This is a genomic window from Antrihabitans auranticaus (genome assembly GCF_016481275.1).
Lineage (GTDB): Bacteria > Actinomycetota > Actinomycetes > Mycobacteriales > Mycobacteriaceae > Antrihabitans.
The window spans coordinates 173,015-230,685 of record NZ_JAEMNW010000001.1; the positions used below are offsets into that span (position 1 = coordinate 173,015).

The 57,671-nt window shown below is 65.6% G+C and carries 51 protein-coding genes (2 of these 51 running past the window's edge); 16 read left to right on the forward strand and 35 right to left on the reverse strand.

Annotated features, from left to right (window positions below; genetic code table 11):
• The 5 genes from glgX to treZ form a co-directional block, all read left to right on the forward strand.
• A protein-coding gene (glgX, locus tag JGU72_RS00705) for a glycogen debranching protein GlgX (protein ID WP_199681848.1) crosses the window boundary here: on the forward strand, positions 1-1,680 show its 3' portion. Its footprint begins 441 nt before the window's first position; the window shows 1,680 of its 2,121 coding nt (coding positions 442-2,121); its start codon lies off the left edge, out of view; its stop codon occupies positions 1,678-1,680.
• A complete protein-coding gene (gene treY / locus JGU72_RS00710) occupies positions 1,677-4,034 on the forward strand; it encodes a malto-oligosyltrehalose synthase (protein WP_199681849.1) in 2,358 nt (785 codons plus the stop codon). The genes glgX and treY overlap by 4 nt, the downstream gene beginning before the upstream one ends.
• 65 nt (positions 4,035-4,099) lie before the next feature.
• Positions 4,100-4,546, forward strand: a complete 447-nt coding sequence (locus tag JGU72_RS00715; RefSeq protein ID WP_199681850.1) for an SRPBCC family protein — start codon at positions 4,100-4,102, stop codon at positions 4,544-4,546.
• A 43-nt stretch (positions 4,547-4,589) separates the two neighbouring features.
• Complete coding sequence (locus tag JGU72_RS00720; protein ID WP_199681851.1) at positions 4,590-4,955, forward strand: hypothetical protein; 366 nt, start codon at positions 4,590-4,592, stop codon at positions 4,953-4,955.
• A gap of 25 nt (positions 4,956-4,980) precedes the next feature.
• Positions 4,981-6,729, forward strand: a complete 1,749-nt coding sequence (gene treZ, locus JGU72_RS00725) for a malto-oligosyltrehalose trehalohydrolase (RefSeq protein ID WP_307828249.1) — start codon at positions 4,981-4,983, stop codon at positions 6,727-6,729.
• On the opposite strand, the gene ilvA is transcribed toward treZ, so the two are convergent.
• Together ilvA and JGU72_RS00735 are read right to left on the reverse strand one after the other, a co-directional pair.
• A complete protein-coding gene (ilvA, locus tag JGU72_RS00730; RefSeq protein ID WP_199681853.1) occupies positions 6,717-8,072 on the reverse strand; it encodes a threonine ammonia-lyase IlvA in 1,356 nt (451 codons plus the stop codon). The two genes, treZ and ilvA, sit on opposite strands and share 13 nt — an antisense overlap.
• Before the next feature lie 42 nt (positions 8,073-8,114).
• Positions 8,115-8,549: a nitroreductase family deazaflavin-dependent oxidoreductase gene (locus tag JGU72_RS00735; RefSeq protein ID WP_199681854.1), complete on the reverse strand. Its 435-nt coding sequence runs from the start codon at positions 8,547-8,549 to the stop codon at positions 8,115-8,117.
• A 107-nt stretch (positions 8,550-8,656) separates the two neighbouring features.
• Between JGU72_RS00735 and JGU72_RS00740 the strand changes: the two genes are divergently transcribed.
• Positions 8,657-8,854: a hypothetical protein gene (locus JGU72_RS00740; protein WP_199681855.1), complete on the forward strand. Its 198-nt coding sequence runs from the start codon at positions 8,657-8,659 to the stop codon at positions 8,852-8,854.
• On the opposite strand, the gene dnaE is transcribed toward JGU72_RS00740, so the two are convergent.
• The 3 genes from dnaE to rarD form a co-directional block, all read right to left on the reverse strand.
• A complete protein-coding gene (gene dnaE / locus JGU72_RS00745) occupies positions 8,825-12,361 on the reverse strand; it encodes a DNA polymerase III subunit alpha (RefSeq protein ID WP_199681856.1) in 3,537 nt (1,178 codons plus the stop codon). The two genes, JGU72_RS00740 and dnaE, sit on opposite strands and share 30 nt — an antisense overlap.
• Positions 12,362-12,467: 106 nt before the next feature.
• Complete coding sequence (locus JGU72_RS00750) at positions 12,468-13,469, reverse strand: SMP-30/gluconolactonase/LRE family protein (protein ID WP_307828250.1); 1,002 nt, start codon at positions 13,467-13,469, stop codon at positions 12,468-12,470.
• Positions 13,466-14,386 (reverse strand): EamA family transporter RarD, encoded by a 921-nt coding sequence (gene rarD / locus JGU72_RS00755; protein WP_199681857.1) that lies wholly within the window; start codon positions 14,384-14,386, stop codon positions 13,466-13,468. Before rarD ends, JGU72_RS00750 begins: the two co-directional genes overlap by 4 nt.
• A 63-nt stretch (positions 14,387-14,449) precedes the next feature.
• Between rarD and JGU72_RS00760 the strand changes: the two genes are divergently transcribed.
• Entirely contained in the window at positions 14,450-16,864 is a 2,415-nt protein-coding gene (locus JGU72_RS00760) for an HAD-IC family P-type ATPase (RefSeq protein WP_199681858.1), read from the forward strand.
• A 3-nt stretch (positions 16,865-16,867) separates the two neighbouring features.
• Here JGU72_RS00760 and JGU72_RS00765 read toward each other — a convergent pair whose 3' ends face one another.
• Genes JGU72_RS00765 through lspA form a run of 4 tightly spaced genes read right to left on the reverse strand, consistent with a single transcriptional unit; the run spans position 16,868 to position 20,421 of the window.
• On the reverse strand, positions 16,868-18,208 hold the full coding sequence (locus JGU72_RS00765; RefSeq protein WP_199681859.1) for a hypothetical protein: 1,341 nt from the start codon (positions 18,206-18,208) through the stop codon (positions 16,868-16,870).
• Between the two features lie 37 nt (positions 18,209-18,245).
• Positions 18,246-18,917 (reverse strand): hypothetical protein, encoded by a 672-nt coding sequence (locus JGU72_RS00770; protein ID WP_307828251.1) that lies wholly within the window; start codon positions 18,915-18,917, stop codon positions 18,246-18,248.
• Positions 18,917-19,843: an RluA family pseudouridine synthase gene (locus JGU72_RS00775; RefSeq protein WP_199681860.1), complete on the reverse strand. Its 927-nt coding sequence runs from the start codon at positions 19,841-19,843 to the stop codon at positions 18,917-18,919. The genes JGU72_RS00770 and JGU72_RS00775 overlap by 1 nt, the downstream gene beginning before the upstream one ends.
• Positions 19,840-20,421, reverse strand: a complete 582-nt coding sequence (lspA, locus tag JGU72_RS00780) for a signal peptidase II (protein WP_199681861.1) — start codon at positions 20,419-20,421, stop codon at positions 19,840-19,842. The genes JGU72_RS00775 and lspA overlap by 4 nt, the downstream gene beginning before the upstream one ends.
• A gap of 34 nt (positions 20,422-20,455) precedes the next feature.
• On the opposite strand from lspA, the gene JGU72_RS00785 reads away from it, so the two are divergent.
• Positions 20,456-21,385 carry a hypothetical protein gene (locus JGU72_RS00785; RefSeq protein WP_199681862.1) on the forward strand — a complete coding sequence of 310 codons (930 nt, stop codon included), beginning with the start codon at positions 20,456-20,458 and terminating at the stop codon, positions 21,383-21,385.
• An 80-nt stretch (positions 21,386-21,465) separates the two neighbouring features.
• On the opposite strand, the gene JGU72_RS00790 is transcribed toward JGU72_RS00785, so the two are convergent.
• The 3 genes from JGU72_RS00790 to JGU72_RS00800 form a co-directional block, all read right to left on the reverse strand.
• Entirely contained in the window at positions 21,466-22,002 is a 537-nt protein-coding gene (locus tag JGU72_RS00790; RefSeq protein ID WP_199681863.1) for a WKL family lipoprotein, read from the reverse strand.
• A 96-nt stretch (positions 22,003-22,098) separates the two neighbouring features.
• Positions 22,099-23,385 (reverse strand): DNA polymerase IV, encoded by a 1,287-nt coding sequence (locus JGU72_RS00795; protein ID WP_233531295.1) that lies wholly within the window; start codon positions 23,383-23,385, stop codon positions 22,099-22,101.
• Positions 23,386-23,452: 67 nt separating this feature from the next.
• Positions 23,453-23,788, reverse strand: coding sequence for a TfoX/Sxy family protein (locus JGU72_RS00800; RefSeq protein ID WP_199681865.1), 336 nt, complete (start codon positions 23,786-23,788; stop codon positions 23,453-23,455).
• A gap of 63 nt (positions 23,789-23,851) precedes the next feature.
• Here JGU72_RS00800 and JGU72_RS00805 point away from each other — a divergent pair, with 63 nt between their 5' ends.
• A complete protein-coding gene (locus tag JGU72_RS00805; protein WP_199681866.1) occupies positions 23,852-24,745 on the forward strand; it encodes a TIGR03619 family F420-dependent LLM class oxidoreductase in 894 nt (297 codons plus the stop codon).
• Positions 24,746-24,854: 109 nt separating this feature from the next.
• On the opposite strand, the gene ileS is transcribed toward JGU72_RS00805, so the two are convergent.
• The 22 genes from ileS to JGU72_RS00915 form a co-directional block, all read right to left on the reverse strand.
• The gene (gene ileS, locus JGU72_RS00810; RefSeq protein ID WP_199681867.1) at positions 24,855-27,986 is read right to left on the reverse strand and encodes an isoleucine--tRNA ligase; all 3,132 of its coding nucleotides are present in this window, start codon (positions 27,984-27,986) and stop codon (positions 24,855-24,857) included.
• 266 nt (positions 27,987-28,252) lie between these two features.
• The gene (locus JGU72_RS00815; RefSeq protein ID WP_199683283.1) at positions 28,253-28,507 is read right to left on the reverse strand and encodes a hypothetical protein; all 255 of its coding nucleotides are present in this window, start codon (positions 28,505-28,507) and stop codon (positions 28,253-28,255) included.
• Positions 28,508-28,559: 52 nt separating this feature from the next.
• Positions 28,560-29,408: a DivIVA-like cell division protein Wag31 gene (gene wag31, locus JGU72_RS00820; RefSeq protein ID WP_199681868.1), complete on the reverse strand. Its 849-nt coding sequence runs from the start codon at positions 29,406-29,408 to the stop codon at positions 28,560-28,562.
• Between the two features lie 146 nt (positions 29,409-29,554).
• The gene (locus JGU72_RS00825) at positions 29,555-29,839 is read right to left on the reverse strand and encodes a YggT family protein (protein ID WP_199681869.1); all 285 of its coding nucleotides are present in this window, start codon (positions 29,837-29,839) and stop codon (positions 29,555-29,557) included.
• A gap of 90 nt (positions 29,840-29,929) precedes the next feature.
• Positions 29,930-30,571 (reverse strand): cell division protein SepF, encoded by a 642-nt coding sequence (locus JGU72_RS00830; protein ID WP_199681870.1) that lies wholly within the window; start codon positions 30,569-30,571, stop codon positions 29,930-29,932.
• Positions 30,572-30,629: 58 nt separating this feature from the next.
• A complete protein-coding gene (locus JGU72_RS00835; protein WP_199681871.1) occupies positions 30,630-31,340 on the reverse strand; it encodes a YggS family pyridoxal phosphate-dependent enzyme in 711 nt (236 codons plus the stop codon).
• A gap of 30 nt (positions 31,341-31,370) precedes the next feature.
• Positions 31,371-32,081, reverse strand: a complete 711-nt coding sequence (pgeF, locus tag JGU72_RS00840; RefSeq protein ID WP_199681872.1) for a peptidoglycan editing factor PgeF — start codon at positions 32,079-32,081, stop codon at positions 31,371-31,373.
• Positions 32,078-33,247 carry a cell division protein FtsZ gene (ftsZ, locus tag JGU72_RS00845; RefSeq protein ID WP_199681873.1) on the reverse strand — a complete coding sequence of 390 codons (1,170 nt, stop codon included), beginning with the start codon at positions 33,245-33,247 and terminating at the stop codon, positions 32,078-32,080. Before ftsZ ends, pgeF begins: the two co-directional genes overlap by 4 nt.
• Before the next feature lie 220 nt (positions 33,248-33,467).
• Positions 33,468-34,199, reverse strand: a complete 732-nt coding sequence (locus tag JGU72_RS00850) for a cell division protein FtsQ/DivIB (RefSeq protein ID WP_199681874.1) — start codon at positions 34,197-34,199, stop codon at positions 33,468-33,470.
• 106 nt (positions 34,200-34,305) lie between these two features.
• Positions 34,306-35,826 carry a UDP-N-acetylmuramate--L-alanine ligase gene (murC, locus tag JGU72_RS00855; RefSeq protein ID WP_199681875.1) on the reverse strand — a complete coding sequence of 507 codons (1,521 nt, stop codon included), beginning with the start codon at positions 35,824-35,826 and terminating at the stop codon, positions 34,306-34,308.
• Positions 35,823-36,965 carry an undecaprenyldiphospho-muramoylpentapeptide beta-N-acetylglucosaminyltransferase gene (gene murG, locus JGU72_RS00860; protein ID WP_199681876.1) on the reverse strand — a complete coding sequence of 381 codons (1,143 nt, stop codon included), beginning with the start codon at positions 36,963-36,965 and terminating at the stop codon, positions 35,823-35,825. Before murG ends, murC begins: the two co-directional genes overlap by 4 nt.
• A complete protein-coding gene (ftsW, locus tag JGU72_RS00865) occupies positions 36,965-38,437 on the reverse strand; it encodes a putative lipid II flippase FtsW (RefSeq protein WP_199681877.1) in 1,473 nt (490 codons plus the stop codon). The genes murG and ftsW overlap by 1 nt, the downstream gene beginning before the upstream one ends.
• On the reverse strand, positions 38,434-39,876 hold the full coding sequence (murD, locus tag JGU72_RS00870; protein ID WP_307828252.1) for a UDP-N-acetylmuramoyl-L-alanine--D-glutamate ligase: 1,443 nt from the start codon (positions 39,874-39,876) through the stop codon (positions 38,434-38,436). Before murD ends, ftsW begins: the two co-directional genes overlap by 4 nt.
• Before the next feature lie 5 nt (positions 39,877-39,881).
• On the reverse strand, positions 39,882-41,015 hold the full coding sequence (gene mraY, locus JGU72_RS00875) for a phospho-N-acetylmuramoyl-pentapeptide-transferase (protein WP_199681878.1): 1,134 nt from the start codon (positions 41,013-41,015) through the stop codon (positions 39,882-39,884).
• On the reverse strand, positions 41,016-42,554 hold the full coding sequence (locus JGU72_RS00880) for a UDP-N-acetylmuramoyl-tripeptide--D-alanyl-D-alanine ligase (protein ID WP_199681879.1): 1,539 nt from the start codon (positions 42,552-42,554) through the stop codon (positions 41,016-41,018).
• Positions 42,551-44,086 (reverse strand): UDP-N-acetylmuramoyl-L-alanyl-D-glutamate--2,6-diaminopimelate ligase, encoded by a 1,536-nt coding sequence (locus tag JGU72_RS00885; protein ID WP_199681880.1) that lies wholly within the window; start codon positions 44,084-44,086, stop codon positions 42,551-42,553. Before JGU72_RS00885 ends, JGU72_RS00880 begins: the two co-directional genes overlap by 4 nt.
• 112 nt (positions 44,087-44,198) lie before the next feature.
• Complete coding sequence (locus tag JGU72_RS00890) at positions 44,199-45,989, reverse strand: peptidoglycan D,D-transpeptidase FtsI family protein (protein WP_233531315.1); 1,791 nt, start codon at positions 45,987-45,989, stop codon at positions 44,199-44,201.
• Between the two features lie 131 nt (positions 45,990-46,120).
• Positions 46,121-47,119, reverse strand: a complete 999-nt coding sequence (ftsL, locus tag JGU72_RS00895) for a cell division protein FtsL (RefSeq protein WP_233531014.1) — start codon at positions 47,117-47,119, stop codon at positions 46,121-46,123.
• Positions 47,116-48,132 (reverse strand): 16S rRNA (cytosine(1402)-N(4))-methyltransferase RsmH, encoded by a 1,017-nt coding sequence (rsmH, locus tag JGU72_RS00900; protein WP_374101050.1) that lies wholly within the window; start codon positions 48,130-48,132, stop codon positions 47,116-47,118. Before rsmH ends, ftsL begins: the two co-directional genes overlap by 4 nt.
• A gap of 151 nt (positions 48,133-48,283) precedes the next feature.
• Positions 48,284-48,715, reverse strand: coding sequence for a division/cell wall cluster transcriptional repressor MraZ (mraZ, locus tag JGU72_RS00905; RefSeq protein ID WP_199681883.1), 432 nt, complete (start codon positions 48,713-48,715; stop codon positions 48,284-48,286).
• A gap of 872 nt (positions 48,716-49,587) precedes the next feature.
• Positions 49,588-50,025, reverse strand: coding sequence for a DUF3040 domain-containing protein (locus JGU72_RS00910; RefSeq protein ID WP_199681884.1), 438 nt, complete (start codon positions 50,023-50,025; stop codon positions 49,588-49,590).
• A 188-nt stretch (positions 50,026-50,213) separates the two neighbouring features.
• A complete protein-coding gene (locus JGU72_RS00915) occupies positions 50,214-50,660 on the reverse strand; it encodes an SAV_6107 family HEPN domain-containing protein (protein ID WP_233531017.1) in 447 nt (148 codons plus the stop codon).
• Positions 50,661-50,839: 179 nt separating this feature from the next.
• Here JGU72_RS00915 and JGU72_RS00920 point away from each other — a divergent pair, with 179 nt between their 5' ends.
• The 7 genes from JGU72_RS00920 to JGU72_RS00950 all read left to right on the forward strand — a co-directional run bounded on the left by JGU72_RS00920 (position 50,840) and on the right by JGU72_RS00950 (position 57,079).
• Positions 50,840-51,505 (forward strand): GNAT family N-acetyltransferase, encoded by a 666-nt coding sequence (locus JGU72_RS00920; RefSeq protein WP_374101051.1) that lies wholly within the window; start codon positions 50,840-50,842, stop codon positions 51,503-51,505.
• 14 nt (positions 51,506-51,519) lie between these two features.
• Entirely contained in the window at positions 51,520-53,085 is a 1,566-nt protein-coding gene (locus JGU72_RS00925) for a phytoene desaturase family protein (RefSeq protein WP_199681885.1), read from the forward strand.
• On the forward strand, positions 53,082-53,864 hold the full coding sequence (locus tag JGU72_RS00930) for a carotenoid biosynthesis protein (RefSeq protein WP_199681886.1): 783 nt from the start codon (positions 53,082-53,084) through the stop codon (positions 53,862-53,864). Before JGU72_RS00925 ends, JGU72_RS00930 begins: the two co-directional genes overlap by 4 nt.
• Positions 53,865-53,908: 44 nt before the next feature.
• Entirely contained in the window at positions 53,909-54,832 is a 924-nt protein-coding gene (locus JGU72_RS00935; RefSeq protein WP_199681887.1) for a hypothetical protein, read from the forward strand.
• A 67-nt stretch (positions 54,833-54,899) separates the two neighbouring features.
• Positions 54,900-55,160 (forward strand): PQQ-binding-like beta-propeller repeat protein, encoded by a 261-nt coding sequence (locus JGU72_RS00940; RefSeq protein ID WP_199681888.1) that lies wholly within the window; start codon positions 54,900-54,902, stop codon positions 55,158-55,160.
• Between the two features lie 51 nt (positions 55,161-55,211).
• Positions 55,212-55,943 carry an LppM family (lipo)protein gene (locus tag JGU72_RS00945; RefSeq protein ID WP_199683118.1) on the forward strand — a complete coding sequence of 244 codons (732 nt, stop codon included), beginning with the start codon at positions 55,212-55,214 and terminating at the stop codon, positions 55,941-55,943.
• Positions 55,943-57,079: a glycosyltransferase family 2 protein gene (locus JGU72_RS00950; protein ID WP_307828253.1), complete on the forward strand. Its 1,137-nt coding sequence runs from the start codon at positions 55,943-55,945 to the stop codon at positions 57,077-57,079. The genes JGU72_RS00945 and JGU72_RS00950 overlap by 1 nt, the downstream gene beginning before the upstream one ends.
• On the opposite strand, the gene metF is transcribed toward JGU72_RS00950, so the two are convergent.
• Positions 57,053-57,671: the 3' portion of a methylenetetrahydrofolate reductase [NAD(P)H] gene (metF, locus tag JGU72_RS00955; RefSeq protein ID WP_199681889.1), read on the reverse strand. 350 nt of this gene lie beyond the right edge of the window; 619 of the gene's 969 nt are visible here — the last part of the coding sequence; its start codon lies beyond the right edge, outside the window; its stop codon occupies positions 57,053-57,055. The two genes, JGU72_RS00950 and metF, sit on opposite strands and share 27 nt — an antisense overlap.

The following is a 57,671-nucleotide window of genomic DNA, read 5'->3' on the forward strand; positions in this document are numbered from 1 at the left end:
GACAGAGCACCGAAGCGGCCGTATCACGAGACGATCATCTACGAGGCACATGTCAAGGGCCTCACCATGACTCACCCCGGAATCCCTGCCGACCTGCGCGGAACCTATGCGGGACTGGCACATCCGGTGGTCATCGATTATCTGAAGGAGCTGGGAATCACCGCGATCGAGCTGATGCCGGTGCACCAGTTCATGCAGGATCAGACCCTGGTCGATCAGGGGCTGCGCAACTATTGGGGCTACAACTCCTTCGGATTCCTTGCGCCGCACAACGAGTACGCGTCCGCTCGCAAGCCGGGAGCGACCGTGTCCGAGTTCAAGGCGATGGTCCGCGCACTGCACGCCGAAGGTATCGAGGTCATTCTCGACGTCGTCTACAACCACACTGCCGAGGGCAATCACGAAGGTCCGACGATCTGCTTCCGCGGCATCGACAACGCGGCCTACTACCGGTTGGTCGACGGCGACGCCGCGAAGTACATGGACTACACCGGAACCGGCAACAGCCTCAACGTCCGGCACCCACATACGTTGCAGCTCATCATGGATTCGCTCCGATACTGGGTGCTGGAAATGCACGTCGACGGGTTCCGGTTCGACCTCGCGTCGACCTTGGCGCGCGAACTGCACGACGTCGACAAACTGTCCGCGTTCTTCGATCTGGTGCAACAAGATCCGGTGGTAAGCCAGGTGAAGCTGATCGCCGAGCCATGGGACGTCGGCGAGGGCGGGTACCAGGTCGGCAACTTCCCGGGCCTGTGGACCGAATGGAACGGCAAGTACCGCGACACGGTCCGCGACTACTGGCGCGGGGAGCCGGCGACTTTGGGCGAGTTCGCATCTCGGCTGACCGGATCGTCGGATCTCTACGAAGCGACGGGACGCCGGCCGGGTGCAAGCATCAACTTCGTCATTGCACATGACGGGTTCACGCTGCGAGACCTCGTGTCCTACAACGAGAAACACAACGAAGCCAACGGTGAAGACAACAAGGACGGCGAGAGCCACAACCGGTCGTGGAACTGTGGGGTCGAAGGCCCGACAGACGATCCGGAGATTCTGGAACTGCGCGCGCGGCAGAGTCGGAACATCCTGGCGACCCTGATGCTCAGCCAAGGCACCCCGATGCTCGCGCACGGCGACGAGTTCGGGCGCACGCAGAACGGCAACAACAACGTCTACTGCCAGGACTCCCCGCTGGCGTGGATGGACTGGACGATGCTCGAGTCAGGTGCCGACCTCGTCGAGTTCACGCGGAACGTGATCGCACTGCGCCGCAAACACCCGGTGTTCCGGCGGCGCCGATTCTTCGAGGGCAAGCCCATCCGGACCGGTGAACAGTCACGCGATATCGCCTGGCTGACGCCCGCGGGCGAGGAAATGACGCTGGAGGACTGGGACAGCGGATTCGGCAAATCACTTGCCGTGTTCCTCAACGGGAACGGCATTGCGGCGCCGAATCACCGTGGCGAACGCGTACTCGACGATTCCTTCCTGCTGTGTTTCAACGCCTATCACGAAGAACTACGTTTCGAAACGCCGGATTCGGTGTATGCCTCTCAATGGTCGGTCGAATTGGACACGGCCTTGCCGACAGGAAAAGGGACGGGAACCATAGTGGCCGGTGAAGCGGTGAATGTCGCGGGACGCTCGCTGCTGGTGTTGCGGCGGACCGCATGAGCAAGACACCGATCGGTAGCACCTATCGCCTGCAACTGCGCGGCGACGCCTTCACGCTGAGCGACGCACGGCGGTTGGTCGACTACCTCAATCGGCTCGGCGTCACGCACCTGTACCTCTCTCCCGTCCTCACGGCATCACGCGGGTCCACACACGGCTACGACGTCACCGACCCGACGACAGTCTCGACCGAACTGGGCGGGACCCAAGAGTTGCAAGCGCTGTCCGACGAATTGCGCGCGCGGGGTATGGGTTTGGTGATCGACATCGTGCCCAACCACGTCGGCGTCGGCGACCCGACACAGAACGCTTGGTGGTGGGATGTCCTCAAGTTCGGTCGGCAGTCGGCCTTCGCAGACTTCTTCGACATCGACTGGCGAACCGAAAACGGAGTCTGTGGGCGCATTGCGCTCCCCGTGCTCGACGGCGAAAACGATGCGGCAGCGCTGTCGGTCGACCGATCCGGTCCCGAGCCGACGCTCGCGTTCGGTGACCTGCGTTTCCCGATTGCACCCGGCACCGACAAGGGCAATCCACTCGCGATCCACGACCGCCAGGCCTACCGGCTCGTGAACTGGCGCGCCAGGATGTGCACCTATCGGCGGTTCTTCGCCGTCGACAGCCTCGCAGCAATCAGGCAAGAAGATCCGCGCGTGTTCGACGCGACGCATCAGCACATTTCGGCCTGGGTCGAGCACGATCTGATCGACGGCATTCGCGTCGATCATCCGGACGGATTAGCCGATCCCGCAGGCTATCTGGCCCGTCTTCGTCAGGTACTCGGACCGCAGCGCTGGTTGGTGATCGAGAAGATCCTCGCCGACGGTGAACCGCTCGACCCGACGTTGCCGATCGACGGCACAACCGGTTACGACGCGCTCGCCGACCTCGGCGGCGTTTTCCTCGACCGGGACGGTGCGGCCGAGCTGACAAGGCTCTCGACACTGCTCACCGGCGCGGCCGGCGACGCTGCCTGGCTCCACGACGCAGAACGCATGCTGAAAAATGATGTCGCACAGGGGGATCTGTCGGGAGACATCGCCCGCCTCGTCGCGGCAGTCACACGCGAGACGGGCAGCGACTGCGACGTCGAGGCGCTGACTCGCGCCGTCACCGAAGTCATTGCCGCAACGCCCGTCTATCGCAGCGACTACGCGGTGCTGTCGGGAACCATCGGCCGCGTCGTCGGGGACGTCGAGAAGCGGGATCCCGACCTTGCGGGACCGCTCGCCGTGCTCGTTTCGGCGCTGGCCCTTCGTGGTGAGTCCGCGCGACGGCTACAGCAACTGACCGGTGCAGTCACGGCGAAGGGCGTCGAAGACTGCTTGTTCTATCGCACGGCACGCCTCGTCAGCCTGCAGGAGGTCGGCGGCAACCCTGGACGATTCGGCTACTCCCCCAACGAATTCCACCTATCCAACGCCGAACGCGTGCGGCGCTGGCCCCGCTCGATGACGACGCTGTCGACGCACGACACCAAGCGCGGCGAGGATGTGCGGTCGCGGATCAGCGTGCTGTCCCAGGTGCCGAAGCGGTGGTCGTCGAGCGTCGTCCAATGGGAAGAGCTCGCACCGAGCCCCGACCGTGCGACTGGATTGTTCCTGTGGCAGAACATGTTCGGAATCTGGCCGGTCGACGAGCCGGACGCCGGCAAGATACGCGACCGCCTGCACGCCTATGCGGAGAAAGCGATTCGCGAAGCAGGCGTCCACACGAGTTGGGCAGCAGTGGAGCCGGACTTCGAAGACGCGGTGCACGCGTGGATCGACACCGTCGTCGACGGCGCCGTCGGCGAGTCGATCGCCGACCTGGTGAGCGAGCTCGCACCACACGGCTGGGCAATCTCGCTGGGCCAGAAGCTGTTACAGCTCTGCGGTCCCGGCATTCCGGACATCTATCAGGGCACCGAACTGTGGGAGGACACCCTCGTAGATCCCGACAACCGGCGGCTGGTCGATTTCGACATCCGGCGCGAGATGCTCGCTTCGTTGTCTCAAGCGCACGAGGTCGACGAGACCGGCGTGGCCAAAATGTGGGTCGTCGCGCATTCGCTGTGGCTGCGGCGCGAAAGGCCGGACTGCTTCGTCGGCGGTACCTATACGCCCATCTACGCGGCCGGAACTGCTGCCGATCGAATCATCGGCTTCGCCCGTGGACGCGAGGGCGGCGCTTCGGAGGTCATCGCGCTCGCGATTCGGCACACTGCCGCCGTCGCCGAAAATGGCTGGGGCGATACGGTTCTCACCCTCCCGGACGGGGTCTGGACCGACCGACTGGCCAACACGACGTATTCCGGGCAGGTCGCCCCGGACCAACTCTTCGCGCACTTGCCGGTCGCATTGCTCGTTCGCTGACCCACCGTCACCGGGTTGGCGGTTATACACTCTTGCCCGGGGGAAACGACCCTTTAGGAGATTGCATGCCTGGCCAATTCAGCGGTACCGCAGTGGTCGATCGGCCGATCGCCGAAGTCTTCGCCTTTCTCGCCGCGGGGACGAACGATCCGAAGTTCAGCCCGCGCATCCTCGAAATCGTCAAGAAGACCGATGGCCCACCGGGGCTCGGAACCGTGTTCGTCAGTAAGGCAAAGGACGCCGGGCTGAAGAGCGACCGGGAGTTCGAACTCGTCGGATTCGAGGCTCCGACAACGATTCGCTGGTCGGAACGGTCCAAGAACAACATCACCGTCCCCGAGGGCGGTTACGACCTCGAGGAGATCAGTCCGACCCAGACCCGGGTCACGATCTTCAACTCGTTCGCTGGTCACGGTGTCGGCAAATTGCTCGTCGGGTTCGCGCGCAAGGCCGCCGCGAAGGATGCTCCCGCATTCGCCGAACGGATCAAGAAGGCGGTCGAAGCGGAGTAGAAAGCGACGTTTGCCCACCGCGCCGACCGGGTATGGCTGCCCGGTGAGTACTCCCTACGGCGCGGTGGACAGCCGTCGAAGAACCGCCCGAAATGCGCAGATCTACACGATCACCGTAGTCACGCTCGCCATCCTCGCGTTGCTGGTCACCGTCGGACTGGTCGCTGGCGCGGGTGGCGAATGCGGTACCGACGAAACATATTTCGAGTGCCACGAAACTGCGCGCTACGTCGTGACCCTTGTGCCGACCTCGTTGTTCCTGCTCGGCGCACTCGGCGCGTTCGTCCGCACGTACCAGGTGTGGCGCCACAAGAACGAGTGGCGGATGTGGCATGCCGCAGGTTGGGCGTTGTTCGTTGCGATGCTGATCTACATCGGCGTCGCCGGATCGTTCCTCGCGATGGATTAGCGGCGGATAGGGCATGCTGGGCAACGTGAGTTCCACGCATCTGTTCGAGGTATGGGCGCCGAATCCGAAAGACGTTCGACTGTCGGTGGACGGCGAACTGCACGCTATGACGAGGGCTGCCGGAGGCTGGTGGCGCGCGGAGGTCGAGGCGCGACCGGATGCGCGTTACGGGTTCGTGCTCGATGACGACGACACCGTGCTCCCGGACCCACGATCGCCACGACAACCCGACGGCGTTCACGAACCGTCGCAATTACACGCGCTCGACACGAGCGCATGGACCGATTCGGGCTGGACCGGCCGACAACTCGCCGGTGGCGTCGTCTACGAGTTGCACATCGGGACTTTCACCTCCGCAGGCACTTTCGACGCTGCGATCGAACGGCTCGACTACCTCGTCGACCTCGGCGTGACGTTCGTCGAGGTGATGCCGGTCAACGCGTTCAACGGCACGCACAACTGGGGCTACGACGGCGTGCTCTGGTACGCGGTGCACGAGCCCTACGGCGGACCGGACGGACTGCAACGATTCGTCGACGCCTGCCACGCGCGGGGCTTGGCAGTCGTCCTCGACGTCGTCTACAACCATCTCGGCCCGTCCGGCAACTACCTCCCCCGCTTCGGCACCTACCTGGCCGAAGGTGCCAACACCTGGGGGCGAACGATCAACGTCGCCGGAAACGGGTCGGGCGAGGTCCGCCGCTACATCATCCAGAATGCGCTGCGCTGGTTTCGCGAATTTCACATCGATGCTTTGCGTTTGGATGCCGTCCACGCGCTCGCCGATCACACGGCGGTGCACGTGCTCGAGGAGTTGGCGGTCGAATCGCTCCGACTGGCCACTCATCTGCGCCGTCCGCTGACCCTGATCGCAGAGAGCGATCTGAACGATCAGAAGCTGATCTCACCACGGTCCGCCGGCGGGTACGGTCTGCAGGCTCAATGGGACGACGACGTGCACCATGCGGTCCACGCAGCGGTTTCCGGCGAGCGGCAAGGCTACTACGGAGACTTCGGTTCGCTGTCCTGTCTTGCGCACACCTTCACACACGGCTTCTTTCACGACGGCAGCTACTCGAGTTTCCGCGGCCGACTGCACGGTCGACCGATAGACGTCCGCCGAATCCCCGCGAGTTCGCTCCTGGCTTACACATGCACGCACGACCAGATCGGCAACCGGGCGATCGGCGATCGGCCCGGAACATATCTCGGCACAGGACAATTGGCGGTGAAGGCAGCGCTCGTGCTGACGTCGCCGTTCACCCCCATGCTGTTCATGGGCGAAGAATGGGGCGCATCGACGCCGTTTCAGTTCTTCACGTCGCATCCGGAACCCGAGCTGGCGATAGCTACGGCAGAAGGCCGCAAAGCCGAGTTCGAGTCACACGGCTGGGATAGCGAAGATATCCCCGACCCGCAGGATCCGGAGACCTTCACCCGGTCGAAACTCCAATGGGCAGAGACCGATTCCGAACAGCACGCGCGGCTGCTCGACTGCTACCGCGCGCTGCTGCGGTTCCGTCGCGATCAACCCGACATCACGGATCCGTGGCTGTCCGGGGTGAGCGCCGACTACGACGAGGACGAGCGCTGGATCGTCGTGCGGCGCGGGCGTTTTCGCATCGCGTGCAATCTCGGCCCGGACGCAGTGGTCGTTCCGGTCGGCGGCGAGCCGGTGCTGTGGTGGGACACACCGACGCCGAACGAAACCGGTGCTGCAACAACGATTCCTGGGCACTCGTTCGCGGTGCTCGACACAGGTCAGGTCAGATAGCGGTATGCGGGCGAACCCGGTTCGAGTTGTTCGCACTGAATCCGCGACACCTTCATCCGCTCGAGCAAACCACTGAGTCCGTCGGCCGAGCCGAGTTCGACACCGACGAGGGCCGCACCGGTTTCCCTGTTGTTGCGCTTGACGTACTCGAACAGGGTGATGTCATCGTCGGGTCCGAGCACTCGGTCGAGGAAGCTGCGCAGCGCACCGGGTTCCTGCGGAAAGTCGACGAGGAAGTAGTGCTTGAGGCCGAGGTGAACGAGCGACCGTTCCAAGATCTCGCCGTAGCGCGAAACATCGTTGTTTCCGCCTGAGATGAGGCACACGACCGTCGATCCCGGCGCCAGATGCACACTCGGCAGCGCGGCCACGGACAGCGCGCCGGCGGGCTCAGCGATGATGCCTTCGTTCTGATAGAGCTCGAGCATCGCGGTGCAGATCGCACCTTCGTCGATGTGCATCATCGCGAACTCGCCCTTGTCGATCTTCGACTCGGTGGAAAAGACCAGTGGCAGCGATCCGTGCGACATCGCCCGCGCGCCGAGTCGGGTCAGCGCTGCGAACGGTACGTCACCGATGCGCCGGACTGCGGCGCCGTCGACGAACGGGTCGATCTCCGGCAAGGTCACCGGCCCGCCCGCAACGAGGGCTGCCGTCATGGATGCCGCGCCCGCCGGTTCCACGCCGACGATCGTGGCTCGCGGGGCGCGCTCGTGCAGGTACGTCGCGACGCCCGCAATACAACCGCCGCCGCCGACCGGAACGATCACGGTGTCGGGCGACTCGTCGAGTTGCGCAAGAATTTCTGCGGCGATCGTGCCCTGCCCGGCCGCAGTCCGGACGTCGTCGAACGGCGGCACCATCGTCGCGCCGGTGCGGGCAACGTCGTCGGCCGCGGCCGCCGCCGCGGCGTCATAGGTTGTGCCGACTGCGATCAGCTCGACGAACTCCTGACCGTGAACCTTGATCCGGTCGCGCTTCTGCTTCGGCGTGTTGGTCGGCACGTAGATCCGCCCGACGATCCCCATAGCGCGGCACGCAAACGCGACACCTTGCGCGTGATTGCCGGCACTCGCAGCGACGACGCCGGCTGCACGCTCAGCGGCGGTGAGTTGCACGATCAGGTTGTAGGCCCCGCGGAGCTTGTAGGACCGCACAACTTGCAGGTCTTCGCGCTTCAGGTAGACGTTTGCACCCGTCGCTGCCGACAGCCGGTCGCTGCGCTGCAGCGGGGTCGCGGCAATCACGTCACCAATTCGCTTGGCGGCAGCATCGATATCGTCCGCGGTCAGCGCGGCGAGAGAATCGTGCAGGTCAGCGACGTGATGCGAAGAAGAGGACACCGCCCAATGCTGCCACCCCAGGGGTGTGTCCGGTCAACTGGGTTACCGCGGTGTCAATACGAAGACCGGGATCTCGCGGGTCGTCTTCTTCTGGTAATTGGCGTAATCAGGCCAGACGGCCACAGAACGCGTCCACCACTGCGCCTTCTCGGCACCATGCACTTCGCGCGCGATGTACTCACGTTTGGTCTTGCCGTCCTGAAGTTCGACGATGGGGTGAGCGACGACGTTGTGATACCAGACGGGATGCTTGGGCGCCCCACCGAGCGAGGCCACCACGGCGTATTCGCCATCATGCTCGACTCGCATCAACGGCGTTTTACGCAGGGCGCCCGATTTCGCGCCTTTGGTCGTGAGCACGATGATCGGAACACCTTTCATCGTGTTCGCTTCGGTGCCGTTCGTGGCTTCGAAGCGCTCGACCTGCTCACGTGCAAAGTCGCTCGGGCTGGGGACGTATTCTCCGATCAAGGCCATATCGTTAGCAACGACACCGAATGCGACATGATTCCCGCCTCGTGCATCGGGTCACCAATGTGGAATGTTCGGTAGACCGAATTCTGTGTTCCGTATACCCTGAACACATGGCTGTTGTGGACATCGCCGGTACTGCCTGGCCCGTCTTCAAACTCGAGGCCGTCGCCCTCGGCTCGATCGTCTTTCTGCTTGCTCTGCTCCTCGGATCGATGCAGGTCGCGGTACTGGCCGGCGCCACAGTCTGTGCTGCGTTCTGGGTCGCCGGTACCCTCCGCTCAGACCGTCAGGCACGCGGGGCCCAGTAGGGCCTTCAAATCTCCCATCAGCGCGGACGACGGGGTTACCCGCAAGCTGTCGTCCAGCTTGTACATCGTCGTCTTGCTGTTGCTGATCAGCCGCACGTGCACGTCGGCGGTTCCCGGGTGACTCGCGAGAATTTTCTTCAGCGCCCTCACCTTGTCCTCGGTGCACACACGGGTCGGAATACTGACCGCCACGGGCTTCGCCACGCCTACAGCCGAAAGATCGGGAACGGCAAGATCGTTCGCGATCAGCGAAACCCGGTCGTCGCGAACCGACACGCGAGCTTTCACCAACACAACCGTGTCCTCGGTGATGTCCATCCCGTACACCGAGTAGGCCTGCGGGAAGAAGAGCACCTCGATGCTGCCCACCAAATCTTCGATCTGAGCAGAGGCCCACGTCAGACCGTTCTTGTTGATGCGGCGGTTGACGGACGCGAGGATTCCGCCGACGACGACCTGCGCGCCGTCCTTGATGTCGCCTTCCAGGATCGCGGGGATCTGGGTATCTGCCTGCGCGGCCAGCACATGCTCGATGCCGTTGAGCGGATGCCCGGACACGTAGAGGCCGAGCATCTCGCGTTCCAGCGCCAGCTTGTGCTTGGGCTCCCACTCCTCCTCCGGGACCCTGACGTTGAACACGGAGTTGATCGACTCGTCGGCATCGGCACCGCCGAAGAGATCGAACTGCCCGATCGCCTCGGCTTTCTTCGTGCTCATGACCGAGTCGATGGCATCGCTGTGAATCAGGAGCAGTCCCTTGCGCGGATGCCCGAGTGAATCGAAGCCACCAGCCTTGATCAGCGATTCCGTGACTTTCTTGCTGCACGCGATCGCATCGATCTTGTTGAGGTAATCGGAGAAGTCGGTGAACTTGGACTTGTCCTTGCGAGCCTGGATGATCGAGGCGACGACGTTCGAACCCACGTTGCGAACCGCACCGAGCCCGAACCGGATGTCGGTGCCGACCGAGGCGAAGTTGAGTTCCGACTCGTTCACATCCGGCGGCAGCACCGTGATGCCGAGTCGCCGGCAGTCTGCGAGATAGACCGCCGCCTTGTCCTTGTCGTCGCCGACACTGGTCAGCAGCCCGGCCATGTACTCGCCCGGGTAGTTCGCCTTGAGGTAGGCCGTCCAGAAGGACACCAGGCCGTACCCGGCAGCGTGCGACTTGTTGAACGCATACCCGGCGAACGGAAGGATGGTGTCCCACAACGCCTTCACCGCAGCCTCGGAGAAACCGTTGGTCATCATGCCTGCGTGGAAGCCCTTGTACTCGGCTTCGAGGACCTCGAGCTTCTTCTTACCCATGGCCTTGCGGAGCGCGTCGGCCTTGCCCATCGAGTAGCCGGCGACCTTCTGGGCGATGAACATGATCTGCTCTTGGTAGACGATGAGGCCGTACGTCTCCGAGAGGATGTCCTTGAGTGGCTCTTCGAGTTCGGGATGGATCGGTGTGATCGGCTGGCGGTTGTTCTTGCGGTCCGCGTAGTCGTTGTGCGCGTTCATGCCCATCGGGCCCGGGCGGTACAGCGCAAGCACGGCCACGATGTCGTTGAAGCCGGTCGGCTGCATGCGGCGCAGGAGGTCGCGCATCGGTCCGCCGTCGAGCTGGAACACACCGAGAGTGTCTCCGCGCGAAAGCAATTCGTAGGTCGCCGGATCTTCCAGCGGCAGTGTGTCGAGATCGATCTCGACACCCCGGTTGGTCTTGATGTTGTCGATCGCGTCACCGATGACGGTGAGGTTGCGCAGACCCAGGAAGTCCATCTTCAGCAGGCCGATGGCCTCGCATGACGGGTAGTCCCAGCCGGTGATGATCGCGCCGTCCTGCGCTCGCTTCCATACCGGAATCGCGTCCATCAGGGGCTCGGAGGACATGATGACCGCGCAGGCGTGGACGCCCGCGTTGCGAATCAGGCCTTCCAGGCCGCGAGCCGTCTTGTAGATCTTCGCGACGTCCGGATTGGAATCGATGAGCGCCCGGACCTCGACGGCTTCCTTGTACCGCTCGTGACTCGGATCGGTGATACCCGAAACCGAGATGTCCTTCGCCATGATCGGCGGCGGAAGCGCCTTCGTGATCTGGTCGGCGATCGCGAAGCCCGGCTGGCCGAACTGCACTCGCGCGGAGTCCTTGATCGCGGCCTTCGTCTTGATGGTGCCGAACGTGATGACCTGCGCGACCCGGTCGCTACCCCACTTCTCGGTCGCGTAGCGGACCATCTCACCGCGGCGGCGATCGTCGAAGTCGATATCGATATCGGGTGCGGACGGACGTTCCGGGTTCAGGAAGCGCTCGAACAGCAGGCCGTGCGGAATCGGGTCGATGTTGGTGATACCCAGCGCGTATGCGACGAGCGAGCCAGCGGCGGAGCCACGACCCGGACCGACCCGGATGCCGACCTCCTTCGCGTGCGACACGAGGTCGCCGACCACGAGGAAGTATGCGGGGAAACCCTTTTGCTTGATGACGTCGAGTTCGAAGTAGGCGCGCGTGTAGTAGTCGTCCGGCACGCCGTCGGGGAACCGGCGCTCCAGCCCGCGGTCGACCTCCTTGCGCAGCCACGAATCCTGGTCCTCGCCGGCCGGAACCGGGAACACCGGCATGCGATCGCGATGCTCCCACACGTCGGCGTAGGACTCGACGCGCTCGGCGATCAGCAACGACGAATCGCACGCGCCGGGTACCTGGTCGTCCCAGATGGCGCGCATCTCGGCAGCCGACTTCAAGTAGTAGCCGTCGCCGTCGAACTTGAAGCGGGTCGGGTCGGACAGGGTCTTACCGGTCTGGATACAGAGCAACGCCTCGTGGTTCTCGGCAGCGTCTTTGGTGACGTAGTGACAATCGTTCGTCGCGAGCGGCGCGATGTCGAGCGTCTTGCCGATGTCGAGCAGGCCCTCGCGCACGCGGCGTTCGATCGAGAGCCCGTGATCCATGACCTCGAGGAAGAAGTTCTCCTTGCCGAAGATCTCCTGCCATTTCGCAGCGGCCTCGAGCGCCTCCCGGTCGTGGCCGAGCCGCAACCGCGTCTGGACCTCGCCGGACGGGCACCCCGTCGTCGCGATGATGCCCTCTGCGTACTGCGCGATGATCTCCTCGTCCATGCGGGCCCACTTGCCCAACTGGCCTTCGAGCGACGCGAGCGAGGACAACTTGAACAGGTTGCGCAGGCCCGTGGCATTCCGCGCGACCATCGTCATGTGCGTGTAGGAGCCGCTACCGGAGACGTCGTCGGACTTCTGGCTGCGATCGCCCCACAAGACGCGTTTCGTTTCGAAACGCGACGCCGGCGCGATGTAGGCCTCGATCCCGATGATCGGCTTGATGCCGTGCTTGACCGCCGAGTTGTAGAACTCCGACGCGCCGTACATGTTGCCGTGGTCGGTCATGCCGACAGCGTCCATTCCGAGCCGCTGCGCCTCCTTGAACAGGGGCGAGATCTTGGCCGCACCATCGAGCATCGAGTACTCGGTGTGATTGTGCAGGTGGACGAACGAGTCAGCCACGGTTTCCTCTCGACGGCGGAAGTTCACTGAGCATAGGCGTTGGCACCGACACGAATTGGAGGCTCGCGGCGCAGTGACAACTGTGACAGAAGTGGTTGCGAACGGGCTACTTCACGCTGAAGGTCGCGACCGCGCTTTCTTCGAGACTGCCGAGGTAGAAGACCCCATCGCGCTCACAGACGCTCGTCACCATGGAGTAGGACTCACCTGGTTGCTGGAGGTCGCGCACGATGTTGCCATCGTTGTCGAGGCCGACGATCCACACAGTTCGCGCAGGCTTGGGTTGCGTCCAATCCGGCAGCATCCACAAGATCTTGCGGATGACTCCGGGCAGCGGCAGCAGTTTGTCGAGCACCGCATTGCGCGGTGCGCAGAGCGACACCCAGAACAGACCGTCGCTGCCCAGAGCCATGTTGTCGGGGCCGCCCGGGAGGTTGTCGACGAAGACTTCGCTTTCGCCGGCACGCGGACCCGTGAGCCACACGCGCGTCAAGCGGTACGCACCCGACTCGACCACGAGGATGAACGACTCGTCGGCCGACAGCGCGATCCCGTTTGCAAACTGCACATTGTCGAGCAGCGTCTCGAGTTGCCCGTCGGTGGTGAGCCGGAACAATCGTCCGCTCGCTTCGTGCTCGACGACCGACGCTTTCCACTCCTCGATCGGGTAGTGCCGCGTCGACGCGCTGAAGTAGACGGTGCCATCGCGCGCGACGACCACGTTGCTCGCGAAATTCAGGGGTACGTCGTCGACCTCGCCGACCAGAACGTCCGCGCTTCCGGTTTCGGGATTCACCGTCAGCAAGCCGCGTACGGAGTCGCAGACGAGCAGGGAGCCGTCGGGGCGGACCTTCATTCCCAACGGGCGGCCGCCCGTGTTCGCCAGTTCCTCGATCGTGTCGGCTGCCGGGTCGAGTCGGAAGATGCGGCCGTCCGCGGTCCCGGTCAGCACGCGACCTTCGGCGTCGAAGGTCACGTCCTCCGGCCCCGCGGCGGGCAACTCGATTCGCCGGATCGGCGGCATCGGCGGCCTGCTGCTCGTCTCGCGTGCTCGCGGGGTCGCGGCCGGTGGCTGCCAGACGACCGGGTTCATCTTTCGCGTACTCACCTTGCTACCTCGCCTTTCGCTGCACTGCCGCTGCGTCGCCGAACTCTGCGGACCATATCCGTTGTGAAGACCGCCAGCGCAAACCAGATCAAGACGAACCCGATCCAGCGCGACGCCGGCATGTCCTCGTGCACGATCGCGACGCCCCACGCCATCTGCAACGCCGGCGTCAAATACTGGATGATGCCCATCGTGACCAGCGGAAGTCGTTGCGCGGCAGCACCGAACAACAAAAGCGGGAGCGTCGTGATCGGTCCGCAGGCCAGCAGCAGCAGCGTCCGGCCCGTGCCGTCGGCCACGAACGAACCATCGCCCGTTGCGCCGATCGCCGCCAGGTAGACGAGCGCCACCGGCACCGCAACCAGTCCCTCGGCCGTCAAACTGCGCAGCGGGTCGAGCGGGACGACCTTCTTGACCAGACCGTACGTCGCGAACGAACACGCCAGCGTGAGTGCGATCCACGGCGGCCTGCCGTAGTCGACCGTCAGGACCACGACCGCGGTGACCGCGAGCCCGATTGCGGCGAACTGCGCCCTGTTCAGGCGTTCCCGGAAGATCACCACGCCGAGAAGCACGCTCACCAGCGGATTGATGAAGTAACCGAGCGCGCATTGCACGACCTGATCGGTCGTGACGCCGTAGACGTAGACACCCCAGTTGATCGAGATCGCGGCCGACGCCGCGGCGACCAGCAGCCAGGTGCGCAAGCCCATTCCGCGTAGTCCGCGTAGCCGCCCGGCGACGGACATCACGACCAACATGACTGCCAACGTCCACACCACCCGATGCGCGAGCACCTCGAGCGGACCGGCGAAGTCGAGCAATCCGAAGAATGCGGGAAACAGCCCCCACAGCAGAAAGGCGCCCGCGCCGAACCCGAGGCCGGCAGGAGCCGGTGCCCGCTCGGTCTGGTTCACGGGTCGACAGTAGCGATCCGGTCCCGGCACCTTTTGTCAGCGGTTGCGCCTACGCTCTGGAGCATGTCGATCGACACCCACCCGCGCGTCACCGGGCTCACTGCTGCAGAGGTCGACCAGCGACGAAAGGACGGACTGACCAACGACGTCCCGGATCGGGCGAGTCGTTCGGTCAAGGACATCGTTCGCGCCAACGTGCTCACGCGTATCAACGCGATCCTGGGTGTGCTGTTCGTTCTCGTGCTGCTGACCGGCTCGATCGTCGACGGCATGTTCGGACTGCTCATCGTCGCGAACAGTGGCATCGGCATGATCCAGGAGATCCGCGCGAAGCGAACGCTCGACAAGCTGGCAATCGTGAGCCAGGCGAAGCCGGTGGTGCGGCGGGACGGCGTGGCGAACGCGGTCGCACCGAAGGAGGTCGTGCTCGACGACGTGATCGAACTCGGCCCGGGTGACCAGATCGTCGTCGACGGCGGCGTCATCGAGTCGGCCAACCTCGAGGTCGACGAGTCGCTGCTGACCGGCGAGGCCGACGCGGTGCTGAAAGAGCCTGGTGCCGAAGTCCTTTCCGGCAGCTACGTGGTTGCGGGCAGCGGTGCGTACCGGGCGACGAAGGTCGGCGCGGATGCCTACGCGGCCAAGTTGGCGCAAGAGGCCAGCAAGTTCACGCTGGTCCACTCGGATCTGCAGAGCGGCATCAACAGCATCCTGAAGTTCATCACCTACCTGATGGTTCCGGCCGGTTTGCTGATCGTCTACAACCAGCTGTTCTCGAGCGGGCAGTCGTGGCGGCCCGCGATCAACGGCATGGTTGCCGCGCTCGTGCCCATGGTCCCCGAGGGCCTCGTGCTGATGACCTCGATCGCTTTTGCGGTCGGCGTGGTCCGCCTGGGCAAACGGCAATGCCTGGTGCAGGAACTTCCCGCGATCGAAGGTCTGGCGCGCGTCGACGTCGTCTGCGCCGACAAGACCGGCACGCTCACCGAGAACGGCATGCGGCTGTCCGAGCTGAAATTGGCCGACCCGGCCACCGATCCGCTCCCCTTGCAGCAGGCGATCGCAGCGATGGCAGCCGACGATCCCAGACCGAATGCGAGCGTGCAGGCGCTCGGCGAAGCGTTCCCGGAGAGCCCCGGCTGGGAACAGACTGCGGTCGCGCCGTTCTCGTCGGCGAAGAAATGGAGCGGGCTCTCCTACGGCGCGAACGGGAACTGGCTCCTCGGTGCACCCGACGTCCTGCTCGACCCGCAATCCGACATCGCGCGTGACGCCGAGGAGATCGGTTCGGCGGGACTTCGTGTGCTGCTGCTCGGCAGCAGCGACCGGTCCGTCGACGCGCCGGACGCGCCGGGCGTGGTCACTCCGGAGGCGTTGGTCGTCCTCGAACAACGAGTGCGCCCCGATGCGCGATCGACTCTCGAATACTTTGCCAGCCAGAAGGTTTCGGTAAAGGTCATCTCCGGTGACAACGCAGTCTCGGTCGGCGCGGTCGCAGGGTCGCTCGGACTGCCGGGCGGCGACCGCCCGATCGATGCACGCAACCTACCGTCCGAACAGGAATTGCTCGCCGACGTCCTGGACGGCTCGACGACGTTCGGCCGTGTTCGTCCCGATCAGAAGCGCGAGATGGTCGGCGCGTTGCAATCGCGCGGGCATACGGTCGCGATGACCGGCGACGGCGTCAACGACGTCCTCGCACTCAAGGACGCGGACATCGGCGTCTCGATGGGTAGCGGCAGTCCCGCAACCCGCGCCGTTGCTCAGATCGTGTTGCTGGACAACAAATTCGCGACGCTGCCGTACGTGGTCGGCGAGGGCCGCCGCGTCATCGGCAACATCGAACGGGTCTCCAACCTGTTCCTCACGAAAACCGTCTACTCGGTGCTGCTCGCATTCTTGATCGGTATCGCCGGCGTGCTTTCGCAGGTGTTCGGATTCGACCCGATTCCCTATCCGTTCCTGCCGCGCCACGTCACCATCGCGGCCTGGTTCACCATCGGCATTCCCGCGTTCATTCTGTCGCTCGCACCGAACAACGAGCGCGCCCGGACCGGGTTCGTGCCCCGGGTGATGCGCCTCGCGATCCCCTCGGGTCTCGTCATCGGCATCGCGACGTTCGTGTCGTACCTCATTGCCTACGCGGGTCCGAATGCGACTGACGAACAGGTCATCCAGGCCGGCACCGCCGCATTGATCACGCTGATCATGATCGCCGTCTGGGTGCTGGCAATCGTCGCCCGCCCGTACGTCTGGTGGAAGGTGCTGCTCGTCGCCGGCTCGGTCGTCGGGTACCTGGTGCTCTTCGGCCTGCCGGTCACGCGCGAGTTCTTCCGGCTCGATCCGACGAACGTCGACGTCACCGTCGCGGCGATCATCTGCGGTGCGATCGGCATCGTGCTGGTGGAGATCGCCTGGTGGGTCGGAGCGCGCGTCAGCAATGCGAAAGAGGAAGACGAGATAGCGGCGGCTGCTTAGCGACTACCGGGGCGGCATAGTCGGCCACACTCCGGTCCGCTCCGCGACGTCGTAGCGGCGCAACATGTTCATCTCGGAATCGTGCTCCCGCTTGACCTCTGGCGACATGGCCGTGGCCGCCTGCCATTCACGGAAGACCATGTTCACGAAGAACAGGCACATGACCACGCTCGTCACCGTCGAACGAGCGAAGACCTCCAACGTCGTCTGCAGTATCTGCAGATACGTGAACAATGCCGTGCCTGCGTTCGTGTCACCACTGCTGCCGATGACGGCGACACCGTCGACCTCGCCGGTGAACACGAACACGAAGACGAAGACGATGCCCAGCGCCGTGGCCGCGCCGCCGATCCACGCTGCGCGGGCAAGCTTGCCCTGCGCGTCGCGTACCGACAGTGGTCGCGTGAATGTCTTTCTGAAGTAGACGAAGACCCACGGTGCCGCGGCAAGACATGCGACGCCGACGAGTAGCACGCCGTTACCGATGATCTGCTCGAACAACACGAAGACAATGATGGTGATCATCGAATAGAACGGCGCGACCGTCACGAGGAACCAACCCGGTAGCGAAGCCGACGGGAAGAGACTCTTCGCGCGCACGGCACCCTTCAGAACACCGCCCGCGACCGAGATCAGTACCGGTAGCAGCGTGACCGCGTACTGCACCGCGTAGACGACCCGAAGCCCGAACAGCTCTGTCGAAATCTCCTCGGGGGTAAAGCCGGCCGCTTCCATTCGATCCCGCAGGACGACGAGATCGATGACCCAGTCGATCGGAATCAGAGCCGCAAGCAGTGGAATCGCGATGGATCCGAACCAGCAGACCACGAGTGTCTTCGACGGCCGACGCACGTCTGTCCACTGCAACAGGACGATCAGCATCCCGATCGGAATGAACATGAGCCCGATCGTCGGGAGCCATTGGAAGAAGATGCCGAAGCCGGTGTACAGCGACCCACCGCCCGGACCGTCGACGCGCGCATTCGAAATCCTGCGTGCCGCATCGACTATCGACAAAACGACGCTGAGGGTGAGAATCGGCAGCACGACCAGCAACGTGCTGCGCCGCCAGGCGAGCAGGCCTTGCAATCGTCCTTCCAGGACGCCCGCGCCGTTCAGTTGCTGTTGCTCGCGCGGCGAAACCTCGACGCCGCGCACGTCCCAGTCGAACGCGCGCTTCACGTGGTTGACCAAGCCCGGACCGGGTGGCTGCACAGGTTGCACTGGCGGCGGTAGGTACTGACCCTGCCACGGTTGCTGCCCGTACGGGGGTTGCTGCCCGTACGGTGGCTGCTGCCCGAACGGGGGTCCCTGCCCGTAAGGCGGCTGCTGCGGCGGCGCCATGTCTGCCTCCTCGAAAGCAGCCAGTATTTCACGCGAACTACGCCGCTGGTACGGCTCCGTCGTCAGGCAGCGGCAAGACCACCTCCGTCTGCTCGGGCAACAGCGGTACCAGCGCATATGCACCGGCTATCGCATCGGCAGGCAACGCCTCGACAGCCCGGACACCTTCGCGCGCAGCGATTTCCGTGAGCTTCGACGGTGTCGCCCGAACGGTGACCCCTACGACGCAGGCGCAGCCCGCGGCCAGACGCTGCGCCGAGACGTCGTCGACGCGCTGCTGGCGCTCCGGCCCGCTGCGACCCGCGAATCGGTTGAGTTCTGCCGCAGCAATTTCCGACGAATCGAGCACAGCCTCTCGGCTGTCGCCCACCTGGATCACGACGAGCCTCGTCGCGACGTCCGGAATCGGGACCTGGAAGAGCACCTCCCCGATCCTTACCCCGCCGAGCATGTCGTAGGCCTGTGCCGGCGCGACCTCGGTGTCGAAGGAGACCAGCGCGATACGCGACTGCTCACTGCCGGTCAACGACGCCTGAGCCCGCTCGAGATAGGTCGATACACGCTCGCCCTGCTCAGGACCGAGACGGTCCGTGCTCACACGCGACTTGCCGGGCGTATCGATGAGGCCCGCAAACACGACGAGCAGAACGACGCCGACCACACCCAGGAACAGCAGCAGCTGACGCCGAAAACTCGCGCCCTCGTCCACTAGACGTTCCGGAGCACGTCGAGAGCGTGTTGCAGATCAGCGGGGTAGTCGCTCGTGATCTCCATCCAGCGCCCATCGGCGGGATGCGCGAAGCCGAGCGAACGCGCATGCAGCCATTGCCTTTCCAGCCCGAGGCGCTGCGCAAGCCGTGGATCGGCGCCATAGGTGAGGTCGCCGCAGCATGGATGCCGGATCGCCGAGAAATGCACTCTGATCTGGTGTGTGCGACCCGTTTCCAGATGAATGTCGAGCAGGCTCGCGGCCTGGAACGCCTCGACGGTGTCGTAGTGCGTCACGCTCGGTTTGCCGTCCGACGTGACCGTGAACTTCCAGTCGTTGCCGCGACTCCGGCCGATCGGCGCGTCGATCGTGCCGCTGCTCGGATCCGGATGTCCCTGCACCAACGCGTGGTATCGCTTGTCGATCGTTCGTTCCTTGAAGGCCCGCTTCAACACCGTGTACGCGCGCTCCGACACGGCGACCACCATCACACCGGACGTACCGACGTCGAGGCGTTGCACGATCCCCTGCCGCTCGTGGGCACCGGACGTGGAAATCCGGAACCCGGCTGCGACGAGCCCGCCGATGACCGTCGGACCGGTCCAGCCGACACCGGTGTGCGCCGCGACGCCGACCGGCTTGTTGACGGCGACGACATCCTCGTCTGCGTAGAGGATCTCGAGCCCCTCCACCGGCTCGGCTTCGATCGTCAACTCTCGTTTCGGCGCGGGCAACTCGACCTCGAGCCACGTTCCGCCGCCCAGCTTGTCCGACTTGTGCACCGCGACGCCGTCGACGAGTACAGCGCCCTCCTCGGTGAGCGTCGCGACCGTCGTCCGTGACAATCCGAGCAGGCGGGCGAGACCGGCGTCGACACGCATCCCGTCCAGGCCGTCCGGCACGGGCATGGACCGACTTTCCCTCACTTTTCGGAATCCCCCGTCTTCCGGGTGCCGTCAGGCTCGAACCCGAACAGGGTCAGAACGACGAGCAGAATCGCGCCGCACACGATGTTCGAGTCGGCGACGTTGAACGTCGGCCACCAACCCACGGAAACGAAATCGACGACCATGCCGCGCATCGGGCCGGGCTCGCGGAAGAAACGGTCGATCAGGTTGCCGAGCGCGCCACCGAGGACCATGCCGAGACCGATCGCCCACCAGAGCGAGCGCAGGGTGCTGCCGATCCGGATCACACCGATGACGACGCAGACCGCCACGATCGTCAGCAACCACGTCATGCCCGTCGCCATGGAAAACGCCGCGCCGGGGTTGCGAACGAGTGAGAGTGTGACCACATCGCCGATGACCTCGACGGGATTGCCTTCATCGACATATGCGACGACCAGCACCTTCGTGATCACGTCGAACACCAGCACAACCGCAGCTATCGACAGTAGGGTCCACAACCGAAGTGGGCGGTCGGCGAGGTCCGCCGCGGCAGTTTCGGGGTCGTCCGGGCTTGCGGTCGGAACATCTTCGCCTGTGTGTCGATCGTCTTTCACCAGGCCATCATCCCTCACGCCGTAACCTGGGTGCGTGACGGTGTTGTCGTTCCAGGTCCGGTCGAGTGCATGCCTACTCGCTGCGACTCTCAGCTTTTCCGCTCTGACGTCTGGTTGCGCAGATAACGCAGAGCAAAGTGCCACTGCTCCGGAGACGGTCGAAACGACCAATTCCGACGTGACGGTCCCGATTTCGCCGGTGACCGTCACTGTCGACAACCCCGGCGACGAACCGCGGGAGGTGCTCGCACCGCATCCCGTGCCTGGGTTGACTCAGCAGGTGCTGTTGCGGACGACGAACCAGATCACCCAGACGATCAACCAGCAGGCCGACCAGGACTTCTCGGCTCCGGCGTTGTCGATTCCGCTCACAGCGGCGGCGACAGATTCCGGTATCGACCTGACGATCGGCAAGATGACGACGACGGACACCACGCTTGCGGCAGATGTCGGTCCGGCCGAGGGTTCGCACGCAGGCCTGCTGACCAACGACTCCGGTGCCATCACCGCGCTGCGGCTCAGCCCCGCCCCAGAGGCGGCTGACGCGGTCCGCGCGGCGATCGAGCAGGCTTTCTACCAAGCCGTGTACTCGGCAGTCTCGTTTCCTGTCGAACCGATAGGCGTCGGCGCGATGTGGACACTGCACCGGCAGGTGCCCGGCGGCGTGCCGCTGGACCAGGTCGTGAATGCCACCCTGCTCGAGCGCGACGGAGACCGGCTCGTGATAGCGATCGTCGTCCATCAGACGCCGAAATCGGCGGAATGGGACCTGCCGAACAATGCGGGAATGCTCAATATCGACGGCTATGTGATGCAGGGGTCCGGCACGCTCACGATCGACCTCGGGCTCCCGCTGCCCGTCGCGGGCACGATCGTGATCGGCGGCGACCAGACCTACACCGATCCGCACAGCGAAACGACGCTGAAGCAGTCGACCGGCAACATCGTCCAGTGGGGTGGCTAGCCCTCACACACACAGGCGTGAAACGCACCGCGCCGGCGACCTGATCGGTCGCCGGCACGGGCTTTACTGCGAAGTGTTGCTTACTGTGTGCAGGACGGTGCCTGCTTGCCGAGGGCGTTGGCGAGGATGTCGCAGGCCCACTGCTTCTGGACCTTCCAGGCACCGTTCTCGGGCACGAAGTAGACGGTCGCCTCACCCGGTGCCTGGCCGGGAACAACGATGTTTCCGGTCGCGTTCAGAACCGGGCCGTCCGGGCCGTACGGCTGGCTCGGCGCGCAGACGCCGGTGATCTCGACGGTGATGTTCGAGCTGCGTGCGCTGCTGGCGAGCTCCTGGATCACAGCGATGTCTTCGGGGCCACCACCCTGAATCATCGACGCGACTTCCTCCGGCGGAGTGGCCGGATCGAGCGCCTTCGACAGCTGAGTGTTGAGGTCGGCCGGCGTCGGAATCGGCGGGAGCGCCGGGTCGTTGTTCGTGCAAGGCGCCGCGACCGCGGACGATGTCGTGGTCGATTCGGAGCCGCCCTCGTCCGAACCACATGCGGTCAACGTGAGGGCGGCCGCAGAAATCGCCATACCTGCGACAACAGCCCTGGTGGTGTTGAGAAGCTTCAAGTGCTCGTCCTTTGCGTTCGAGTTCGTGTGCGTTTCAGTCCACTATTACAGCTTCCGGCGATGTGAGCCGCGCTGCTCGAGCCACCAAGGCTACCGTCACTCGAGGCTCTCGAGGGGATCGGCCCTGGCCAGTCGCGATTCGTCGGCAGGAAAGGTTCGTGCCGGACCCGGACCGGTCGACCGCGTCTCGAACCTGACCGTGACAACCCCGTGACCCCCGCCTTGGACCCAGCCGTGGCCGAACTCGGGGTGGTGAACGTCCGTACCGGGCCGCCACTCTGGGAGCTCGAATTCCGGCTGCTCGACGACCGACTCCGCGGCAATCTCGGGGTGTGACTCGTCGTGTTCCAACTCGGGAAACAGCGATCCCTGGCTGACCATGGTCAGGCCACCGAAACCGACACCGACCAGGCGGATCGCACCGATTTCGACGGGATCGGCCACCGACCGTTGCGCAGCATTCACCAGCGCCGCACGATCCGTCGTCGCATAGGGCAACGTCACCGACCGCGTGATGACCGACATATCCGACTTCTTCAGCTTCAGCACAACAGTGCGTGAGGCGCGCCCGTCCTTCACGAGTCGGTCGTACGCCGCCCCCGCTATGGAGTCGACAGCTCCCCGCAGCTCGACGAGCGTCCCGATGTCGGCCGCGTACGTGGTCTCCGCGCTGATCTGCTTCGCTTCCGCGCGCTCGGCGATCGGGCGGTCGTCGTGACCGCGTGCGAGCCGGTGCAACGCGGGACCGACCGTGTTGCCGAGGAGCGACGCGACCTCCGATTCCGGCATGGCGGCGAAATCGCCGATCGTCTCGACACCGAGCTTGCGCAGCTTGGCCTCCGCGACCGGTCCGATCCCCCACAGTTTCCGAACCGGCAGCGCCGCGAGCAGGTCGTTCTGTTCGACCGGCGAAACGACGCGGACACCGTCCGGCTTGGCCAGCCCAGACGCGATCTTGGCGACCTGCTTGCCGCTGCCCGCCCCGATCGACGCAACAAGTCCCGTCTCGGCCTTCACCAGCGTCCGCAGGTCTTCGCAGAACTGCCAGACCTCGGCCGCCGACGCTCCCGCGAGTTCGATCGGCTCGCCGAATGCCTCGTCCATCGACAGCTGCTCGATGACCGGCATGCGGTGGCGAAGTGCCTCGAAGACACGTTTGCTCACCGCCGAATACACCTGGCCACGCGGCGGTAGTACGACGGCCGACCCGCCGACCAGCCGGCGCGCCTGATGCATCGGCATCGCCGATCGCGCCCCGAAGACTCGCGCTTCGTAACTGGCACCGGCGACCACACCGCGGCCACCCGTACCGCCGACCAGGACCGGCCGGCCACGCAGAGTAGGCCGCGTCAACTGCTCCACGGACGCGAAGAACGCGTCCATGTCCAGGTGCAGCACCCACCGGCGGGAGCGGGTCGGGTCGGGTTCGAGCTGGTCGGTCAACTTCCGGTCATCCGCGTTTCTTCTTCGGCGGCTTGGGCTTCGGCGCGGGTAGAACATCGGCGGTCTTCTGGACGAACCCCTGCAGCCAATTCGTATCGGCGAGTTTGTCTTTCGGCACGCTGTAGTAGTCCTTGGACCCCGGGTAACAAGGTGCGAGGTGTTCCGCGCTGGAGAATTCCTCGGCAATATCGGTCGGCTTCAGGAACAGGGTGTCGTCGCATACGAAAGCCACGACCTTGTCGTCACAGTAGAGGCCGTACTCCCCGAACATCGGCCGTGACCGCACGTCGAGCGGTTCCAGCTGTTCGAGAATGTATGCAATCGTCTCCTTGCTGGTGCTCATTCCTGCACGCTAGCAGTGCGGTCCGACAAGTCCGGCCGCGTCGACGGGAGAAGGGTAGGCAACGTGGATATCGGTTTCGCACTGCCGGTTTCGGGTAGCTGGGCAACACCGGACAACGTCAGCGCCGTCGCGCGAAAGGCCGAGGAACTCGGCTACTCCACGCTGTGGACGTTTCAGCGCTTGCTGTATCCCGACGGCACGCGGCTCGGACCGACCTATGCCAGCGTTCTCGACCCCGTGACGGTCGTCGGATTTGCCGCGGGCGTCACCGAACGAATCCGGCTCGGGACGGCGATCGTCAACGTGCCGTTCCAGCCACCCGTCCTACTGGGCAAGCAACTCGCGACGCTCGACGTACTCTCCCGTGGCAGGCTGGACGCCGGCCTCGGGTTGGGTTGGGCGCGTGAAGAATTCGAAGCAGCGGGTGCGCCGTACGAACGCCGCGGCAAACGAGCAGAGGACTACATCTCGTGCCTACGTGCGCTGTGGGGTCCGGATCCCGTCGAATACGCCGGCGAGTTCTATCGCGTGCCGAAGTCGACGGTGCTGCCGAAACCGATCCAGCCCGGCGGTCCACCGTTGTTGCTCGGCGGCGCCGCGCCCGCAGCGCTCGCCCGGATCGGGCGGCTCGCGGACGGGTGGATCAGCAGCAGCGGCGCCGACCTGACGGCGCTCGCGTCCTCGGTTGCTGCGGTACAGGAGGCCGCGACGGCCGCCGGACGCTCCCAGCCGTTGCGGTTCGTGTGCCGCGGGGTGCTCCGCGGAGCGCAGCGGTCGGGTCCGTTGACGGGTTCCCTCGACGAGGTTCGAACCGACCTGGCGGGACTGGCGGCGCAGGGCATGACCGAGACCTTCATCGACCTCAACTTCGACCCTGCCATCGGCAACCCCGAGGGCGACGCCGCCGCCTCGATGCGACGGGCACACGAGGTACTCGAGGCGCTCGCGCCGGGGTGACACGGCGGGAATCGCGACGAGAAGGTGGTTGCCGTGACGCCTACTCGGCGGATACTCAGCCCACCGCCCCCTCGCCGCGACAAAGCCCGGCGGACGGGAGCCTGCGCCCTCAGCGCTTGACGATCGAGACCCGCACGCCTTCGAGGACATCGACGGCGTCGGTGCCCGGCTCGCCCAACTCGATCTGCGTGGCCAGTACTTCGCCCGCGATGAAGTCCAGGTGCGTCTGCGCCCAATCGCGGTACTGGTCGGGCACGGACAGGACGACACCGATCCGGTCCGAGACGTCGAGGCCCTGTGCCTTGCGCGCATCCTGAAGTTCGCGGATCAGGTCGCGCGCCCAGCCCTCGGCTTCCAACTCTGCGGTGACAACCGAGTTGAGCACCACCAGGCCCGCGTTGCCGGGCAGAGCAGCCGTCGACTCGGGTTCGGCGGCCACGAGTCGCTGCGTGTACTCCTCGGGCAGCAACTCGATTCCGGCAGCAGTGACCACGCCGTTCGCATCTTCGGACCAATCCCCGGCCTTGACCGCCTTGATCACCGTCTGCACCTCCTTGCCCAGCCTCGGACCTGCGGCGCGTGCGTTGACGACGAGTTCGAATCGGCCGTGGACGTCGACGTCGGTTGTGAGATCGACCTTCTTGACGTTGACCTCGTCGGCGATGATGTCCTTGAACGGCTCCAGGCGCTCGGCATCGGAGGCTGCCACAGTGACCTCAGGCAGCGGCAACCGCACCCGAAGATTCTGTGCCTTCCGCAGACTCGAGACCGTCGAGCAGACCACCCGGACCTCGTCCATCGCAGCGACCAACTCGGCGTCGGCGGGCAGCAGACCGGCTGCCGGCCAGTCAGCCAGATGCACCGAGCGCCCCCCGGTGAGCCCGCGCCAGATCACTTCGCTGATCAACGGCAAAAGCGGTGCAGCCAAACGGCATACGACTTCGAGGACCGTGTGCAACGTGTCGATCGCATCGCGGTCCTCGTCCCAGAACCGTTGGCGGGACCGGCGCACGTACCAGTTGGTGAGGGCGTCGCAGAACCAGCGCAACTCGTCGCAGGCACCGGCGATGTCGTACTTCTCCAGCGCCTCGGTCATCGCGTCGCGGGTCGCGGCGAGCTTCGCGAGGACGTACCGATCCAGCACGTGCGGCGAATCGGTGCGCCACTCCCCCGGCTTCGACGCGTACAACTGCAGGAACGTCCACGCATTCCACAGCGGCCGCAATGCCTGCCCGGCACCCTCGCGAATTCCGCGCTCGGTGACGACCAGGTTGCCGCCGCGAAGGATCGGCGACGCCATCAGGAACCAGCGCATCGCGTCGGATCCGTCGCGGTCGAAGACCTCGTTGACGTTCGGGTAGTTGCCCTTCGACTTGCTCATCTTCAAGCCGTCGTCGCCGAGCACGATGCCGTGCGCCGCAACAGTTTTGAACGCCGGCCGATCGAACAGAGCCGTAGCGAGGACGTGCAAGTTGTAGAACCACCCGCGCGTCTGACCGTTGTACTCGACGATGAAGTCGCCCGGGAAGTGACCTTCCGCGTCGGCGGTACCTTCGAACCACTCCCGATTCTCGAACGGATAGTGCACCTGCGCGTACGGCATGGACCCCGACTCGAACCAGCAGTCGAGCACTTCCGGCACACGGCGCATGGTCGACCGACCCGTCGGATCGTCCGGGTTCGGACGCGTCAACTCGTCCACCATCGGCCGGTGCAGGTCGGTCGGGCGCACGCCGAAATCGCGCTCGAGCTCATCGAGCGAGCCGTAGACGTCGGTCCGCGGGTAGGTTGGATCATCCGACACCCACACTGGAATCGGGCTGCCCCAGTATCGATTTCGCGAGATGTTCCAGTCCCGGGCACCTTCGAGCCACTTACCGAACTGGCCGTCACGGATGTGCTCGGGTACCCACGTGATCTGCTGGTTCAGCTCGACCATGCGGTCGCGGAACTGTGTCACAGCGACAAACCACGACGGCACAGCCATATAGATCAAGGGCTGACCGGAACGCCAGCTGTGCGGGTAGGAGTGCTCGATCGTCTCGTGCCGCAGGATCTTGCCGACGGCCTTGAGGTCCTTGATGATGTTCGGATTCGCGTCGAACACCATCTGACCCTCGTAGGGCGGAACCAGCGACGTGAACTTGCCACCCGCGTCGAGCGGCTGCACCAGTTCGATGTCGTTCGCCGTGGCGACGTCCATGTCCTCCTCACCGAACGCCGGTGCAAGGTGGACGATGCCCGTACCGGAGTCGGTCGTGACGTAGTCGGCCCCAAGGACACGATGCGCGTTCGGGTGACCGGCGAAGAAATCGAACGGCGGCGCGTACGCGACACCCACCAGGTCCGCGCCGACCAACTCGCCCAGCACCTCGGGTTCGGCGCCCAATTCGCGCGCGTAATGCGCGACGCGCTCCTTGGCGAGCACGTACCGCTTGCCGTCCGCACCGGCGACCTGAACGTAGGAGATCTCCGGATGCACCGCGATCGCGAGGTTCGACGGCAGCGTCCACGGCGTCGTGGTCCAGATCAGCGCGTTCGCGCCATCCAGCGGTGATCCGGGCGCGTGCAACGGCATGTCGACCGTGACGGCAGGGTCCTGACGCATCTTGTACGCGTCGTCGAGCTTCGACTCCTGATTCGACAGGGGCGTTTGTTCGTACCAGCTGTAGGGAAGCACCCGGAAGCCCTGATAGATCAGGCCTTTGTCCCAGAGTTGCTTGAAGGCCCACATGACCGACTCCATGAAGTCGATGTCGAGGGTCTTGTAGTCGTTGTCGAAGTCGACCCAGCGCGCCTGCCGCGTGACGTACTCGCGCCACTCGTCGGTGTAGCGCAACACCGATTGCTTGCAGAACTCGTTGAACTTCGCGATACCCATGCCGGAGATATCACCGGTCTTGATGCCCAGCTGCTTTTCGGCCTCGAGTTCGGCGGGCAGACCGTGCGTATCCCACCCGAAACGCCGCTCGACCTTCTTGCCGCGCATCGTCTGGTAGCGCGGGATCAGGTCCTTGACGTAACCCGTGAGCAAATGTCCGTAGTGTGGCAAACCATTGGCGAACGGCGGTCCGTCATAGAAAACGAACTCCGAATCGGCGCTGCGGTTCGCCACGCTCGCCCGAAATGTGCCGTCCGATTCCCATTCGGCGAGCACCCGCTTCTCGAGCGCGGGGAAATCGACGCCAGGGGAAGTCTTGCCGCCGCCGAGATCGACGCGGGGGTACGAATCTTGTGACATGCAGGGCTCCTCGTGCCGTGTACTGGCACGGGGACGACGACCACGCACCATGCGCTGCCACCGCGGTACCACCCCGCTTGCCCCGGGCGCACGTGCTCGGAGCCACTCCTCGTGAGCTGTGACGGGCTCTCCCGTTCGGTTCTACTTAGCCGGCCCGCCGACTGTTCTTCCGAATGCTCCCCGGTGATGGCCGGATCATCGCGTAGTTACGTCTTTGTTCTGTCCTGTCGATACTGCCGCAGAGCGGACCGCTTTGTCGATCCGATTCAGCCGTGTGCGGGCTTTTCGTGCCGCCCACGCTTTCGCGGTTCCGGTTTCGGTTTCGGCGCATCCGCCTCGTCCACATTCGGCGCGACACCGTCGGACCGCGTTCGCCCTGTCAGAGCACTACCCAGCAGGACACACGCTCCGATCGCGCAAGCGAGGATGCAACCCCACGCCCAGACGACCGAGCCGGTCATCAGGGCTATCACCAGGAGCGCAAAGCCGACGGCGGCGAGCGCGAGCGTCAACACCAGCACGAGGCGCCCTTACTCGATTGGAGGCCACCGATGTGCAGCACGACCAAGCCTGTTACTTGGTTCCCTTCGCGAAGGACGCGCTGCTGTGGTTGCTGGATGCGTCCTGGGCGAATGCGTCGCCACCGTCCGCCGGAATGGCCGAACCACGGTTGTCGAGCTCTTCGAGCTGCGACTCCAGATAGGACTTCAGGCGAACGCGGTATTCGCGCTCGAACGTCTTCAACTGCTCGATGCGGCCTTCGAGAACCGTGCGCTGCTGGTTGATCGTCGCCATGATCTCGGTGTGCTTGCGCTCGGCGTCGGACTGGAGGGCGTCTGCCTTCTCCTTCGCCTGGCGTAGCTGCGTCTCGGAGCGAGTCTGTGCATCGGCGAGCAGCGCTTCCGACTTCTGGCGTGCGTCCGCGATCATTGCCTCCGACCGCGAGCGGGCGTCGGTGACGAGGCGTTCGGAGTTGGTCCGAGCGTTGCTGAGCAGCTGCTCGGACTCCGACTTCGCGTCGTTCGTCAAGCGGTCGGCCATTTCCTGCGCGAGGCCGAGGACCTTGGCGGCCTGCAGGCTGGCGTCACCGGACGACGGCGCCGAAGGTGCGGCAGAGGCGATCGGTGCCGGCGCGGTGGGCGGCGGCGCCTTGGCGGTTTCGACCCGCTGCGGTGCCGGAGCAGGCTTCGACGGTGCCGGTGCCGCGGCGGCAACGCCACCACGGCCCTTCTTGGCGTCGGACAGCTCGGCGTCGAGCTCGCCTACGCGCTGACGCAGGTCGGCATTCTCCTCGATCAGACGCGCGAGTTCCTGCTCGACCAGGTCGAGGAACGCATCGACTTCGTCTTCGTTGTAGCCGCGCTTACCGATTGGCGGCTTGCTGAAAGCAACGTTGTGCACATCAGCTGGAGTCAGCGGCATGGAAGGATCCCTTCACGCGTCATTTGGCGGTCTAGCAAGCATTCAGTTATAGCGCACTCAACTTGCGAATTACCCATCACACTGTAACTAGGGCCCATTCTGTCACACCTGACCCGCAGGTAGCGCCGGTCTAGCGACATACGACATCAGACCGACCTCTCTACGACTGTCATCAGGATGAACACGATGAATAGCAAGACCATTATGGAGAGGTCCAGCCGGATTCCGCCAAGCGAGATGGGCGGAATCAGACGGCGGAGCAGCTTCACAGGGGGGTCCGTGATCGTGAAGATGGCCTCCAGAATCACGACGACGAAGCCGGTCGGATGCCAGTCACGTGCGAACGAACGGATGAATTCGATGATGATTCGGCCGATCAGCAACAACCAGAAGACGAACAGCGCGAAGTAGATCACCGCAAACAGGGCCACGCCATCACTCTGCCTGACAACACGCAGCCGATCAAAGCGACCCCCCGGGAACTGGCCGCCACGATCGAAGAATCGCGGCGGTCGAAACGTTTACTGCTGGTTGTAAAAGCCTGTTTCGGCGATGCGACGTCGCTCTTCGGCGGACACATCGATGTCCGCGGGTGAGAGCAGAAACACCTTCGTCGCGACTTTGTCGAATGAGCCACGGAGTGCAAAAGCCAAGCCGGCTGCGAAGTCGACCAGGCGCTTTGCATCGGCGTTGCTCATCTCGACAAGGTCCATGATGACAGGGCTGCCATCGCGGAACCGCTCGCCGATCGTGCGTGCCTCGCTGTAATCGCGCGGGCGCAGCGTCGTGATCTTCGACAGCGGACCGCCGTCGTCGAACAACGGCGTGCGGCGAGTCTCGAGGCGCGGTTCCGGCGCGGTGTCCATCGCGAGCGCACCGCGCGTGGCGGGCGCGCTTCGCGAAATGGACGGCGTGGAGCGAGACGGGAGTGGTTCGAGACGCGGTGCGCGCCGAGGTGCCTCGTACGCCGCTACCTCGTCGTCGAACTCCTCGCGTCGTGCATACGAGGGTCGCGCAGGGTGGTCGGCGTATTCGAGTTCGCCATACGAATCGCGAACTCGGGCGGGCCTACGCGCGACACCTGGCTCATCTAGGTAATCGTCTTCGTAGTCCTCGAGCGGCACCATACCGAAGTAAGCCTTGAACTTGTGCAGAGTGCTCATGGATCGACCTTCCTTGGCACAGCGAGCCTTTGGATGTTTCAGTTGTGACTGATGGGGTTCAATTTATCGGCCTCGTGCCTAACAGCGCGGTTCCGACACGCACGCAGGTAGATCCGTATTTCACGGCAATTTCAAGATCGCCCGACATTCCGGCGGACAGTGCCGTGGCGCCAGGATGCGTGCGGAGCAACCGACTGTGCAGGTCCGCAAGGTTTTCGTACGCCCGTGCCGGATCCGCTCCGAGCGGCGGAATCGCCATGAGTCCGTCGAGCACCAGAGATTCTGTACCGGAGACCAATTCGGCCAATGCGGAAAGATCAGCCGCCGAGACGCCACCCCGCTCCGGGTCGCCGTCGAGACTCACCTGCAGCAACACATGCAAAGGCTCGGCACGGGTTCCTGCCGCCAACGCGTCCGTCGTTGCCGAGTCCAGAGCGCGCACCAGACGCGCGCTGTCGACCGAATGCACGACATGCGCCCAACCTGCGACGGCGCGAGCCTTGTTTCGCTGCAGCCGTCCGATCATGTGCCAACGGACCGGTTCGGGGGTGGTGACTGCGGCAATCTTTGCTGCCGCCTCTTGTTCCCGCGACTCGCCGAACTCACGCCTGCCCAGGGAATACAGAATGTCGACGTCGGAGGCGGGGAAGAACTTGGTCACCGGCAGCAGCTGCACCGATTCCAGCGGTCGACCGGCGCTGCGGCAGGCTGCGGCTACGCGGCCGAGCAACCGGTCGAGCGATTCCGCCAGCTCGGCCGTCCTGCTCATGTCGCAGCCCTGCTCATCGATCCCTTTGGCTCATGAGTCCGATTGGATCCAGATCACGCCCGCAATTCTGCCAGTGGGCGCACCGCGCCTATGACTGAAGAGCGACTTGTCCTCGATCGTGCACCGGGGATCCTGTGCGACGCCCGCGATGCCGGCGTCGAGCAGCTGGCGACGCAAACCTGCGCGCAGGTCCAGACCCGGCGTGCCCTTCAGAGTCTTCGTCGCGCTACCGGGCAGATGCTTCTCGACGTCGGCGCGCATGTGCGCAGGCACTTCGTACTGCCGACCGCTCGCTGCCGGACCGAAGAACGCACCGATCCGGGAAAGCTCGGCACCTTGTTCGACCATCACGTCGAGAACCCGCGGAACGATGCCGATCCGTGCCCCGACCCGGCCCGCATGCACGGCGGCGATGACCCCGGCTTCTTCGTCGGAGAGCAGGATCGGCACGCAATCAGCAGTCAAGACGACGAGACCGAGATCGCGAACCTTCGTCACCGTCGCATCGGTCGCCGGAATCGGCTCGGTTGTGGGTCCGTCCACGACCGCAATGCTGCGGCCGTGGATCTGCTCCATCCACACCAACCGGTCCGGCGTCAGGCCGATCTCGCGCGCGAGTCGCTCGCGGTTGCGAGCAACCGCGGCCGGATCGTCACCGACGTGGTCGCCGAGATTGAACGAGTCGTAAGGCGGGGCCGAGAATCCCCCGGCCCGACTTGTTACTACGCGCCGAACCCTCAACGCCGCATGAAGGAAGGCACGTCGACGTCGTCTTCGGCATCACTCGCCGGTGCCGCATTGCGGGCGGGCGCGGTGCTTGCCCGAACCGGCTCACGGTCGTTTCGGTAGTGCGCTCCGTTGCCGTTCTGCGACTGACCGATCTCACCGGCACGCCCCGATCCGATGGACGACGCGCGGCTGGCGGCGGGTGCGGCGGCTTCGACGGGCCGCCGCGGTGGCGAACCTGCTTCGAACCCGGCAGCGATCACCGTGACGCGGACTTCGTCGCCGAGCGAATCGTCGATGACCGTCCCGAAGATGATGTTGGCTTCGATGTGCGCGGCTTCCTGGACGAGCGAGGCGGCCTCGTTGATCTCGAACAATCCGAGATCCGATCCGCCTGCGATCGACAGCAGCACGCCCTGCGCGCCTTCCATCGATGCTTCCAGCAGCGGCGAATTGATCGCGGCCTCAGCAGCTTTCACCGCGCGACCGTCACCGCGAGCCGACCCGATGCCCATCAGTGCGCTACCGGCGCCGGACATGACGCTCTTGACGTCGGCGAAGTCGACGTTGATCAAACCGGGCGTCGTGATGAGGTCGGTGATGCCCTGCACGCCGTTCAGCAGAACTTCGTCGGCAGAGCGGAAGGCGTCCATCAGGCTCACGGCCGCGTCGCCGAGCTGCAGCAGGCGGTCGTTCGGAATGACGATGAGCGTGTCGCACGACTCGCGCAGGGCGCCGATCCCGTTCTCGGCCTGCCCGCCGCGGCGCTTGCCCTCGAACGAGAACGGTCGTGTCACAACGCCGATCGTCAGAGCGCCGAGCTTGCGCGCGATGCTGGCGACGACGGGCGCGCCACCGGTACCGGTGCCACCGCCTTCGCCCGCGGTGACGAAGACCATGTCGGCGCCCTTGAGCACCTCTTCGATCTCGTCCTTGTGGTCTTCTGCAGCCTTGCGGCCGACTTCGGGGTCGGCGCCGGCGCCGAGACCCCTGGTGAGCTCACGGCCGACGTCGAGTTTGACGTCGGCGTCGCTCATCAGCAGTGCTTGCGCGTCGGTGTTGACGGCAATGAACTCAACTCCCTTGAGTCCTTGCTCGATCATTCGGTTGACGGCATTGACACCGCCGCCACCGATACCGACGACCTTGATTACGGCGAGGTAGTTATGCGGGGGCGTCATGGGCTCTCGCCTTCCTTCGATTGCAAAGCTTGTGTTCGCCTCGTTCGGCGTGGCCTACTTCTGTCGAGTTCCCGAAACTCTAAACCTCAACCATAGGTTTAACGTTATGTCAAGTGCCCGACTAGACCCAAACGCTATTCACCAGCAAAGCGATCCGCACGCAGGCGCGCCGTGCGGGGCGGGAGATTATTTTGAGTGATCCGCGATACGTTGCGCTGCATCAGCGAACGGACACGAGACCGGGACTCGACACGATATACACCCGGCCCGGCTGAGTCAGCAGCGGTAGTGCGACAGCTGCCTTTCGCTCGGAATCGGCACTCGTTCCCCAGATGATCTGTCGATCGTCGAACAGGGTCAGCGAAATATCCGAGATAGATTCGGCTGCAACCTCTTTGACCTGCACACGAAGGGGCTCAGGAAGGGCCGTGACGACGGCAAGGGCAGCCATCGTCGACTCGTCGGCGGCACCCGGACTCTTGGTGTTCAGGCGCGGCACGCCGGGCGGCGGCGGCTCCACAGCGAAGTCGACGCCTTCGGCGTCGAGCAGGTGTGTGCCTTGTTCGGAGTCGATGAAGACGGCCGCCATGCGCTCGGTCACAGTGACGCGAACCGTCGACGGATAGACGCGCTGCACACGCACTTTCGCCACCCGCGGAATCGCGGCAACACGTGCTGCGGCGCCGTTCGTGTCCAATCGCAGCAGCGGCGTGCCGTCCTCGACCTCGAGTGCGGCGCGAACCTGCTCCTCGGGCACCGCGCCCAGTCCCTCGATGGCAATCTTGCGCACCGAGAGAACCGGCGTGAACCATGCGGCGACGATCATGCCGACGATCAACACGATGCCGATCGCTATCCAGAGCACCGGCCGGCGGCCGAACGTCGTCCGCGGCTCGGTCCGGCGCACCCGCGCATTACGTGCCGAGCGCGGCGGCCGCGTCCGGTCCGCCATCGCTCTCGACCGTGAATCTGCAACGCGCCCATCGTCTTCGGGCTCGCCGGTTGCTGTCGGTTCGGCATTTGCCGCGCGCGACCGGGTCATAGGCACTGACCCCTGGTCATGACCGCGGGCCGACATGCAGGGGCCGGGACCGCAGACCGTCCAGGATCTGGCTGCCCAGCATCGTCACATCACCCGCGCCCATGGTGATCACGATGTCGCCGGGCTGCGTCAGGTTGGCGACCTGCCGACCCACCCGCGACATATCCGGCTGATAGTGCACGGGCTTCGTCACACCCTTCGCGACGAGCGCGCCGTTGACGCCGGGCAGCGGCTTTTCCCGCGCGCCGTACACGTCGAGCACCATGACCTCGTCCGCCAGGTCGAGCGCTGTCGCGAACTCCGTCGCGAAAGCCGCTGTCCGACTGTACAAATGGGGCTGAAAAACGACGAACACGCGTCCCCGGCGCGACCGCGCGCCGTCCTTGGCTTCCTGCTCGACCAACTCCGCAGCCGCGCCGAGCACTGCGCGGACCTCGGTCGGGTGATGTGCATAGTCGTCGAATACGCGTACGCCCTGCTCGCGGCCGGTGAACTGGAACCGGCGATGCACGCCGCCGAATCCGGCGAGGCCCTCGAGGATCTCATCGACGTCGGCACCGGCCTCACGCGACGCGACCAGGGCGGCCAGCGCATTCAGTGCCATGTGCTTGCCCGGGACGGAAAGCCGCAGGGTCCGTGGACTCGACTCCCCCACCAGCTGGAACTGTGCAACACCGCCGACGTCGCGCGGCTCCCAACCATGCAGCCACACACCGACTTCCACGCCTTCGTGCACGGCCACCGGCTCGGCGCCGGGAGCAAGCGAGCCGTACCCGATCACGCGAAGGCCCGGGATCTTGCGCTCGACGACGCGCTTGCCGAGTGCCGCCGAACCGGCATCGTCGACGCAGACCACGAGTGCGCCGCCCGGCACGATTCGCTCGGCGAAGTCGTCGAACACCTGCACATAGGCCTCGGTGGTGCCGAAATAGTCCAAGTGATCGGACTCGATGTTGGTCACGACCGCGACGTTCGGCGAATACTGCAGCAGCGAGCCATCGCTCTCGTCGGCCTCGGCAACGAAGATGTCACCGGTACCGTGATGCGCGTTCGTGCCGGCCTCGTTGAGTTCGCCGCCGACCGCGAACGAAGGGTCGAAACCGCAGTGCTGCAACGCAACAACGAGCATCGACGTCGTCGACGTCTTACCGTGGGTGCCAGAGACCAGCAACGAGCGGTGCCCGCTCATCAGCGATGCCAGCACGGCGGGCCGAAGGATGACCGGAATTCCGCGCTTCGCGGCCTCGACGAGTTCGGGGTTGTCCTTCGGGATCGCCGCGTGCGTCGTGACGACGACGGTCGGGCCGCCGGGCAGGAGGTCGAGCGCGCTGCCGTCGTGACCGATCCGGACGACCGCCCCGCGGGCACGCAACGCCAGGACGCCACGGCTCTCCTTTGCGTCGGACCCGGAGATCTGCCCGCCGCGGGCAAGCAGAATGCGCGCGATGCCGGACATGCCCGCCCCGCCGATGCCGACCATGTGGACCCGCCGCAGTTCCTCCGGCAGGTCGGTCGGCTCGGGTACCTGGTTGGTCATGCTCTGGCCACCTCCAACACGATGCGCGCAACTTCGAGAGCCGCACCACGGTGTCCGGCGTCGGCCGCGGCTCGGCCCATCTGTGCCAACCGCTCCCGGTCGCGTGCCATCGGGATCACCTCGTTGACGATGTAGTCGGGCGTGAGTTCCGCGTCCGAGACGATTCTCCCACCTCCCTGTGCAACCACCGGCGCGGCGTTGAGTTCCTGTTCACCGTTACCGTGCGGAAGCGGGACGTAGATCGCGGGCAGCCCTACCGCCGACACCTCGGCAACCGTCATCGCACCCGACCTGCAGATCGCGAGATCGGCTGCGGCATATGCCAATTCCATACGCGACAGATACGGCACCGCGACGTAGGGCGCCGAGTCCGTCGGCGCTGGGAGGTCGATTGTGTTCTTCGGGCCGTGCGCGTGCAGCACTGCGACGCCTGCGGCGGCCAGCTGTGCCGCCGCACCCGACACCGCGAGGTTCAGCGTCCGCGCGCCCTGCGAACCGCCGAATACCAGGACGACCGGGACATCGGACGGCAACCCGAAATGCGCGCGTGCACCCGCGCGAAACGCGGCCCGGTCGAGCCCCGTGATCGCAGACCGGACCGGGATTCCGATGATCTCGGCGTCCGGCATGCCGCGTGCGTGCAGGCCCGACCCTGCGACGGCGGCAAGCACACGGGTCGCGCGGCGCGCACCGACCTTGTTGGCAAGCCCGGCCTTCGCGTTCGCTTCGTGAATGACGATCGGAACCTTGCGGCGCCGTCGCGTGAGCCCGCTACCCGCAGCGAGATACGCGGGTAGCGCGACGTAGCCACCGAATCCGACGATGACGTCGGCCTCGACGTGGTCGATGACGCGGCGCGTTTGCTGGACGGACGCTCGCACGCGTTGCGGCAGCCGGAAGAGGTCCATCGTTGGCTTGCGCGGAAGCGGCACGGGCGGTATCAGTTCCAGCGGATATCCGCGCTCGGGCACAAGCTTGGTTTCGAGACCGCGAGCCGTCCCGAGGGCCGTGACGCGAACCGACGGGTCCAGCCGCCGCAAAGCATCGGCCACCGCGAGGGCGGGTTCGATGTGCCCGGCGGTGCCACCGCCGGCAACGATCACCGAAAGTCCCGACCTGTCGACCGAATCGTCGCTCACTAAGAATATCCTCGCTCTTCACGTCGACGGCCCGGCTGTGGACGCGGTGTGCGTACCTCGGCGACACGTCGACGGCCTGCTGGCTGTTGCCGGGGTGGCACGCCGCCACGCCCGCGTTGTGCATCTGCGCGCGCGGCCCGCTGCCGGGCAGCGCGGGCGGCGGCTCGACGAGCCGCTTCACTGCGCGCGGCCGCGGCCTTCGCAGGCGAATACGCTTCTGGTTTCGGCAGTCTCAGCAACTTGCTGAAGCGGCCGTCCTGTCCCGCATGCAGCGCCGCGATAGCTTCCGGCTCGTGCCGGGCGGCGTTGGCGACGATGCCGAACATCAGCAACGTGATCGCAAGCGATGAACCACCCGCCGAAACGAGCGGGAGCTGCAGGCCGGTGACCGGAAGCAGCCCGACCACGTAGCCGATGTTGATGAAGGCCTGCGCCACGATCCACGACGTTGCGGCCGCCGTCAGCAACCGCAGGAACGGGTCGGCGGAGCGTAAAGCGATCCGGAGCCCGGCGTAGACGAACAGGGCGAAGAGCCCGATCACGACGCAGCAGCCGATGAAGCCGAGTTCCTCGCCGATGATGGCGAAGATGAAGTCGTTGTGGGAGTTCGGCAGGTAGCTCCACTTCGCACGGCTCTGCCCGAGGCCGCGGCCGAGGACGCCGCCGTCGGCGAGCGAATACATCGCCTGCCGGGCCTGATAGCCCTTGCCCTGCGGGTCCGCGCCACGGTCGAGGAACGCGGTGATGCGCGCGGACCGGTAGCCGGCCGACAACGCCAGAATGATTGCGGTGCCGATACCGAAGGTCAGGATGGTCACGAACACCCGAACCGGCAAGCCACCGAACCACAGCAGTGCCGCGAGGATGATGCCGAGCGCGATGGTGGTACTGAGGTTTGGCTGCAGCACGACCAGGAAACAGACGACGGCGCCGGCTGGGACCAGTGGAATGACGATGTCCTTCAGGCTCGCGTTCTCGGCTCGCCGCGACGCGAGCAGATGGGCACCCCACAGCGCGAGCGCCACCTTCGCGAACTCCGACGGCTGCACCGAGATCGGGCCGATCATGAACCAGCGCCGCGCGCCCTGCGCCTCCACACCGATGCCCGGGATCAGCACGAGGAAGAGCGCGACCACCGACAGCAGGAACAGCGGGAACGACAGTTTCCGCAGCGTGCGGATCGGCATTCGCAGCGCGAAGTAGAACAGGACGGCACCCAGTGCCGCATACATCGCCTGCTGCGAGAACAGCGTGTACGCCGAACCGCCACCTGCGTAGGCCTCGACGCTCGATGCGGAGAGCACCATCACCAGACCGAGCAGCGTCAACAACGTGGCAATCGTGACGACCAGATGAAAAGACGCCAGCGGTCGCTGCAGCCAGGTACCGAACCTGGTGCGGGGTGGTTGCTTCTTGTCAGTGCTACGCGGTCTCGTCTCCTTGCGCTGCTCGACCGTCTCGCTGACGCTCATGACCGCTGCCGAACGCCGATATCACTCGCGTGCAAGGCACGGACGGCGGTCGCGAAGCTGTCTCCGCGGTGACCGTAGCTCGTGAACATGTCCAGCGAGGCGGCCGCGGGAGCGAGCAGAACAGCGTCGCCCGGGCGCGCCATGCCGGCAGCGATTCGGGTCGCGGTAGCCATGATCGAGTCCGGATCGGCGGCTGCGGGAAGTTCGCTCACTCCAGCATCGTCCCGCGAGGGCACGCACTCGACCGGCACATCGGGCGCGTGTCGCGCCAAAGCCTGGGCGATCTCGTCACGATCGCGGCCGATCAGGACAGCGCCGACGAGTCGCGGACCGATCTCGGCGACCAGTTCGTCGACCGACGCGCCCTTCAGCAGCCCGCCTGCCAACCACACCACGCTGGCGTGCGCGAGAATCGACGACCGCGCAGCATGCGGGTTGGTCGCCTTCGAATCGTCGACGAACAGCACGTCGGCGACCTCGCCGACCGGCGCCGCACGATGTGGTCCGACGCTGAAGTCACGCAGTCCGCTCCGCACCGCGGCCGGGCTCACGCCGATCGATCGAGCCAGGCCCGCGGCGGCGAGTGCGTCGAGGACTCCGGCCGGACCGGCCGGCGTGATTTCGGCGACGGGAGCGAGCACGTCCTCGGCGCCGAAGGCACGATCGAGAAGTTGGCCGTCCCGCACGCCGAGTTCGTTCGCTTCGGGTTCGCCGAGCCGGAAGCCGACCGTGCGATTCGCACCTCGCAGGCTGGCGGCGACCGGGTCGTCGAGACCCACGATCCCGACCTTGCCGCGCAGCGCACCTGCCTTCGCGTCGACGTAGGGCCGCATGCCGCCGTGCCAGTCCAGGTGATCCTCGGCGATGTTCAGCACGACCCCGGCTTCGGGGCTGACCGATGGCGCCCAATGCAGTTGGAACGACGACAACTCGACGGCAAGCACGTCGACCCGCGGTTCCATCCGCAGCGCGTCGAACACCGTGAGGCCGATATTGCCGCAGGCGATGGTCGAAATTCCGCCCGCGCGCAGTACCGATTCGAGCATCGACGTGGTCGTCGTCTTGCCGTTCGTTCCGGTGACTACGAGCCAGCGCCGCACCGGACCGTAGATCTCGGCCTGGTCCATCCGCCACGACAGTTCGACATCGCCCCAGATAGGAATGCCCGCCTCGGCGGCGGCGGAGAGTACGGGCGCGTCCGGCTTCCAGCCAGGACTGGTGACCACAAGGGCGAACTTCTCGAGTGCACCGGGTTCGGCGAGGTCGTCGGCGGTCGCGACGCCAAGCCCATGGGCCGCGGCATCGTCGAGGCCCGCACTGCTCGTCACCGTGATCACGGCGCCGAGATCGCGCAAGGGCTCGACAAGAGCCTTGCCCGAGATACCCCAGCCGGTGACGAGAACGTCCTTGCCACGTAGGTCCGTCAGGTCGTACGACACGAGATTCAGTTCCCGACCTTCGACAGGTACTCGCTGTAGAAGAGGAACAGTCCGATCGCGGCTGCTATCGCCGATAGCAACCAGAATCGGATGATTACCGTGGTTTCTGCCCAGCCTGCAAGTTCGAAGTGATGATGGAAGGGCGCCATTCGGAAGACTCTTCGTCTCGTCGATCTGAACACCGCAACCTGGATGACGACCGAGGCCGCCTCAGCCACGAACAACGCACCGATGACGACCATCAGCAGCTCGGTCCGCGTTGTGATCGACAGGCCCGCGAGCAGGCCACCCAAGGCGAGCGAGCCGGTATCGCCCATGAAGATCTTCGCCGGAGCGGCGTTCCACCACAGGAACCCCACACACGCGCCGGCCCCCGCGCCGCAGATCAGGGCGAGGTCGAGAGGGTCGCGGACGTCGTAGCAGCCACGGAACTCGATCGCCCGGGCGGCGTCGGGATTCGTGGTCGCGAGGCGATCCTGCGTGGACAGCAACGCCTGGCACGAGTAGCGGTACTGCCAGAAGGTGATGATCACGTAGGAGCCCAGAACCAGGCCCATCGAACCCGCGGCGAGACCGTCGAGGCCGTCGGTCAGGTTGACGGCGTTCGAGAACGCGCTGATCAGGAAGTAGCACCAGAGAATGAAGACGAGCGCGCCCATCGACACCGTTGTGACATCACGGGCATACGACAGATGAGTGCTGCCGGGTGTCGAGCCGCTGGCACCGCGGAACTGCAGCGCAAGAATGCCGAAGAGGATTGCCGCGACGAACTGCCCGATCAACTTTGCGGTTTTGTTCAGGCCGAGGTTGCGCTGCTTGCGGATCTTGATGAAGTCGTCGAGGAAGCCGACGCCGCCCAGTGCCGTCGCCAAACCCAGCACCAGCAGACCCGACGCGGTCGGCCCTTCGGCGTCATAACCGATGCCGATGAGGTGCGAACCCCAGTACCCCGCCCAGAGGGCCGCGATGATCGCGACGCCGCCCATGGTCGGTGTGCCCCGCTTCGACTGATGACTGGCCGGGCCCTCGACGCGAATCTCCTGGCCGAAGCCTTGCCGGGAGAATGTCTTGATCAGCAGGGGCGTCAGCAGGATCGCAACGGCAAGCGCGATGCCTCCTGCGAAGAGGATCTGTCTCAATTAGGTCGCCTCCGTGCTGTCTGCATGGCCTCGCTCAGTTGTACTGGTGTCCGAGTTGCTCTCTGTCGGCGCCCCGGACAATAGATGATCGGCCACCGCCCACATCCCGATCGACTGCGACGCCTTCACCAGGACGAGGTCGCCCGGCTCGAGTTCGCGTTCGAGGAGCGCGATCGCCGCGGGAATGTCGGGCACAAGAATCGATTCGTTGCCCCACGAGCCTTCCATCACGGCGCCCTGGTGCATGGCGTGCGACGGCCGGCCGGTGCCGACGACGATCAAGCGGCTCACCGCAAGTCGCACCGCGAGCCGACCGATCGCGTCGTGCTCGACCACGGAATCCGGCCCGAGCTCACCCATCTCCCCCAGCACACCCCACGTTCTGCGTGGATTGGCCGGGTCGGAGCGGGCCATGGAGACGAGGGCCTTGAGCGCGGCGCGCATCGAGTCCGGGTTCGCGTTGTAGGAGTCGTTGACGACGGTGACGCCGTCGGCTCGCGTCTGCACATCCATGCGCCGGACAGATGCCGCCTTCGCGCCGCCCAGGGCTGCCGCAATCGTCTCGAGGTCGGCGCCGCATTCGATCGCGACCGCGGCCGCGGAAAGCGCGTTGCCGACCTGATGTTCACCGTGCACCGCCAACGTCACGGGCACCGAACCGGTCGCCGTTTCGAGTGTGAACGACGCTCGGGCCTCGTCGTCGAGTCTGATGTCGACGGCACGGACGTCTGCCTGCGAATCTTGCCCGACGAGTACGACCTTCGCCCCGGTGCGAGTTGCCATCGCCGCCACGAGCTGATCATCGGCGTTGAGCACGGCGACACCGGCGTCCGAAAGCGCCTCGACGAGTTCACCTTTCGCCTGGGCGATCACTTCGCGTGAGCCGAATTCACCCAGGTGCGCGGTGCCGACGTTCAGTACGACCCCGATGTTCGGTGGTGCTGTCTCGGCGAGCGCGGCGACGTGGCCAGGTCCGCGGGCGGACAGTTCGAGTACCAGGAACCTGGTGCCTTCATCGGCGCGCAGGACGGTCCAGGGGTGGCCGAGTTCGTTGTTGAACGATCCCGGCGGCGCGATGACCGGCCCGAGTGGTGCGAGCACGGCAGCCAAGAGATCTTTGGTCGACGTCTTGCCCGACGAACCCGTCACACCGACAACCCGCAGGCCGTTTGCCGCGAGTCGGTCGACGACTCCGCGCGCAAGCTTGCCGAGCGCGGCGAGCACACCGGCGCCCGAACCGTCCTCGTCGTGCTCCAGAGCCATTGCGTTGGTGTCGATTTCGGCCAGCGGGGCAACGACGATCGCGGGAACACCGACCGGACGCGCTGCGAGTACCGCGACGGCACCCGCAGCGATGGCAGCCGCGGCATGGTCGTGACCGTCGACCCGTGCGCCGGGCAGCGCCAGGAAGAGGCCGCCGGCAGTGACCTTGCGCGAGTCGAATTCCACTGTGCCCGTGATCCGCACGTCCGGATCGGCGACATCGTGCAGTTCCCCGCCGACGATCTCTGCGACCTCGGCCAACGTCAGCGCGATCATCCGCGCACCCGGCGGTCGATAGCGCTCGCGAGCACCTCACGATCGTCGAATGGATGCTTCACGCCGTTGATCTCCTGACCTGTTTCATGTCCCTTGCCCGCGACGAGCACAACATCTCCGGCGCGCGCCCAGGCTACCGCGTCCGCAATCGCCGCTGCGCGATCACCGATCTCCCGAATCTCGGCGGACCCGGCCTCGGCACGGGCACCCGCGAGCACTGCCGCACGAATCGTCGCAGCTACTTCCGAACGCGGGTTGTCGTCGGTGACGACGAGCAGATCGGCCAATCGAGCACCGACCGCGCCCATGATCGGCCGCTTCTCCGCGTCACGGTCGCCGCCGGCGCCGATCACGACGGCGATGCGCCCAGACGTGTCCTCGCGCAGCGTCGAAATGACCTTCTCGAGCGCGTCGGGCTTGTGGGCATAGTCGACGACCGCCAGAAAGTCCTGACCACGCTCCACCTTCTCGACGCGCCCCGGAACATCGACGGTCGCGATGCCCTGGGCGGCCAGTACCGGCGACACTCCACTCGTCGCGCACGCGGCAAGCGCAAGAAGGGCATTCGCGACGTTGTAGCGGCCTGGTAGGCGAACTTCCGCGCGCAGCACGCCGGTCGGTCCGACGATGTCGAAGGTCTGCGAGCCGTCGTCGGCGGTCACGATCTCGCGGACGGTCCAATCGGCGCTGCCGGTCGTCGACACGGTCACCGCGGAGTCCCCGGCGACGCCCGCCATCTGGCGGCCCCAATCGTCGTCGATGCACACGACTGCCTGCTGTGCCCGAACTGCGGAATCGCGGCCGAACAGGCGCGCTTTAGCGGCGAAGTACTCGTCGAACGTCTTGTGGAAGTCCAAATGGTCCTGCGAGAGATTCGTGAACGCACCGACCCCGAACCGCGTTCCGTCCACACGGCCCAGCGACAGCGCGTGGCTCGACACCTCCATCACGACACAATCGATGCCCTGCTCGAGCATCACGGCGAACAGCGCGTGCAGCTGCGGCGCCTCAGGCGTCGTCAGGGCGCTCGGTACGCGGTGGCCATCGATGCGGGTTTCGATCGTGCCGATCAGGCCAGGCTTGCGTCCGGCCGCCTTCAGACCGGCTTCGACGAGATACGCGGTCGTCGTCTTGCCGGACGTTCCCGTGATCCCGATGACCGTCATCCGTTCGGACGGGTTGCCGTAGATGCGCGCGGAAACCGCACCGAGGATGGCTCGTGGTTGCGAATGGACCAGCAGCGGGACGGCGCAGTCTGCACCGAGGTAGGCGGCGCCCGCGAGGTCGGTCAGCACGGCAACGGCGCCGCGGTCGATAGCGGTCTGCGCAAACTCGGCTCCGTGCGCCTTCGCCCCCGGCAGGGCAGCGAACAGATCGCCGGGAAGCACAGCCTGAGCGCGCAGTTCCACGCCCGTCACGGACACATCGCTGCCGATCAGGCGCGCGTCCAGGGTGTCCGCGAGAGCTGCGATGGACGTCGACGGCGGCGCCGACGGCCGGAGAGGTCGCTGCGACGGCGGTTGCACGGGCACCTGGCTCCTCTCGGGGACGGACGGAACGGAACGGACGAAGACTCCGACTGGTCGACTGGTCAGGTTACCGCCGCGCGCGCTCGTGCGTGACCGGTAGCGACCTGTTGGGCGTTCAGCTGGCCTGGAGAACCAGGGGGCTTCCGGGATCCGGAGAAAGCGGCACACCGTCGCGCTGCAGCATCCAGGACGCGATGTTGTGGAACAACGGTGCCGCAGACTGTCCCGCACCGCCGTCGACGCCGCGCATCGGAGCGTCCAACATGATTCCCACCACATACCGGGGACTGTCGGCCGGAGCGATGCCGGCGAACGTGATCCAGTACTTGTCGTTCGAGTAGCAGCCGCACGCCGGATCCACCTGCTGCGCCGTTCCGGTCTTGCCCGCGATCTGGTAGCCCTCGACCGATGCCGACGGTCCCGTGCCCTGCTGGTAGCCCATCGGGTCGCGCTGAGTCACCGACCGGAACATGTTCCGCAACGTGCCGGCCGTCTGTGCGCTGATGACCTGAATGCCTTCCGGCTGCTCGGACTCCTCACGATTGCCGCCCGGCTCGACCTGTGCACGAACGATTCGCGGAGCAACCCGAACGCCGTCGTTCGCGACCGCCTGGTACATGCTCGTCATTTGCAGCAGGGTCATCGAAAGACCTTGTCCGATCGGCAAGTTGGCGAACGTGCCGCCCGACCACTGGTCGTGGCTCGGAACCTGGCCCGCGCTCTCGCCGGGCAGTCCGACATCGGTCCGCTGCCCGAGGCCGAAGCGCTGCAACATGTCTGCGTAGCGATCCTCGCCGACGCGCTGCGCCAGCATCAGAGTGCCGACGTTGGAAGACTTTCCGAAGACACCGGTCGTCGTGTATGGCGCGACGCCGTGTTCCCACGCATCACTCACGGTGACACCCGCCATGCGGATGCTGCCCGGAACCTGCAGAACCTCATCGGGATTCGTGACGCCGTACTCGATCGCGGCCGCCGCCGTGACGATCTTGTTCACCGAGCCCGGCTCGAAAGGCGCACTCACCGAGAGGTTTCCGAGCTCCTTGTTCCTGTTGCTTCCGACGCCTATCGCGGGGTTGAACGTGTTGTCGTTCGACATCGCGAGCACCTCACCGGTCCGCGCGTCCAACACGACCGCCGATGCATTCTTCGCCCCGGACAGGTCTTTCGCCTGCTGCACCTGCTGCTGCACGTAGTACTGGAGGTCGGCGTCGAGCGTCAGTTCGACCGCCGAGCCGTCGACGGCAGGCTGCTTGTCGCGCCAGCTGCCGGGGATCACAGCGCCATCCGAACCGCGGTCGTACGTCTCGGAACCGTTGGTGCCGGCCAAGACCGAGTCCAGCGATGATTCCAGCCCGATCAAACCGTGGCCGTCCCAGCCGGTCGCGCCCACCATGTTCGCCGCAAGCGACCCACCCGGGTACTGCCGAATGTCCTGGCGTTCCAGACCGACCTCGGGGAATTTCTCTGTGATCTGCTGCGCAACAGCAGGATCGATACCGCGCGCGAGGTAGACGAAGGTCTCGTTGCCCGCGAGCTTGGTCAGGAGGTCGCGCTCGTCGACAGCGGCGCCGAGCTTGCCGGCGATGCCCTTCGCAATCGCCTTCAGGCGGTCCACGGGTTCGGGTGCGGTCGAGTCCTTCTTCTTGGCCTCGTCGAGTTCCTTACGGACCTTCGTCGGCTGGAAGGTCAGTGCCTTCGCCTCCATCGTGAAGGCGATCGGCTTGCCGTTGCGATCGGTGATCGAACCACGCGTGGCCGGATCGATCAGCGTGGTCGTCCGCTGGCTCGCCGCCTGCGCCGATAACTCGGCCGCGGAAAAGCCTTGGATCCAGATCAATTGGAGAACAGCGATCCCGAGCGCCGCAAACATGAGCGTACGGCCGACGCGGAAACGCCCCGGCATTCCGTCCTTCGCCTTACGCGTTTTCGGCCGTGCCGGACTGGCCTTGCGAGGCACACGCCGATCCGTCGGCTGCCGCCGGTCGGGAACGTGTCGGTCCAAAGCGGAACGTGGGGCACGACGTGGCGACCTACTCATTGCGGCACGCCACTAACGTTTTCGGCCGGGCCCGTCACAGGAACCAATTGTTCACCCTGCGCCTGCACCTGAGGCCCATTCGGGTCTTGCGGCGTGGCGTTGGTTTCGGCAGGCGGGGCAGGCAGGACCGGCGGCTGCTCGGGCAGTACCGGCTGTACCGGGGGCGGCTGCACCGCGGGCGGCTGAGCCGCCAGTTGCGCGGGTGGTTGTTGCGCGGGTGGCTGTTGTGCGGGTGGCTGCTGTGCGGGCGGCTGCTGTGCGGGTGCCTGGGTCGTCGGTCGTGCCGCCGGAGTACGGCCCTGCACAGGCACTTCCGAACTCGGACGCAAAGTCTGGTTCAGGAGCGGCGCGGGAGCGCCTTCGGCAGGTACCGGATTGCCGATGACCGCGACACCGCCGTCCAGTGCCACGACCAACCGGGCCGGATCCTTCGCCGGGATCATCCCGAGCTCACGTGCCTTGGCGGCGAGTTCCGGCGCCGAGTCGGCCAATTGGACGTCACGTTCCATGGCCGCACGTTCCTGGGCGAGGCGCTGGTTCTGCTCGCGGGCCGCACTGAGTTGGTAACTGTCTTCCGCCGCGCGCGTGGTGAGCAACAACGTCAACGCCAGGCCCAACGACAGCAGACCGATGATGGTGGCGACGAACGGGATTCGCGCAGCAAGCGAGGTCGCGCGCTTCGGCATCGCTGTCGAGGAGGCATCCTCACCGAGGATCGCGACAGCACGCTGCTGCCGACGTTCGTATGCCTTCTTCGCGGCGCTCGATCGACTACCAGCGGCCTCCGGGGCCGAGACCTTGGCCAGCGCTTTGCTTTTCGGCTTGGCGCCCTTGGCTGCCTTCGTCGCCTTGGCTTCTTTCGCCGCTTTGGCCTCGCGCGCTTTCGTCCCGCGGGAGGACTTCTTGGCGCCGCCCTCCACACGTTCCCGACGCTGTGCCGAATCTCGTTCCGTGGACCGGTCCGCTCTGGTTCTGGTCGCTGTTCGAACGCTCATGCCGCTGACCTCCTCGCGATCCGTTCCGCTGCCCGCATGCGCACCGGAGCCGATCTGGGGTTGTCTTCGATTTCCTGTTCCGTGGCTTTTTCCGCGCCACGGGTGAGCAGTCGAAACTCGGGACCCATGCCCGGCAGCTCCACCGGTAGGCCGACCGGAGTCCGCGATACGACACGAGGTGCCAACTCCTGCTTCACAACTCGGTCTTCCAGTGACTGATACGACATGAACACCACGCGTCCCCCGATCGTGAGTGCATCCAGGGCCGCCGGAATCGCCGCGCGCAGCGAATCGAGTTCGCCGTTCACCTCCACGCGCAATGCCTGGAAGGTCCGCTTCGCCGGATGTCCTCCCGTCCGCCTCGTAGCTGCCGGAATCGCGTCGTAGATCAATTCGACGAGCCTCGCACTCGTCGTGAACGGATCCTGCTGGCGACGCTTCACGACTTCCGACGCGATCCGTCCCGCGAACCGCTCTTCGCCGTAGTTCTTGAGAATCCGCGCGAGGTCGCCGTGGTTGTACGTGTTGAGAATGTCGGCGGCCGTCTGACCGGTCGTCGGGTCCATACGCATGTCCAACGGCGCGTCGACGCGATATGCGAAGCCACGCTCGGCCTCGTCGAGCTGCATCGACGACACGCCGAGGTCGAACAGGATCGCGCGAACGGAGTCGGTCGGCGCCAAGCCGGCGCTCTCGAGCGCAGCAGGGATGCCGTCGTAACGGCTGTGCACCAAAGTGATTCGATCCGCATACGGCGCGAGCCGCGCACCGGCCAACGCCAGCGCCTCAGGGTCGCGGTCGAGGCCGACGAGTCGGAGGTTCGGATAGGTACGAAGGAAGTGCTCGGAATGTCCGCCGAGTCCGAGCGTTGCGTCGATGAACACGGGGTCGGCTACGTCGTCGCCGAACGCCGGACCGAGAAGGTCGTCCGCGCGATGTAGCAGAACCGGGATGTGTGCGGGAGTGTCGTGCGCATCGTCAGCACTGTCAGCCCCTCCCACGTCGCGGTCCACCTTGTCCTCCGGGTCCTACCCACTAGCTGTTGGCCGCTGATCCGTGGTGCGAATACCGCGGGGTCCCTGTCCGAATGGCACCTGGCGCTGGGGAAGTGCGTCAGGGTCCGCCTCGGGCAGAGACCTCGCGGTACTCGCCGAGTAACCGGGGTTACAAGATGTCGCCTAGCACCTCGTCCACGCCGAGCGAGTAGCTCTCTTCGTTTTCGGCGGAGTAGGCGTCCCACGCCGCCTTGTCCCAGATCTCGATGAACTTGCCCGACCCCGACACGATGCATTCCTTGCTGAGGTTCGCGTAGGTGCGGTGGTCGATCGAGATAGTGATGCGGCCCTGGCCGTCGGGATGCTGCTCGTCTGCCGCGGCAAAGAAGTTACGAACGAACGCGCGTCGCTGGGGATTGCCACGGGATGCCGCATTCGCCTTCTCAGCCACTTCCAAGAACGCGTCGCGCGGATAGACGGCAAGGCTGTGATCTTGGCCTTTCGTAACCATCAACCCTCCCGCCAGTAGTTCCCGGAACCGTGCGGGCAACGTAAGTCGCCCCTTGTCGTCGAGTTTGGGCGTGTAAGTGCCGAGAAACACTCGACACCTCCCACAGGATCACCCTGGCTCTCCGCTGAGCACCACATTACCCCACTTTCCCCCACTTGCAATTACCGAACACGGATTGTTGCGGGCGTTTCGCCGATAACCGCAGGTAGCCGTGGTGGGCCGTGCTGGTTTCGTTATCGAACGCGCCGCGACGCCAATTCGTGCGGAGGTGAATGCAGCGTAGTTACCCGCACCGACGGGGTCGGTGACGTGCGGATTTCCGCGTGTCGACACGCCCCGTGGGGGTTGGTGGGGGAATTTCCGGATCCGTGGGGCCTGGTGGGGGGAGATTCCCTGGCGGGGCGGCCCGCCCCCGCCCAAGTGGGGCCGGAAGCCCGCTGAGCAGGCGGTTGGCTGAGCATCGTCCGAGAAGGCCGCCAGGTAACCACCTTCTCGCGCCATACCGCCGAGCAGGCGGTTGGCTGAGCATCGCCCGAGAAGGACGCCAGGTAACCACCTTCTCGGCGAGCCAGTTCGTCGAACGGACGTACGCGGCGGCGACTCCCGCCAACCCCACCGCCCACGGCCCGCCGAGCAGGCGGTTGGCTGAGCATCGCTCAAGTAGCCACCACGAAAGCCGCCTGCTCAGCAGACCGAGCCACGGACATCACCGCCGAGCAGGCGGTTGGCTGAACATCGCCCGAGAAGGGCGCCAGGTAACCACCTTCTCGGCGAGCCAGTTCGTCGAACGGACGTACGCGGCGGCGACTCCGCCAACCCCACCGCCCACGGCCCGCCGACCAGGCGGTTGGCTGAACATCGTCTAAGAAGCCACCACGAAAGCCGCCTGGTCGACGGCCACGCACGCTCAGACACGACAAACGGCGCCGCAGAGTGCGGCGCCGTTAGGTCTGTGCGACTAGCTAGTCCTGTTCGAACCTGCGGCGGAAACGTTCTTCCATACGGGCGGTGAACCCGCCGCTGCCTTTCTTGGGCCCGCGTTGCCGGCCGAGCCCTGAGGGGCGCGACCCGCTGCTGCTGCCACTACCCGTCGATCCGCTTCCGGACGCGGCTTGGCCCTTCACGGACCCGCCGAGTAGCAGCAGAACGCCGGCACCGAACATCACGAGGAAGCCGACGAGGCTGATGACTGGGAAGTCACCCGGCTTGAACGGCAACGCGACGCCTGCGATCAGCAAAACGAGACCAAGAACGAAGAGTGCCGCAGCTTGCAGACGGCGTCGACTCGACGCCGCGCGCACGCGACCAGCCTTCACCGTCGAGGCGAACTTGGGATCCTCAGCATAGAGCGCGCTCTCGATCTGATCGAGCATGCGCTGCTCGTGCTCGGAGAGTGGCACGGTACCTCCCCCGGCACTAGGGACATGATCGGCGTCTTTGTGCGAAGACGACGAGTAGCCGAACTTCTCGGCTACCTGAACACCATGATACGAGGTGATTGTTCAGCGGACCACCCACTCCGCCTATGACTTGCCATCATTCCCAGGACCAGACCGGCAGGTATCCAGAATTTCGCTGATTCGAACTCTCACGCAGAGACTTCGCTCCCCCATCCAGGCTCCGGCCGAAGCCTGGCGCCGTCGCCCAGCAGATCTTCGACGTCGTGGAGAAACGCACCGACCCGATCGAAGAAATCGTCGGCCTGGCGGTCGGAGATCTCGCGGGACAAACCGGCCTCGAGCGCAGCTCGCGTCGCCGAATGTTCCGCGAAGTAGTCCGCCCACATCACGAACTCCGGCGCCGACCGCGCCATCAGCACCCACGCGCTGCGCGATTTCTCGCGCCCGGTCCGGCTCGCGGCGTGCGCACCGAGGACCGCCGCGGCTCCCCGCAATGCCGCCAGATAGGCGACCTGGAAGCGCTCGCGCGGATCGTCTTCGCCGACCGCGTCCATCAGCAACCGATCGGCGCGTGCGAGTAGTTCACGCGGTCCGCGCGCAGTCCGCGCCGGAAATCGGCTCGGTTGAGCAGCCATTTTCGTTGCCTCCTCACACGCACCGCACAGGCGCAGGATGATCGTTGTGCAGGGCTCGGAATCCGGCGAAACCCGCTTCCCTCGGGTCATCGCCGGATCACCGACATCGAACATTCATTCGACGGATTCAATATAGATCGACCCACCGACAAGTTCTCCGACAGAAAGAGGTGAGGGCAGTGGACCACCGAGCGAAACGCGACGTGCCGCAGAACGGGCAACACAACGCTGCCCACGCGCCGACCGTCGTGGAACTGTCGGCACAGGACCTCCGTAGGCGCCTCAACGAAGCGCTGTCCATCTACGTCGCGGCGATGGACTACCCCCGCGGGACCGAGCACCACCGCGCGCCGATGTGGGCCGAACACATCTCCAGACCGGGCTGGCGCGCGGTGGGCGCCTTCCTCAACGATCCGCTCACGTTCCCCGATTCGCGAGACAATCCCCTCGTTGCGATCGGGTATGGCTACCGCGGGGCGCCGCACCAGTGGTGGCACCAACAGGTCTACAGCGGGATGCGTAGCGCAGGCTGGCCCGAGGAGGCCACCCACGAAACTCTGTCCAACTACTTCGAGCTGACCGAACTCCACGTGCATCCCGGCGCGCAGGGGCACCGCCTCGGCGAGACCATCCTGCGTCGGCTCATGCACGACCGTCCGGAACGGTCGATCCTGCTCTCGACGCCCGAGGTCTACGGCGAGGACAACCGGGCCTGGCGGCTCTACCGTCGGCTGGGTTTCCGCGACGTCGTACGCCAGTTCACGTTCACCGGCGACAGTCGGCCGTTCGCCGTGCTCGGCCGCTCCCTGCCACTGCCCTCCACCGTCCGCGCTCCCGCGTCGTAGCGACACGCCGCCACATGATCGACGCAGCTGTCATCGGCTCCGGCCACAACGCGATGGTCGCCGCCTGCTATCTGGCCAGGGCGGGCTGGTCCGTCGAGGTGCTCGAACGCGACACGGTGCTGGGCGGCGCTGTGTCGACCGTCGAGCGGTTCCCGGGTCACCGCGTGGACCGTGGCTCGTCGGCGCACATCATGATCCGGCACACGGGCATCATCGAAGATCTGGAACTCGCGAGGTTCGGACTCCGCTACATCGATTGCGATCCTTGGGGATTCGCCCCGGCACCCCCCGGTTCCGGCGCTGCGCCGATCGTCTTTCACCGTGACCTCGACAAGACATGCGAATCGATCCGCGCAGCGTGCGGTCACGCAGACGCCGACTCCTACCGGCGCTTCGTCACCGAGTGGGGCCCGCGCAGCGCCCGGGTCATGCGCTCGTTCACCGTGCCGCCCACCGGATTTCGCCTCCTCAAGTCGTTCTGGGGGCTCGATCTTCCCGACGGCGGTGCCGGCGAGCTGTCCCGGCAGTTCCTCACCACCGGAGATGCACTGCTGGACCGTACCTTTCGCAGTGAGCGCCTCAAAGCGGCGCTGGCGTGGTTCGGTGCGCAGTCGGGTCCGCCGATGTCCGAGCCGGGGACTGCCCCGATGGTCGGCTTCGCCGCGCTGCTGCACACGTTGCCGCCCGGTCGAGCGGTCGGCGGCAGCGGTGCTCTCACCGACGCCCTCGTCGCACGATTCGAGTCCGACGGCGGCAGCCTGCGAGCAGGCGACCCCGCCGTCGAAATCCGGCACACAGCAGACCACTGGACCGTCCACACGGCCGATGGCCGGACCGTCAAGGCGCGCAAGGTCGTAGCCGGTTGCCATCTCCGAACCACTCTCGACCTCCTCGAACGCGGTGGCTTCGACGGTCCGACGCTGGACGATTGGCGGCGGCGAACGCGCGTCGGCCCAGGCATCGGCATGGTCGTCAGGATCGCGTCCAGCGACCTGCCCCGCTACAGCGGCGCCGATACAGCCGACTCCGCAACCGGATTGCAGTTGCTGGTACACGACCGCCGGCACCTGCGCCGCGCACACGGATCCGCCATGGCGGGCGACCTCCCCACGCGGCCGGCAGTTCTCGCGATGAGCTTCAGTGCGCTCGACCCTTCGATCGCACCTGCCGGTCAACATCAGCTTTCGCTGTGGTCGCAGTGGCATCCCTACGAACTCGCCGATGGCCGGCAGTGGAATGCGATCGCCGAGCGGGCAGCCGACGACATCGTCGCCGAAGTCGAAGCGGTCGCCCCGGGATTCGCCGATTCCGTTGTTGCGCGGCACATCCAGACCCCTGCCGACCTCGAAAGCGAACTCGGATTGATCGGCGGAAACGTCATGCACCTCGAGATGTCGCTCGACCAGATGTTCATGTGGCGGCCGCTCCCGGAGCTCTCGGGCCATCGTGTTCCCGGCGCAACGGGCCTATACCTGACTGGCGCTTCAACGCACCCCGGCGGCGGCGTTTCCGGCGCAAGCGGACGAAATGCAGCCCGGATGATGCTCGCCGACCAGCGCTTTCGCCGGTGGCGGCGATGAGCGCGTATCGCGCGGCGGCGTTGCTCGCCGGTGCCACCGTCCTTGCACAGATCACATACCCGCTGACCAACGGCGGCGTTCGCGATGTCGTCACCGTGCTCGTCGTCGGACTTTTCGCAGCAGCCTGCATCACACACGCGGTCGCTGCGTACGGGTCGCGGTGGGCTGCCGGATTCGTCGTCAGCACCGCAGGCATCGGCTTCGTCGTCGAAACTATCGGTACCGCAACAGGTTTCCCGTTCGGTTGCTACGGCTACGACGTCGGACGGCTCGGACCGTCCGTCGCAGATGTTCCGCTGGTAGTACCTTTCGCGTGGACGGCCGGCATCTACTGCGTCTGGACGGTCGCGTCGATTCTGTTCCAGCGCACACCGGTTCGCGTTGCGGCCGTGCCACTGGGCGCACTCGGGTGGGATCTGTATCTCGATCCGCAGATGGTTGCCGACGGCCAATGGACATGGTGTGTCACAGATTCCGGTCTGCCCGGTATCCCCGACATCCCGTACACCAACTATCTCGGTTGGCTTGCCGTCGCGCTGGTCATGGCGGTCGCCATCGAACTGCTGCCCAGGCAGGCCACTACACCGCGATCGTTTGCCGTTCCGGTCGCGCTGTTCTACTGGACGTGGCTCGGATCATCGTTGGCCCACGCAGTCTTCCTGGACGGTCCGCACCTGAAGTACTCGGCGATCTACGGCCTCGTCGTCATGGGCCTACTCGGCGTGCCCTTGACGCGCCGATTGTTCGCACGACTGCGCGGCGGAACTGTTTCGGTGTAAAAATCGCAGGCAGCGCACGACAGACGCGGGACGACGGGAGCGCGATGGCAGAGAGCACGTCGGTGCCGAGCGGCTGGTACCCGACTGCCCCGCCCGGCCCGCCGCCGCGTCCTCCGAGCCGTCGAACGCCGTGGGTGATCGCCGGGGTCGTTGCGCTCCTCGTCGTGGTGGCAATCGGCGTTGCACTGGCAGTGAAACTTACCGGGAATGACGCACAGCACCGGCCCGACGGTCTGCTGCCGATGCCCTTTCCCACTGAGCCGCAACGCGAATGGACGCTGCAGGCTTCCGACATCGCGCCTGGCGCGGCGTTCGGACCGATCGGGCTGTATTCGCCGGAGTTCCGAAACTACGACGGAACCCTGCTCGTCACCGTCGTCGACGAGGGCGCGGGCCAACCGATGAGCCTCGCCGCGTTGGACGCCGCCGACGGCACCGTCCTGTGGACCGTCCCAGAAGTTCCGTTCAGCGTCCGCAGCTGCGCAACTGCCGCGATCGACGGGCTGGTGCCGTGCATCGCGGCCGACGCCGGCGAGTTGCGGTACTACCGAATCTCCGACGGCGAGGTCGAGCACACCGAGGACCTCCCCGGCGCCGCATACGTCGAGGTCTACCGCGGCTCGGTGTACACGGCGGGCCGCGACGCGGACTTCCAGGTGGGCTGGATGGCGCGCGGGACGGTCGGCGATGCGACCTCGTCGTGGCGGGAAGAGTTCGACTTCGGGCAATGTCCAGGCGGCGACGGGTCCCGATTCACCGTCTCGGAAGGCATCGTCACCTGGATCGCAGGTCTACATGCCCTGGCGGTGACGACCGATGGCGTACCGCTCACGCCGGAATCCAGGTACGACGGTGGCATTGCCGGGCAAAGGCGCCGCGGCGATCGAATGCCAGGGTCCGGACGGGCTCGACGGCGCTTCGTCGCAAACCTGGACGATCGCCGACTCCGCCGGTGCCACCCTGCGTGAACACGTCGGCGACGGCCGCGTCGCGTCGACGCTGGTCGTCGGGAATCGCGCGAACGACCTCTACTTCGTGGGCAACACCGCCTACGACGTCGCGTCCGGTGACCTGCTGTGGACCGCGCCCATCCCCGAATTCTTTCTGCCGCTGTTGTTCGACGGCGAGCGCGTCATCGGCTTCACACCGGAGGGCTATATCGCCATCAACACCCACACCGGCGAGCGCGACTGGGAGACCGGACCACTCGACGGCGCTGGCGGCCTCGGACCTGCAGGCGCTGGCCTTGCCGCTATCAGCCCGACCGAGCTCGTCTTTTTCCGGCCCGGCCGATAGGTCGCCGTGCACCCGCTCGTCGTGCACAAGGTTCGCGACCGCCGTGGCAGGATGTTCGATGTGCCGACGACCTCGAGCCCGCAGCGCAGCCGCCGCCGTACCTACGCCGCGATTGCCATGCTGCTCCTCATTCTCCCTGTCATCGCAGGCTGCCAGCAGGTCCGCATCAGCGTTGCGATGGGTGTGTCGGCCGACGACAAGGTGTCCGGCCAGATCGTGGCCGCAACCGACGCGCAGAGTCCCGAAGACAAGGGCCCACAGCTGACCGTTCCCGATTCGCTGGCCGGCAAGGTCCGCGTGCAGGAATACAAGGCCGACAACTTCGTCGGCAGCCAGGCGTTCTTCAGCGAGTTGTCGTTCGGTGACCTCCAGCAGCTCGGGCAGATGTCGGATCAGAGCGCGGGTTCGTTCCAGATCCAGTTGCAGCGGTCCGGTGACCTCGTGTCGCTGACCGGCAAGGTCGATCTGTCGAAGGCTCCGGCCGACGGCACGGACGTCCAGTTCAAGGTCGCGTTCCCAGCACGCGTGACCTCCACCAACGGCGTTCGCGAGAACGACAAGGTCGTTTCCTGGAAGCTGCAGCCGGGCGACATCACGGCGCTGCGTGCGGAGGTTCGCTACGCAGACCCGAATACCCGCAGCTTCGCCGGTTGGGCCGGCATCGTCGGCGGTGTCTGCCTCGGCGTCTCTGCGATCATCGGCGCTTTGGCCTACGTCAGTCGTAATGCTCGCCCGCGGCGCCCGGCGACGGCGCCACCGGAGAAGGAACTCGCGGACGCGTAGTGCTCGTTCGCACAGGCGCTGCGATATCCGCTGCGGGCGCCGCAATCGCACTGTTCAACCGACTGACCGTCAGCCGCCTGCGCGATGCGCCGCCGACGGTCGAGCAGCTCACCGTGTGCATCCCCGCACGCAATGAACGCGACTGCCTGCCGCACCTCGTCGCCGACCTCCGTGTGCAACGCGGTGTGCCCAATCTGCGAGTTCTGATTCTCGATGACGATTCCTCCGATGACACCGGTCCCGTTGCCGAGCAAGCTTTTTCAAGCGACACTCGCTTCGAGCTGCACCGCCGATCCGGTCCACCGCGGGCGGGCTGGACGGGAAAATCCGCGGCCTGCCGGCAGCTGAGCGAACTCGCGCGCACCGAGTCCGGTGTGCTGATCTTTCTGGACGCCGATGTTCGTCTCGCACCTGACGCACTTGCCGCCGCCGTCGCGCACCTGCGCCGGAAGGACGCGGCTCTCGTTGCGCCGTGGCCGTTCCAAGCGGCCGTGACGAGCATCGAACGTCTCGTGCAGCCACTGCTGTGCTGGTCGTGGGCAGCGTCGTTGCCGATCGTTGTCGCCAATCGCGAACTGCGCCCGACGATGGTCGTCGCATGCGGCCAGTTTCTGGTTTTCGACGCCGACGCGTACCGGTCCGTCGGCGGCCACAGTGCTGTCGCGGCGAGCGTCACCGAAGACCTCGACATCGCACGAGCGCTGCGCCGCGCCGGTCGGCACACCGTTCTTGTCAGCGCCGCAGGGCTCGCGAGCTGCCGCATGTACAGCAACAGCGACGACATCGAGCAGGGGTACACGCGGTGGCTGTGGTCAGCGCACGGGTCGGCGGCAGGCAGCGTCGCAGCGTCGGCGGTGGCACTGCTCGCCTGGGTCGGTCCCCCGCTGGGCATGCTCTCGCGTCGCACACGAAGGTGGGGCTTCGCAGGTTATGCCGCGGCGGTAGCGTCTCGACTGCTCGCCCGCTCGCTGGAGTCTCCTGAAAGACTTTGTGCAGCAGATGCGTTCGATGCCGCACTGCATCCGTTGTCGACCTTGACCTACGTGGGACTGACCGCGCGCTCGCATCGCGCACACCGCACCGGACGGTTGTCGTGGAAGGGCCGCACGCTAGACGCGAGTCGCGGCCAAACCTAGATTCGCGAGCACTTCGCTCGTCGCGCGCGCGAAGTTCAGCGTGATGAAGTGCAGACCCGGTGCCCCTTCGGCGATGAGCCGCTCACCCATGCGCGTGGCGACCTCGATCCCGACCGCGCGTACCGCGGCTCGATTCTCGTCAGGCCCGTCGCCTGCGGCATCCGCCAGGCGCGCCTCGAGTTCCGCGGGGAGCACAGAGCCGGACAGCTCCACCATCTTGCGCACCGACCGCAACGACGTGATCGGCATGATTTCCGGAATAATCGGCTTGACGCCCTGCTCGGGATCGCACGCGGCGACGCGATCGCGCAGACGCAGGTAGTGCTCGACGTCGAAGAACATCTGGGTGATCGAGTATTCGGCACCCGCGCGCAGCTTGTTGACCAGGAACTTCGTGTCGTGATCGAGATCCGGCGAGCGGTGGTGCCCCTCGGGGAACGAAGCGACGCCGACGTGGAAGTCACCGAGGTTGCGAATCAGCCGGACCAGTTCGTCCGCGTATTCGACGCCGTGCGGGTGCTTCTGCCACTCACCGAGTGGGTCGCCCGGCGGATCGCCACGAAGGACCAGGATGTTGCGGATCCCCCGGTCG

Excerpts from the sequence above, each read along its gene's own strand:
- treY (WP_199681849.1), top strand. The coding sequence starts at position 1,677 with ATGAGCAAGACACCGATCGGTAGCACCTATCGCCTGCAACTGCGCGGC.
- JGU72_RS00715 (WP_199681850.1), top strand. The coding sequence starts at position 4,100 with ATGCCTGGCCAATTCAGCGGTACCGCAGTGGTCGATCGGCCGATCGCC.
- JGU72_RS00735 (WP_199681854.1), bottom strand. The coding sequence starts at position 8,549 with ATGGCCTTGATCGGAGAATACGTCCCCAGCCCGAGCGACTTTGCACGT.
- JGU72_RS00740 (WP_199681855.1), top strand. The coding sequence starts at position 8,657 with ATGGCTGTTGTGGACATCGCCGGTACTGCCTGGCCCGTCTTCAAACTC.
- JGU72_RS00760 (WP_199681858.1), top strand. The coding sequence starts at position 14,450 with ATGTCGATCGACACCCACCCGCGCGTCACCGGGCTCACTGCTGCAGAG.
- JGU72_RS00765 (WP_199681859.1), bottom strand. The coding sequence starts at position 18,208 with ATGGCGCCGCCGCAGCAGCCGCCTTACGGGCAGGGACCCCCGTTCGGG.
- JGU72_RS00795 (WP_233531295.1), bottom strand. The coding sequence starts at position 23,385 with ATGGACGCGTTCTTCGCGTCCGTGGAGCAGTTGACGCGGCCTACTCTG.
- JGU72_RS00800 (WP_199681865.1), bottom strand. The coding sequence starts at position 23,788 with ATGAGCACCAGCAAGGAGACGATTGCATACATTCTCGAACAGCTGGAA.
- ileS (WP_199681867.1), bottom strand. The coding sequence starts at position 27,986 with ATGTCACAAGATTCGTACCCCCGCGTCGATCTCGGCGGCGGCAAGACT.
- wag31 (WP_199681868.1), bottom strand. The coding sequence starts at position 29,408 with ATGCCGCTGACTCCAGCTGATGTGCACAACGTTGCTTTCAGCAAGCCG.
- JGU72_RS00830 (WP_199681870.1), bottom strand. The coding sequence starts at position 30,571 with ATGAGCACTCTGCACAAGTTCAAGGCTTACTTCGGTATGGTGCCGCTC.
- JGU72_RS00835 (WP_199681871.1), bottom strand. The coding sequence starts at position 31,340 with ATGAGCAGGACGGCCGAGCTGGCGGAATCGCTCGACCGGTTGCTCGGC.
- ftsZ (WP_199681873.1), bottom strand. The coding sequence starts at position 33,247 with ATGACGCCCCCGCATAACTACCTCGCCGTAATCAAGGTCGTCGGTATC.
- JGU72_RS00850 (WP_199681874.1), bottom strand. The coding sequence starts at position 34,199 with ATGGCGGACCGGACGCGGCCGCCGCGCTCGGCACGTAATGCGCGGGTG.
- murC (WP_199681875.1), bottom strand. The coding sequence starts at position 35,826 with ATGACCAACCAGGTACCCGAGCCGACCGACCTGCCGGAGGAACTGCGG.
- ftsW (WP_199681877.1), bottom strand. The coding sequence starts at position 38,437 with ATGAGCGTCAGCGAGACGGTCGAGCAGCGCAAGGAGACGAGACCGCGT.
- JGU72_RS00880 (WP_199681879.1), bottom strand. The coding sequence starts at position 42,554 with ATGATCGCGCTGACGTTGGCCGAGGTCGCAGAGATCGTCGGCGGGGAA.
- JGU72_RS00890 (WP_233531315.1), bottom strand. The coding sequence starts at position 45,989 with ATGCCGGGGCGTTTCCGCGTCGGCCGTACGCTCATGTTTGCGGCGCTC.
- ftsL (WP_233531014.1), bottom strand. The coding sequence starts at position 47,119 with ATGAGCGTTCGAACAGCGACCAGAACCAGAGCGGACCGGTCCACGGAA.
- JGU72_RS00915 (WP_233531017.1), bottom strand. The coding sequence starts at position 50,660 with ATGGCTGCTCAACCGAGCCGATTTCCGGCGCGGACTGCGCGCGGACCG.
- JGU72_RS00925 (WP_199681885.1), top strand. The coding sequence starts at position 51,520 with ATGATCGACGCAGCTGTCATCGGCTCCGGCCACAACGCGATGGTCGCC.
- JGU72_RS00930 (WP_199681886.1), top strand. The coding sequence starts at position 53,082 with ATGAGCGCGTATCGCGCGGCGGCGTTGCTCGCCGGTGCCACCGTCCTT.
- JGU72_RS00935 (WP_199681887.1), top strand. The coding sequence starts at position 53,909 with ATGGCAGAGAGCACGTCGGTGCCGAGCGGCTGGTACCCGACTGCCCCG.
- JGU72_RS00945 (WP_199683118.1), top strand. The coding sequence starts at position 55,212 with ATGTTCGATGTGCCGACGACCTCGAGCCCGCAGCGCAGCCGCCGCCGT.